Origin of the sequence: Metabacillus bambusae, from assembly GCF_017497975.1 — a bacterium.
Classification (GTDB): domain Bacteria; phylum Bacillota; class Bacilli; order Bacillales; family Bacillaceae; genus Metabacillus; species Metabacillus bambusae.
In genome coordinates, this window is the sequence record NZ_JAGDEL010000033.1 from 1 (window position 1) to 56012 (window position 56012).

A 56012-nucleotide genomic window follows, 5' to 3' on the forward strand; every position below is an offset into this window, starting at 1 on the left:
CAGCTGCTTCTAAATAGGACGCTCCTGTATCGTTCATATAACTAATTACGTCCATTTTAAAGCGAATATCATAGTTTGTATACCTTGAAGTTAATCCTTCCGTACCTTGTTCTTTATACTGTGCTACCCAAGTTTTTAAAGCCGTCAAAGTAACTCCAAAGAGATTCGCTGTATCTTTAAAAGAGCTAGTACCCTTCATTTAGTGCTCTACTGATGAAATTTTTGTTTCAAGTGAATACTTTGTCATAAAAAAACTACACCTCCAAATGTTAGTTGTGTCTAACATTTGGGGTGCAGTTCAGTATGAGAACAGACTCTTTTATTAATATTTACTTTTATTTCGTACCATAGGTGAATCAGAGTATGTTTTAATTTCTTCACAAGATTTTAGCAGCTTATTAGTTACATGGTCTAAATTACTTAAAACATAGCAATATTCAAGATCAGAGAGGTCATCTTTTGTTAATCGAGCTAAGTGCAAAATGGCTCTAAAAAGGAGATTTAGGTCAGAACTGTGAATGTCAATTGTATCTCTAGTATACAAAAAGGTTTCTTGTGCAACAGATACTAACTGTAATAATCTTTCTTTTGCAGATTCATTTTCGAACATTTCGATCTGTAATAAGGGATCCTTCGTTATATTAGCAACCCTCATTCGTTTTTCCATGAATTCTATATCATTATTATTGATATTATTTAACATGCATATAGCTCCCTAAAGTTTTTACCTTTAATATGTACAAAATAATAAATAATTATTCAATTTGGACATTTGCTACCTTCATATGATGTCGTTAATCAAGAATTAGACCACTGCTCTAAACATATGGCAGAGGTCTAATTTTTTAAGGAATTCTGGCCTTGTCCATCCTTCTGCCACCCTAAATACCCCTAGTTGACATGTGTCGGGGTATTAATGGTGTTGAAAGTTAACCTTTGTTAGGAATGTGGACTGATTTCACATGTCGAGCATTTACATAAGTTACTTCTTCCCTAGCAGTCACCAATTCTAACATATTGTTTTGAAAGCTGCGGAGCTGCCCAATTTTCCGAACATTTTCACCTAAGTCGAAAATCACTATGTTACCAAACATTTTTTTTATTTGGGCATCAAGGGACCTTGCTAGGGAGAGAGTTGAAGGGTAGCTTGTAAATGTAGCCCTTTCTAATGCATAAGGGACTTGGTTGCTGCGATAAGGAATTAGCCATTTTAAATGCTGCAATGAAATATACATCGTATGAAAAACGGGTGAATAGAAAACAAAGTAATCATTCATGATATTCGTGACATACCCGTGAATTGCTTGATCATTCGCGACAACAATTTCAGAAAACATCCCTTTAGAATTATTTAAAATTTTTCTTACTGATAATGTATCTGATTCAGTTTCTAAAGGTAATTCTTCTGGAAACTCGATAGATTCATAATTTTCTTCATCTAAATATAAGAGGTGGATGTGAGCATTAGGAATATAAATAAAGTCTTTTCCATTGAATAGTACAATGAGATCTGTACCAGTATCTACTAGTAATCCTCTTGTATGGATTTGTCCTGGAATTTCCACGCAGATTTTTTTGCCAATGAATACCTTGAAATTGTTCATAAAACCTCCTCCTTTTCTAAAAATATAGCCATTCTGACCAGAGATATAAAGCAAGTAATGAAATGATTAATCCAATTGGGATAACAAGGATTGTCACCTTAACATATTGTCCCCACGAGATGTGAATCTTGTTTTTACGCAAAATAAACATCCATATAAGTGTTGCTAATGTCCCCATTGGAGAGATAAGTGCTCCTATATCACTACCGATAATATTAGCTAAATAGGCAAGCTGTAAGGTGTGTGTATCTAAACCCATTTCAACAAATGATAACGTGCCGATCATGACAGCAGGTAAGTTATTAAAAAGATTTGAAAGGACTGTAAGTAATACTCCAGAGATCATAATAGTGTTAAATCGATTTGTGATCATATAATCTTTTAACGAATCAACAATTAATGTAGTTGCTCCAACGTTATGGAGACCATACACTAGAACGTACATACTAAACGCAAATAATAATACATGCCATGGTGTTTTTGTCAAAATATCCTTGCCGCCTATTCCTTGCCTTTGCCAGCGGATATAGATTAGTAACAAAGCACCAACGATGGCTATTATCTCAAGTGGTACACCGAACGGAGTAAGCGCAAAAAACCCTCCTCTAATTAATACGACTACGATGATACAGATACGAAATGTCGACCAGTCTATGTCAAGTAAGGGATTACCCTTATCAGCTAATGGATGTTCAAGAAGAATGATATTTTGGGAGTGAATCCCAGAGGGAAGGGTATGTGAAAGGATTTTCTTTGGTATATCCTTTCTGTAATACAGATAAAGTAAAAGTGAGATTGCCAAAATACCTATCATAGAGGGGACAAACATCATAGCAACATAGCTGTTTAAATCAAGGCCAACAATTTTAAGGGCAATTAAATTTGCAATATTACTTACTGCAATAGGTGCACTTGATGCCGTTGCAATTAATGCACCAGATAGTAGATATGGAATTTGTTGTTGTGGCTTTAACCTTAAAAGTGTGACAATTCGTATAATAATGGGGGTTGTAATTAAGATGCTTCCATCATTATTAAAAAATAAAGTAGTTAAATAACATAAGGTTAAGATATAAATGTATAGAATGATCCCTGAGCCACGTGATTTTTTAACTAGATTGTGAGCAACCCATTTGAAAAATCCAACGCTTTCTAAAACAATTGACATGACAATTGTAGATATTATAGTAATAGATGCTCCGCTAACAATATTAAAAATTTCTTTTACATCAGAATGAGGAACAATCCCAACTAACAGGACGATAAAAGCACTAATCGAAGTTGGAACTGTTTCACTAATTCCTCGGGGTTTCCACACAATAAAAGAGACTGTTAATACAAAGAGCATCAACATAAACATAGCTTGAAAATCAAACATGCTGTTTCGCTCCTTTTGTTAAGGGGGAATCATTACCTTTTATATCTAATTTTTGATTTCTAACCATCGTTTCTTTTTCTTGTCTAGGTGGACATAAAATCGAGTAGAATAGAGAACCAGCTAGAATAAAAAAGAGTGTTATCAACATTTCATCACCCTCTTCCATTTCTATTTAGAAAGCCGCACAGACAATTTTTTGTACGGCTATGAATACCAGTGACCTTCAAAAATAACAAAAAAATGCATAATGATACGCCCTGTTATTTACTACGGTTTTTTGCCTTGTTTAATGCTTCTTCAAGGTTCGCAGCAACTTGAGACATCAGCATATCGTAAATGACCTTTTTCTTATTAGACTTATCTTCGTTACTATTGCTATCGTTTGTGGTCATTTGGACAGATTTACTATCGTCCGTTTGTTTCGCTTCTTTTTCACTCTTTTTGGCTGAATTTTTGCTGCTTGATTTGTTAGAGCTTTCTTCTTTGGTATTTTGTTTTGCTTCTTGTTTACTCGTTTGCTCAGTGTTTTGATCATTTTCTTGGTTCTTATCTTTTTCATTCGTTGATTCTTCATTCTGATTATTTTGATTGTCCTGGTTATCCTCATTGTTCTCGTTATTTTCGCCTTCCTGTTGTTTCTTTTGATCATGTTTTGATCCATGGCTTATGTTGCGAATGTGGTAATTTGTGATACGAAAAACTTTTTCATGATGAATGACTGTAACATAATCACTTGTTATATCCGCTAATACACCTTCAACACTTTCTGGTCCGCCACGGTTAATGGTTACCCAGCTGTGTTGGAATCCTTCTAACAATTCAGAAAAGACCTTTGCTGTTACTTTAGGTATACTTTGCTTTGAATTATCTTTAGATGGACCATGATCAACACTAATACTCTTAATATGGTGGATTTGATAAAAGACAACACCATCTTTTTCTGTTTGTAATGCTAAAAAGTCATCGTTTACATCTAATAACGTACCTTTTAGACTTTCAGGACCACCTCGATCAATTTGAACATTTTGGGACTTTAATTGACCTAACATGTCTTTAAAAGATTCAGATTTAAGAACTTCAGGTTTCGTGTCCGCTTCTGTTGTAGATTGAAAGTTCGCTTTCGTATCTTCTACAACACTCTTTAGATGCATTGTTTGATAATAGACAACTTCGTTTTTGTCAGTTAAAAGCGCAATATAATCAGATTTCACATGAAGCAATAGACCTTCTCTTGATTCAGGTCCCCCTTTATATGTGCGAACTTTTCGACCTATTAATGATAATAAATATGACAAATTATTTTCATTACTCATAGATTTTTCCTCCCTATCATTTTCACTATAATTATGTTTGTAATGTAAGTATATGTGGTGGGGGTCTCTTTGGTATTAAACTAGTACCCTATTCCACAAAAATCCATAAACGACTCAAGGACAGATTACCTATTCTCCATTATTTAGTGAAAAATTTAGGCTATCAGTCTAATTATCTTTTTTTGTGCTATATGTGGATATCAAGTATAGATAAGGTCTCATAATTTAATAAGAAAAGAGAATCAAAGGGGGGTGGTAGCTACGTTTGAGGAACATGCATTAAAAGAATACAAGTGGGAAGATGAAGAACTATGGATCTCAAATTATGTGGCAAGGGCAAGAATAAAAACAGAATACAAAGTAAACGCATTACTGCATCATGAAGTATCTCCATTCCAAGAAATTAGTATTGCCGATACAAAGGGCTTTGGGAGAATGCTAGTTTTAGATGGGGTACCACAAGTTTCATCTGGAGAGGGTTTTATTTATAATGAAATGATTAGCCATATCCCAATCATTACTCATCCAGATCCGAAGGTAGTTGGGATGATAGGAGGAGGGGACTGTGGTCCAGCTCGTGAGGCAATGAAGTATTCAGGAATTGAAAAGATCAATGTAGTTGAAATTGATCAGCAAGTGACAGATGTATGTAGAACATGGTTAACGTCATCATCCCATTATGATAGTGATAAGCGCTTCAGTATGATCCACAAGGATGGAGTAGATTGGATACAAGAAAACAAAGGTAACTATGATGTTTTAATGATTGATCGGTCAGATCCTGTAGGTCCATCAGTAAAATTGTTTGACCAAGGATTTTACAAGGATGTATTTGAGTGCCTTACTGATGATGGTGTTGCAGTATTTCAGTCTGGATCTCCTTTTTATAACACCTCCACTCTACGAAAAACATACCATTCATTATGTGAACTTTTCCCAATTGTTCGGACCTATTTGGTGACAATTCCCCTATTCCCATGTGGATTATGGAGTTTTACGATTGCATCAAAAAAATTCGATCCTTTAGAGGCTGATTTAACAAGACTAAAAGCTGAGGACACAAAATATATTAACTCTGAGATTTTTCTTGCCTCATTTGTTTTACCTAATTATGTGAAGGTGTTATTAAAATCAAATTAGGGGAAAATTTTATGATTTAAAGAGAGGGAATCTAAGAAAAGTAGTAGGTAGCCATTAGGCTACTTATTTTTTTACTTTAATCCATATAAAAACAAAAGGAATCCCACCTGTGAAAGGTTTTATAACGATTATGAGCAAAAATTCCGCCATTGGTCAAGGAATTCACAATGATTATACAAGACACTTTTCATTCAACAATAGATTCCTTACTTATTCACACATGTAGTCTGGAAATCGATCATCATTTCTGAAAAGATATCGATTAATTGAGGTCGGTACTCTTTCCGCATTGTTCGTGATAGTTCAATTTGAAAGGTGTGAAAGTGGGAACCAAATCCTTGATAACGATTTCCATCTCCAAGTCTATGATAGGTAATAGACTCATGCCCAACAAATTTTTGATCAAAGATAAGGTTGATGTTAGGTAACAATTGTTTTGCTTTTTTCGTAAGTGTTTCTTCAAACCATTTTTTTATTTCTACCGAACAGGAGCGTCCGCGAACAGTTCCAATTTCCACACCGTATGGACCATAATGATCATCCTTCATCCCATGAAATGATACATGTAGGAATGGATGTGTGAGCTGTTGTTGATCATAATCGACAATGTTTAGAAATTCCAATATATCTTTTAGTGCATGCCTATATTCTTTTATTGCTAAATCATTATCACCATTTGGACTCCGATTCAAATCTGCTAGCTTTCTCGAAACGGTACTAATAATCCCAGGACACCCTGTTCTTTCCATAATGCCTTCAACAATGTTGTCGGTAAATACATCTGCAGCTGGTGGTGTGGCATGTAAGGCATCGGAAAGACAACAAATATACCCATTCCCTTTGTTATATTTTACATAGTTTTTTTGAATATATTTCAATGGCATGATGAATGCTCCTTACGTATTAAAGTCTATATTCCTCCTATCCTCCTATACTAACAAATGCAAAAATGTTGAAAAATGTGAACTATAACAAACGATTTTAAAGTAATTATTGTTGCCAATCTAAAAGAGTGAGCATTTAGCTTAAATGGGCGATAGCTCTAGGGTAAACATACTGGAAAATTATTAGGAGTGTCATAGTATATAAAAACTACTTTTGTCTAGTATGAGCGGAAACAAATTTCTTTTTTAAAACAGAGTGTAAAGGTCTGTAGAGCGTACTGGAACGATAATAGAAGTTTCCTAGATTTTTTAGTATTGGAGGTTTTTTGTGTGGATTTGATGAAGGAGAGATTCTGGATCGAATCTGATAAGGAATTAATGCTACAAATCCTTAATTTAAACAATGTTCCATCCATTGAATTAGTTGATCCAAAAACGTGTATGTATCCGATCATTGGTCGAAAGTATGGTAAACATGGTGGTAAGGACGTTTCAATGATTCATACAATGGAACAAGCGATAGATGAAGGCTATGACTTTTATACGAAATTATATTCCATTGAAACAGAATACTACTTGGAGGTTGAGGGCCTTTCCATAAAAGGGGTGGCACTCGCTTTTGTCCAACAGGCGATCTTCAATGAAATTCCGATTCGAACATCATCTTTTGGCTGGGAGTGGAGAGCGGTTGACGAAAGCTCAATCCCAATTGAATGGAAGACAATGGCGATTCGGGCACTCTATGTGACAGGATTAACACATGGCTTTGTGAAGATAGGTGTGCTACCAAATGAATCAGTCGTTGTCCTAGATATTAATCCCTCAAATAAGACGTTTTTAGAGGAAATTGTCGAACCAAAGCTCCCTTTTTCAATTGGAGCGGACATTGAATTTATGCTGAGCTGTGATCATGAATTATTACCTGCATCAACATTCTTTCCTGTAGAAGGGGATGTTGGCTGTGATGAAAGACAGATTGAAAAAGATAGTGGGGAATATGCCTTAGTAGAAATAAGGCCAGAGAAGGGAGAGTCCCCGCAGGAATTATTCATTCATGTTAATGATCTAGTAGAAAAAGCATCGCAAATGGCCCCCTATGAAAATATTGAATTCCATGCAGGAAGTATGCCTTTTAGAGGCTATCAATGTGGGGGGCACATCCATTTTGGCATTCCAGCATCCTTATCATTATTACGAGCGCTTGATCACTATCTTGCTGTACCATTCGCGTTGATAGAGGAGCCAAGGACAGCGAAACTAAGAAGAAGAACGAATCACGGAGGATTAGGTCGTTTCCGTAAAAAAACATATGGATTTGAATATATTTCCTTAAGTTCTTGGCTTATGGAACCTAAGCTTACGAAATCGATTTTATGTCTTGCTTATTTAGTAGCTGCCCATCATCATGAGCTGCAAAATGAGTTCTTATTTAATCCAACAATTCAAAGAGCGTATTACCATGCTAACCTCCCTATACTCAAAAAACTTTGGCCAGACATAAAAACAACTCTAATGAACACTTCAAGTTATTCAAAATTTGAAAGTGAATTAGTCTACCTTTTTGAGGTTATTGAAAATGGAAGCAGCTTTCATGAGGCATCTGACATGCGTCAAAACTGGGAGCTGACAATTCTGAATCAAACATATGATACAGGTCTTATCATTCAAATTCCGAAAAAAATCAGACAAAAATATAACCTAAAAGAAGGAGATTCAACCTTTGTTTGCGCAGGGAAAAATATGTCGCCGGCAACCATTCATGCCTACCCTTTTTCATTCCGCAATTCAAATATGATCCAGCTTTCAAAATCATTGCGCTCAAAATTAACTCTTCCAAAAGACTGGAATCCTAAACTAGTATCTTCTGGTGGCGTCATTACACTGGGGCCAATTATTGGGATATTAGCTGCACGACCTTTTGATCGGCAAACTACGTACTTTCAACATTTATTTAGACTTGCCAAAGAAAAGCAAATGTTTGTCTATGTATTCGAACCTAAGGATATCAATTGGGATCAACAGGTTATTAAAGGAACAACACTTGATGGTGAAGGGATTTTTCCTTTCCCAGCAGTAATTTATGATCGATTTTTATTTCGTGGAAAAACAAATATTACCTATGATATCGATGAAGTTAGAGTGAAGCTGCAAACACTTTATAAAATCCCGTTTCTCAACCCACCAGCATTATTTCAACTGACAGGTAACAAGTGGGAAACACATCATCTTTTATTGGATAAACATGAAGAATATTTACCAGAAACACGTCTAATTGAACATTCAACAGATTTAATAGAAATGCTTGATCGCTATGGAGAAGTGTATATAAAACCGGTGTTAGGTGGCTCAATGAGTAAAGGGGTCATTCGGATTATTCGGCGCCCAACTGAAATATTGATGTTTCATTTGAACACGAAAACACTGCAACAATTTAGTCGGGAAGATGAGTTGTTTGAAGTTATATCTCCACTTATTGACCGAACTCCATATCTGATACAGGAAGGAATTCGTCGGAAAAAGTACAACGGTAAAAATTTGGAGATCCGTGTGTATATGCAAAAAAATGAAAAACATACTTGGTTTCGAACAGGGATGGTTACCCGACTCACAAGTGAAGAAGTGTTGACAGAGGATTTAGAACTGAACTTGCGGTTGAGCAAAGTGATGAATAGCTTGTATCTAGATCCAAGCGAACGGCGCTATATAACAAATCAATTAGGTAAGGTGGCCAAAAAGATTGTCACAACTGTGGAACAGGAAATCGGAAGCTTCGGAGAGCTAGCAGTAGATTTATGTATTGATCAATATGATTCAATTAAGCTCCTTGAAATCAACGCTAAGCCAGACAACTTATTCTCACAAATTAGAGCTTATAAACTGCGCTCTCTTGCTGGCATTCGTTTGCTTAATTATGCAGCTTCACTTGCTGGCTACGGGGATCAATAAAATTCAAAGTGAGGAGTGATCGACGGTGATTCATTTACCTTTAAGTACGATTCTGTTACAAATCGGTGATGTTGACATCCTACATGGATATGGGAATCCAATGATCCACTATGTTATGAATGTGTCAAAAAGGGAAATTGATGACAACACATTAGTATTTCATATGGATCATGAAAAAATAAACGGTAAGTATTGGAAGAATAACGAATCAATCGTTATTGTGACAGATCGACCAGATTTATGCACCGACCTTGGTGATTCCATCTTTTTAATCAAGACGGAAGATTTAGATGAAGCCTATTGGAAATTTGTTACCTATTATCGTGGGCTTTTTGATATCCCTGTCATCGGTGTAACAGGTACATGTGGAAAAACCACAACAAAAGAAATGATTCGGCAAATTCTAAAAAATGATTTCAACGTAAAAGCAACCTGGATGAGTATGAATTCTATGTCTGTTAATCTCCGTTATTTAATGAAATTAGAAAAAGAAACAGAGATTGCAGTTTATGAAATGCCTGTCGCATATCCAGGTTATTTAAAGATCGCCTGTACGTATTTTCAACCACAAATTAGAATTTTACTAAATATTGGTGTGCATCATCTTGCTGACTGTGAAACACCTGAAGAATATATGAAGGCAAAGGCTGAAATCGTTGATGGTTTAGACCCTGATCATGGGGTACTCATCTTAAATGCTGATGATGAAAATATCAAGAGAGTAGTGAATATTAACCATTTAAAGAGAGTTGTTTATTTTGGAAAGAGTGAGCATTCAGACTTTCGAGCAACAAATATTCAATATGCTAACGAAGGTATGATGTTTACATTAATATACCTAGAAAATGAGTATGATGTCTTCGTACCAGGTTATGGAGAGCACAATATTTATAATGCTCTGGCATCGATTGCAGCTGTTTCACATGCTGGTGTTACGATTGAACGGGCAATTGAATTGTTGGCAAGCTTTGAACAGGTAAAGGAGCATTTAGAATTTAAAGCTGGACTTGGTGGCTGTACAGTGATTGACGATACATGGAACTCTGCACCTCTCTCAATGGCAACAGGGCTGCAAGTGTTAAGTGATGTATCAAAAGACAAGAAGTCAATTGCCCTTTTAGGCTATATGCCACAGCTTGGAAAAGGGCCATATGCAGTTGAACAGTATGAAGAAATGGGGAAAAAAGCCGTAGAAGCTAATATTGACATGCTTGTCGTGGTAGGGGAAAAAGCGAAGGATATAGGCCTTGGAGCGATAAAGCATGGGATGGATCCAAACAAGATTCACTACTGTGAAACAGGTTATGAGGTGTTTGACCTTATAGAGCCACATTTATCAGTCGACACAAATATTCTTTTAAAAATTACTTATCGGGTGATGAAGAGAGAAAGCTTTAAAAAACTTAGAAAAAACCTCATTCAACATGAAGATGAGTAAAAAGGCAAGGGAGAATGGCGATGAAGAAAACAACTCAACTTAAAAAGTTAATAACGAGTAACCAGCTTGAATCCATTATGGAGGCTCATAATGCCTTGTCTGCGAAAATCGTGGAGGAAACTGGTTTTAAAGGAATATGGGCAAGTGGTTTGTCAATGTCTGCGGCATTAGGTGTTCGTGATAATAATGAGGCTTCCTGGACGCAAGTTTTAGATGTGTTGGAATTTATGAGTGATGTGACAACCATTCCGATTCTACTTGATGGTGACACAGGTTATGGGAATTTTAACAATGCAAGAAGATTAGTGAAAAAACTGGAGCAACGAGACATTGGCGGTGTTTGTATTGAGGATAAGCTTTTTCCGAAGACAAATTCATTTATTAGAGGTGAGGCTCAACCACTCGCTGATATCGATGAGTTTTGCGGGAAAATCAAAGCGATGAAGGATACGCAAAAGGATGAAGATTTTGTTGTTGTCTCAAGAGTTGAAGCATTTATTGCTGGCTGGGGATTAAAAGAAGCATTAAAGCGTGCCGAAGCCTATCGTCTAGCTGGGGCAGACGCAATTCTCATGCATAGTAAAAGATCGGATATACAAGATATTGAAGCATTTATGAAGGAATGGGGTAATCGACATCCTGTTATCATTGTTCCGACGAAATATTATACAACTCCTACAGACCTATTTCGAGAATTGGGTGTCAGTTTGACGATCTGGGCTAATCACAATCTACGTGCTTCCATTAAGTCTATGCAAGAAACCTCAAGTCGAATTTTTCATGATGAAAGCTTGTTACATGTCGAAAAGGCAGTTGCTCCACTAAACGAAGTGTTCCGATTACAAGGCGAAGAAGAGCTTGCAGCTGCTGAGAAAAAGTATCTCTCCTCTTCACAGAAAAATGCGAATGCGATGATTCTTTCCAGACAATCCCATGCAGATCACATTGTAACAGAGCAAATAGATCACCTTAAAGAGTGTGGTGTGAAAGACATCGTAACAATTGAAGGAGATACTGGAGAATTACTATCGCTTTATAACGCCATGAATCATATCGGTGAGAATACGATCATTAGCTTCAATGATATCATCTACAAATCTTATATTCTCCAAGAGCTAATCGAAATGGATAACGAGATTACGATTGTTGTAGACGCTGACTTTGAAACAACTGGTGAAAAGCGGAATCTTGTTTCTGCCTCACAACCTTATTCAAAGTATTTGTACGGTAAAACAGTAGACTTAGTAGCGATGGCAAATAAGGAAGGTATGGGTAATATTCATGGTGAGTTTATCGGCTTATGGAAGGTAACCGATAAAGGAGCAGATGTCATTAAGGCAGCATTAGAAGATCTTATAAAAGAGGAAAATAGTAATGACCTAACGATAGGTGATTTGTTAAATCATGTTTTAACTTTACATCCGATTGCAGTAAATTATATTAAAGGATCTTGGCTAGATTTGGAGGCTTATGAAAAGAACCAAAAAGCAGGTGATCAAGAATCATGAACACCGCACAGTTCGGCTCTTTGTTAAAAGAGTTAGGTTTTGATTTTTATAGCGGGGTACCTTGCTCATATTTAAAGAGTCTCATAAACTTCGCGATTAATGAATGTGAATTCGTCATGTCTAACAATGAAGGAGACGCTGTAGCAATTGCTGCTGGAGCATCAATTGGTGGGAAAAAGTCTGTTGTCCTTATGCAGAATTCGGGATTAACCAATGCAGTTTCACCGTTAACATCTCTCATTCATCCCTTTCGAATTCCAATCCTAGGTTTCGTGAGCCTCAGGGGAGAACCAGGATTCCCTGATGAACCACAGCATGAATTAATGGGCCAGATTACACCGGAAATGCTAAATTTAATGCAAATAAAATGGGATTATTTATCCTCAGACCTTGATGAAGCAAAACAACAGCTTCAGAGGGCAAATCAATGTATAGAACAAAATCAACCTTATTTTTTCATTGTGAAAAAAGGAACACTCGCACAAGTTACCCTTCAGGATAAACAGCTGAATGAACAAAAGACAATACCAACAATTAAACGCGAAAAAGTGTTTGATGATGAAAAACCATCGAGATACGAAGCATTGCAAGTCATATCAGCCTTGAGGGATGACAACACTGTTCACTTGGCAACAACTGGAAAATTAGGTAGAGAATTGTATGATGTAGAAGATGCACCAAATAATTTTTACATGGTAGGGTCTATGGGCTGTATTAGTTCAATCGGTTTAGGCTTAGCTTTAGTAAGAAGAGAAAAGGCAATTATTGCCTTGGATGGTGATGGAGCACTCCTTATGCGGATGGGCAATTTAGCAACAAATGGCTACTATTCTCCAGCTAATCTTCTTCATATTCTTCTCGATAACCATATACATGACTCAACTGGAGGACAATTCACTGTATCACCAAATGTTCATTTTGTTGATACAGCTGCAGCTTGTGGATATGAACAGTCAATCTATGTTCATACACTCGAAGAATTAACGGAGTATATCAAGGCGTGGAAACAACATCAAAAATTGACCTTTTTATATATGAAAATTGCAGAAGGCTCTAAATCCGGCCTTGGACGTCCAACGATCAAGCCATTCGAAGTCAAAGAGCGATTGCAGGTGTTTTTAGATGATTGAAACAGCCGTTATTTTAGCAGCAGGGATGGGGAGTCGAATTCGTGAACGAACGGGATACAATCCAAAGGGATTTTTACTACTCGATGGAAAACCTTTAATTGAACATTCGATTTCAAAAATGTTAGCTGCTGGGATTAAGAAAATTTTCATAGGTACAGGTTTTATGAACGAAGCATATGAAGAGCTTGCGAAAAAATACGAGCAAATACAATGTGTATACAATCCAGACTTTGAAACCACAGGAAGCATGTATACGCTATATAGGTTGAAGGATGTTATAAACGAAGACTTTTTATTAGTTGAATCAGATTTAATCTATGAAAGGTCTGCATTAACTATTTTAATGAATCATGCTAAAAAGGATGTCATATTAGCAAGTAAGTTAACGGACTCAGGTGATGAGGTTCTAATTGAAATAGATGAAAAACACCATCTTGTCAACATGTCGAAAGCGAAAGCGGATTTAATGAACATATCTGGAGAGCTAGTTGGAATAACGAAGCTCTCTTATCCAACCTTTCAAAAAATATGCAGCCATTTAGAGCTACTTCCTAATTTTCACAGGATGGATTATGAAAATGGAATTGTTGCAATTGTAGATCAGATTCCTTTTTATGTTCATCAAGAAAACGATGTCGTTTGGTGTGAGGTTGATGACGAGGGCCATTGGACGAGAGCCGTTCAGTTTATCTATCCACTAATAAAGGCAAGGGAAAATGTTCCGAAATCAATTAACCGAACGGTCTTATTAAATCCTGGACCGGCAACAACAACAGATACTGTGAAATATGCTCAGGTTGTAGAGGATATTTGTCCGAGAGAAGAAGAATTCGGAAGTGTTATGGAATTTATCTCAAATGAATTAACAAGGTTCGTTGGGAATCTGGAGGAATATACAACAGTTCTATTTGGTGGATCTGGTACAGCAGCAGTTGAATCCATCCTGAGCTCAGTAATTGATGATCATGCTGTTTTGATTATTAATAATGGGGCATATGGTAAGCGCATGTGTAAAATTGCTGATGTATATGGACTTGAATTTTTTGAATATACAAGTCCTGTTGATGAAGCAATTGATCTACCTTCTCTTGAACGATTTATTAAGAATGTCCCAACAAAGCTTTCACATCTTGCCGTTGTCCATTGCGAAACATCAACAGGTCTATTAAATAATCTTGAAGCTGTTGGAGGGCTGTGCAAAAAATATAATTTATCGATGATCGTTGATGCAATGAGTTCCTTTGCAGCCATTCCTATCGATATGAACAAAATGAATATAAGCTATCTTGCTGCAAGTTCAAATAAAAATCTTCAAGGTATGGCAGGTGTTTCATTTGTCATTGCTGAAAAAGCGCAATTAGAAAAAACAAAGCAATATAAACAGCGTAATGTGTATCTAAATTTATTTGCGCAATATCACTATTTTAAACAAACAAATCAAATGCAATTTACCCCTCCTGTACAAACTCTTTATGCCTTAAAGCAAGCGATCCTTGAAACAAAATGGGAAGGAATACAGACGCGCTATAAAAGATATACAAAATCATGGGAAACGTTAATAGAAGGGGTTTGTCGACTAGGATTGAATTATCTTGTTCATAAAAATAGCCATTCTAAAATCATCACATCGATTATCGAACCTTCCCAGCCAAACTATGATTTTAATAAAATGCATGATTATTTTTACAGAAATGGTTTTACGATTTATCCTGGAAAAGTGAACACGCTACAAACCTTCCGAATTGCGAATATAGGCGACATTTCATATCTGGACATTGAGAGGTTTATCATTCTACTTGAACGATATCTGGAATGGCTGATGGAGGGGGATGAATATGAAACGATATAAAGTAGCTGTTGCTGTCATGGTAATAAATGCTGAAGATGAATTTCTACTCGTTAAAAGTAGGAGAGGCTGGGAATTTCCAGGTGGTTTTATAGAAGATGAAGAAGCAATCAAAGATGCTGCAATAAGAGAGGTTAAGGAAGAGTCAGGAATCAACATCGAACTGATGAGGTTTTTAGGATTAGAGCAGGATGTAGAAAGATCAACATGTGTTTTTTTGTTTAAAGGAAGACCAGTTAGCGGAAAGCTTACAAGCTCTTACGAAACAGAGGATGTTGGCTACTATCCTCTTGATGAAGCAATGAATATGATCTCAATCGAGCATTTCAAAGAACGAATCATACGGTGTTTAAATGACGAAGAAATCCCATCAATTATTACACGTTAGAGCAAAGTAAGACCATTATTGTGGGGTCTGTTATTGTTTTGTGTATGTTACAGCCAGTGTTAATATAAGCTTTGACATAAAGTTTAGATGAGGTGGGCTAAAAACACCGTCCGATATTTTGAACGGTGTTTTGTATCGTCAAGATTGACTTTTCGTAGAGCTAAATTTTTTGCGAATAAATGCGATGATAAGCAATAAAATCGGGAATATAATTTGCAAAGGTACATGTGCATATAAGGTGAAATAGTCCAATCCAAATTCATTATATGCGACCTGATTTGGATGAGATACGATTGCAAATGGGATGATAATGGTTCCTAATCCAAGGAATACAGATTTAGTCTGTTTTAGTTTAAATAGGTGCGCGATCCCAATAGCAGCACCAAATGTCCAGCCCCCGACCTTAAAAAACACCCCTGCTACCATCATTAAAATAATTAAAGCATCAAATCGTTCAAGAAAATCAGCGATCGATACCATTCGAGTTGCCGAAAGAAGAGGGAAGAAATCATGGCTATAAATTTCTGGGCCTAAAACTGAAATGGTCATGATTAAATTTAGTGTCATCAAAACACCTGTAGTTAGAACAATTGCCATTCCAAGCTTTGTTACATTCTTTTTATTGTTTAAAAATGGAAAAAACATCAAAATAATGATCGACTCTCCAAAAGGAAAGGTTAATACGGTTGGGAATACCTCTTTTATTATCGGGGTCAGTCCATTTCCTAAAATAGGTGTCAAATTATTAATAGTGAATTCTTTTACACTTAATAATAGAATCCAAATGACAAACATGGAAAGGACGTAAATCGGAAACACAGCTTCTCCCATTCTCCCGAAGGTCTCAACTCCACCTCTTAGACAATAAATCATTAATCCCATAAAGCTTCCAATGACAATGACCATTGGAGTATCAACTAAGATCGTTGCGGCGATAAGTTCTGCAAAATCCCGACAAGCTCTTGAAGCTAGATACGTAAAGTAGATGATGTAAGTTAAAATAAACGGAAAGGTAATGTATTTACCGATTATTTTAGGGAGCATTTGAAGCAATGTATCCTCTGGGTAATAGGATGCTAATTTTGTATAGACAAACATTAAGATTAAACCACCAAGCATCGCAGTCAAAATAACAAGCCAAGCATCCTGCTTTGCCCCGCCACCTAATCCGTAAACCAAGGTATTTCCTACTTGAAATCCAACTATGACATAAAATAGTTGAAGAGCATTTATTTTTGTTTGTCCCATTTGATCACCCTAATAAAGAAAAGTGAATGATAAAAATTCACATCCGGATTCATTTTTTAGGAAACTGTAAATTATTGTAATGTGAATAGATTCGACATCCAGTAAACTGTTAAGCTCTGACAGCATAAGGTGAGCATATGATTATTGTGGGTTTCTTCTCAAGCTGAATGTCCTATGACTAAGAAGGGCTAGGAGCTGCTGCTAGATAAGACGAAGTACTTTCTTTACGAGCCTAAACGTACGCTTGCGCTTTTGTTTTAGTATTTACATTAATGGAAAGGATATACAGTTATTTATAACTCATCATAATGTGTAGTGAAATTCCATCATTTTTACTTAATAAAAAACAGTGCAAATTCATATGCGATTTGCACTGTTTTTTATCGTTTTATATATGGCTGAAGAGAGCCAAATTTTATAAGAAGGGAGAGTTTTTCCTTAATTAGTTAACAAGGCCAAGCGATTTCAACCCATTATAAATACCAGAATCTGTTACTTTTGTTGTTTTGTGCTTTGCATATTGAAAGAGATCAGGGTGTCCATTTCCCATCGCAAAGCCCTCACCTACAAAGCTAAGCATTTCTTTATCATTCATTCCATCGCCAAATGCAATGGATGATTCTCTAGGAATCTGGAAGAGTTCAAGTATGTGCTGAATGGCAATACCTTTGTTGACAGTATCCCTGATCACGTCAAAACAATGACGTAATCCATCAACATTTACTTGTGATAAATGAATATTGTGATCGTTTTTTTCATAAAGAGCAGGTTCGTTTTCACTTAAATTAATTAAAGTAATACCGAGTATTTGATTAATTACATCTAATGAATAATGGTCATTTTTATGTAAATGAAATGCGTCAATAAACTCTTGTACAACAGTGCTTTCTAGATCTGAAAAGATATTTTTATCATGAGTGTACAAAACAAGCTCATGTCCGTTGTTTTTTGCAATGTCCACAAAGCTTTTAACCGAATTAGCGCTCATTGGTGACTTGAAAATATCCTTTCCTTGATGAATAGCATATGCACCATTATAGCCAATGAAGGATTGAATGTTTAGCTCTTCTGCAATATGATCAATTTCATGCAAGGGTCTACCAGTCGCGAGAAAAACCTCGATCCCTTTTTGCGTTACCTCAGCTACAGCTTGCTTCGTTGAATCTTCGATTGTATCATCAGGTTTTAAAATGGTTCCATCAATGTCTAGAAATAAAATTTTATAGTTAGTCATCATCTTCTCCAGCTCTTTATTATTTGTATAAAGAAATTTTATCATAGAAAATACCATTAGTGGAAGTTTCCAGACTTTTGGAATGTGTTTTTAGGGAATTAGAAGGGTCATTCCCTTGAGTTTTGTGTTGTTTCTAAAAAGAATTTTATTAAAGCTAACCGTGCTTTTACAAAAATAAAAAAATTTTTATCAAATTTAGGTTTATTATGTTTCCTGGCGGGTATAATAGTAATCGAAATTATCATCAAACGTGTTTTGATTGATTTAGGAGGAAATTGTTAATGGCACAAGGAAAAGTAAAATGGTTTAATTCAGAAAAAGGTTTTGGATTTATTGAAGTTGAAGGTGGAGAAGATGTATTTGTTCACTTTTCTTCAATTCAAGGAGAAGGTTACAAAAGCTTAGATGAAGGTCAGGAAGTTTCTTTTGATATTGAGCAAGGAAACAGAGGACCACAAGCTGCGAACGTTCAAAAAATATAAAACCAAATGAACCATACAGACAGGCCCTCATAAAAGGGCCTGTTTTTGTATGTCCATTTTTAAAAGGGGAAAGACAAAAGGGCTGACTCAAGATATGAGCCAGCCCTCAGTGGAGAATCCATCTACAAAACAGGTATTGAAAAAGGTTTATTCACATTATACCCCCATTAGTTTTGACTTATACAAATGGTTTATTTAATAATTTTGTATTGTAAATGTGGTTATATGTTCAATTTATACTTTAATAAATTGGTAAAGTGCGTTAAGTTTGGCAGCTGTTCCATTAATGGCAATTCGATTATAGTGTTTCCTAAAGAACATTATTTGCAAGTAATTATTTATAGCCCCTTAGAATAGGTTGTACTATGTAGAGTTATTGAATGGGGGCAAGAAAATGAAGATAGTTGATCAATTAAAGGAATTTATCGTTAATCAAGATGTGATTCCAAAATCAATTAAAATTCATCCAGATGCAATTTCTGAACTAGAAGCTGAAAAGTTTGTTTATATGATAAATAACAGTTCGGCAAACCCAGTGAAACGTTTTATGGGAATCGAGCTTATTCCAGCAGAAGATGTAGTGGGCTTCAACATTGTTGAAAAAGAGGATAAAAGCGAACGCTGGATTGTAAAAAAAGAAGTAAAAAAAATAAGAGAAAAATATATCCATGATGATGGGGAATTATCTAAAGATATTAGCTTACTATTTGCTTACCTAGGGTACTTAGAACGAGAACTTGAGGATAAAACAAACTTTCTAAACTATATAAGAGAGAAAGAAGCATTAAACACAGCGGATGAGTAAAGCTAGAGAATGGATAGAAAATTAAGCAAACAAGTCTTGTTACGTCCAGGGTTTGATTTTATTTGTGAAATGGGTTTGACTGAAATACTAAGCTAAGTGTATATAACAGAGGAAAAAAACCCTTGAATCAAATAATAAACTGGATTCAAGGGTTAATTATTTGTACATTTAGCCTTTAAAGCTTAAGAAACCATCATCTACTGGAATAACTTTTCCGTTTATTGCATCTGCGTTTGCAGAGAAAAGGAAGGTAACTACATCAGCTACTTTTTCAGGTTGAATTAATTTCTTTCTCATATGTTGATTAGCCAATTTTTCAAGAAATTCTTTGTCGTCCCCAATAATTGGTGTTTCAATAAAACCTGGTGCAATACCAACAACTCTTATTCCATACCTTTTCTTAAAGTAACATTGAACCGCCATCAACGACAAATTCTTGTCCAACAACATGTTGAGATAGATCAGAAACTAGATACATCATAACGTTTGTTATGTCTTGTGGCTCTGCATAACGACCATCAGGTGTTGTTTCTTCCATTCTTTTTCTAGCTGCTTCTGCTACTTCAGCATTTCCTTGACCATAGCCGCTTTCAATTGAACGCATCATCGCTGTATTTACAACACCTGGTAAAACAGCATTAACACGCACACCATGAGGAGCTGCTTCGACACCAGCCGTTTTTGTCATGCCAACTACAGCGTGTTTACTCGCACCATATGCAATAAGGCTAGGAGTTGCTTGTAGACCTGCAACAGAGGCTGTATTTACAATCGCGCCGCTCTTTTGTTCAATCATGTACGGCAGTACATATTTCATTCCTAAAAAGACACCACGTACATTGATTGCCATAACTTTGTCGAATATTTCGGTTGGGTAATCAACCAGCGGTGTGATTTTACCTTCCCAGCCAGCATTGTTTAAGAAAATATCAATTTTTCCATAAGTATCAATCGTTTCTTGAACATACCCTTTAATATCTTCTTCATTTGATACGTCAGCTTTAACGAATGTTGCTTCTCCACCTTTTTCTCTGATCTGGTTCACTGTTTCTTTACCTAGTTCTTCAGAAAGGTCGACGACGATTACTTTGGCACCGTTTTCAGAAAGCATTAAAGACGCTGAACGACCGATACCGCCACCTCCACCAGTAACGATGGCAATTTTATTAGAAAAATCAAACTTTTGCATAAAAACGTCCCCCTCATAATATAAAGATGTAAATTCAATAAGGATTACTCCAAGGTACGTTTAAATAATATCATGTAAAATGTCGATTGTCGACAATTTGCACGAAGCACTAGAGGCTTATTTTACCCCTAGCTTTAATGTATTAAAAATCGCTGTTTTTGCTTCATTAAATTGTGAATTGATTATCGCTTCACAAAAATAACTCAATTCTTTATGGAAGGACTCCATTGTTTTCTCGTTCCACTGTGATTGGGCAAAAACTCTGAGTATATGACCTGCTTCCTCATAAAATCTAAGTAATGCTTTATTTTCAGCGACAATGAAAAGATATCTAAATAGCTGTTCAGCTATTAATTGATAGTTAATTACATTTTTCTGTTCACATTCATAGGTTGCTTTAACCAAGTAATCATGTAAATTCTTAATCTGTTCCTCTTGCCACTTTTGCTTGGAGAATTCAACTGCAGCTTGAATTAAGCCAATCATGGCGTCGTTGTATTCAACAATATCAAGATGAGTAAAAGATTTTACAACCGTTCCTCTGCGTGGTATCCTCTCAACAATTCCATCCACTTGTAACAAATAAAGTGCCTCTCGAACAGGTGCACGGCTAGTATTCAATTCCTTAGAAATTTCATCTTCCAAAATCCTATCCCCAGCCTTTAATTCACCTTCGATAATCTTCTTTAAAATTTGTTTTGCAATTTGTTGTGGTAAAGATTCACCGAATCCAAAACGATCAGTTGGATTGGAAAAGTTTTCTAACATAGTTAAGCACTCCATATACTAATAAATTGTCATAGTAATACTCAGTATACATTAATTTCTAGTAGATTTCCTATTAAGTATCCCTTCAGTTGCAATAAAAAGGTGGCATCACTTTATAAGTGAGCCACCTTTTCATCGCATACAAGTTAGTAGGTAGTACCTGTATATTAAATTTATTTTACATATTTTACAGGAACGTAGCCATACGACTTTCCGTATTTAACTTTATGCCAAGAAGCACTTGTGGATACAATTGTTATAGTTTGTTTTTTCTTTAATGAACCGATGACCTTCCCTTTTGATGAGGCAGTAGCAAGGACATTTAATTTTGTTGCTGTTACTTGTCCAGTTTTTAGTCTCACAGCTTTAGCTGGAGCAGGTATTTTAACTGAAAAGGATGGCAATGTTGATGAACGATTGTTGCTGCCATCTACTGCGATAATTCCTGCGTAATATATTCCATTAGGAAGTTTTGAAAAGTCATATTGCTTTTGAATAATTCCTGCTTTTGTGGAAGTATCTTTAGTTAAATAGGTAAGAAGCTTACCTTGCGCATTTTTAATATAAACAGTTACCTTTGCTGTTTCATCAATTTTAAATGTAAGGGATGCCTTCTTTTTCGAATTGTCCACAGAGATCTTCACTTGGCTAATGATAGGTGCTTTTTTGTCGGGTATTTGCTTTTTGACTGGAGTTTTTGGTTGTGGTGACTTGTTTACAGGTACTTGCACCACAGGTTTTTCTGTATTCACCGATTTTGGGGCTTCAGTAATCGGTACAATTTCAGTAATTTGTTCTCTTCCAGTATATTCTTTTACAAGGCTTGCACCTTCATAGTAAAAACTTAAAATCTCACGGTATGATTGTCCCGCATCTGCGCGGTTTTTTGCCCCCCATTGACTTAGTCCAACACCATGTCCATCACCAAGCCCTGAGATTGTAATGCTTTCAGGTGTTTCATTCGTTTTTGAAATAAGATAACTTAGAATTACGCGATTTCCAATCATAGCTCGAATTCGAGAAGCAGTTGTGTTTTTGTATTCGACCTTTTGTAAAATAAGCTCGCCATTTTGATTAACAACATCTTTAACAAAAAATTCAATAGAAATATCACCTTTTGACATGCGTCCGCCTGATGTTGGTGTGTGTAAAGATACCGTTGGAACAGACACAATTTTAAGGTCTTTTCCAGCATAACCATTTTGTTTTAACCAAGCTGTCATTGTTGTTGTTAGAGAGCTATCTGTTTCTTTTGTTTGGTTCCACCATAATGATGAGTTTTTTAAATCTAACGAGGATGTATCGATCTGCTGCTTATTTATCGATAATGTCCAAGGTGTTTTAACATCAAAAGGATCTTCCTTTATTGGAAGATATGAAAGGGCTGTACTACCCCAGGCATTTGTATTAGATTCTGTTTTACCGCCGTTGCTTGCTGAAAATACAGTACTAATTAAACGCCCATTCAGTTTTAATACTTCACCAATTGTTTCATCGACGGCAGCTGTACTGTTAGGATGCCATGCATAGCCACCATAAACTTGGTAGTTGATAGTGTCATCAATTACTTTAGAAAGATAACCTGCTGCATATGAACGAGCAGCAATCGCTTGAGCTTTAAGTGCTTCTTTATTCCAGCTTGCCATCATTTCAAAAGGGACAACACCTTTTAAATAATCCTCAAAATAGACGGTATTAATCGGTCTAATATATTTAGAATTTTCAGCGATAAATTGAAATGTACCTAAATAAGGACGGTTATTAATCGAAAGGTAATTTGTATAGGCAACAGGTGAAAGCTCTAACTTATCAACTGTTGTTAATTTAGTAGAACCATCAAATAATGAAATTTTTCCATTTTCCACCTTTGCTATATATGTTATTCCGTCTAGTAAACGAATATTTTGATTTGTAATAAGATATTCACCATGAATTTTTAAAGAAAGCTGTGTTTGATTTCCGATATAATTAACTAGCTTGACTTGAATTTTTGGTTCAGTAGCTATCATTGCAAATGTTTTAGTAAGAGGTAAACTCGAAATTAATAGAAATATAGCTATGAAAACAAAAAAATATTTTTTCAGGATGCATTCCCCTTTATCGATAGAATCATAACTTCATATGGATGATACAGCACATGATAGGTTGTCATCAATAGGATAAAAAAGGGAAAAATAGAATGGTGATTTTATTAGAATGATCAAGTCTTTCTTTATTGAAAATCTGTATGTTACTAGATTAAATGTTGATTTTATATTTAAAGATCAGTTTTTTAATTTTGTGTGAAAATTTAGGATAGTTTCTTAAAATTTTGGGATTATCTATCTTTCAGAAAGCGTTTACAATTAATTTGTACGAATGATACAAACAGTTCATAGGGGGTAAGGAATTATGAAAAGTCTCAAAATAAAAGCTTTAGTTATTCTCATGATCATGGTTTTATCCATCATGACAGCATGTTCTGGGAATAGTAATGAAAAGTCTTCGGGTAGTTCAAAGGAAAATGGGGAAAAGATTGAATTAACTTTTTGGAACATCTGGACTGAGCCATCACCTCAAAATGAAGCAAGTTTGAAACAAGTAGAAAAATTTATGGAGGAACATCCAAATATCGTCATTAAGCAACAAAACATACCACATGATCAGTTTAAGGTGAAAGTGAAAACACAAGCGGCTGGTCAACAGCTTCCAGACTTAATTCAAGTATTCCCAGGTGCAGAATTAACACCATTAGTTGATGGTGAACTGATTCAACCGATCGATGATATTTTAAGCCATTGGGATGGTTTAATTAATGAAGGAATGTTAGGTGATTATAAGGTTGGGGATAAGCAATATGCTTTACCAGCTAACGTTACACCTACTAGCCTTGTCTATTACAACAAATCCATGCTAGCTGAACTAGGTTATGATGAGTTCCCAAAAACATATGAAGAATTAAAAACATTAATAACTAAAATACAGGATAAAGATATCATTCCGATTGCACTTGGAAATAAAGCACAGTGGGTATTACAGTCTAGTTATATCTCAACAATTGGTGATCGGATGACTGGCAGTGATTTCTTAACTTCTGTTTTAAATGGAGAAAAGAAATTTACGGATGAAAGATTTGTTAAAGCAGTTGGAGTAATTAAAGAATTAGCAGATATGAAAGCGTTTAATGAAGATTTTAACTCCATAGACAATATTCAGCATCGAGACCTATTTGTATTAGATGAAGCAGCAATGATGATTGATGGAGCATGGTCACTTGGACCATTATTAGAAGCAATGGAAGATGATAAAAATCTTGGTATTGCTCCATTCCCAGCCATTGAAGGTGGAGACGGAAATCCAGAGGCTGTTTCCGCAGTAACTGGTACAGGGATTTCTTTAAATAGCAAGCTTGAAGGTGAAAAATTAGAAGCTGCACAGGAATTTTTAAAAAGCTTTTATGATGAAGAGTATTATTCAGATTTAATGAAAGCTGATATTTTAGTTGCAGCTGACATTGAAGCCCCAGAGGGTGTAAGTGACGCATTAAAAGAGGTATCTGAAATCGTTAGTAAACAAACGTCACCTGTTTACGATGCAACTATACCGGTAGATGTAACAGATGTGATCAATTCCGGACTTCAAGAAGTATCGATTGGAACTCTGACACCTGAAGAGCTAGCTGAAAAGCTCCAAGCAGCAGTGGATAAACAGAAATAAAAAACAAGATAAGGAAATCAAGTTGTCGTTATACTTGATTTCCTTCTTTTTAAAAGATTGGCTCTGTTAAAGCTCACTGTTGATTGGAACGAATACGTGAGACTCCTGCTGAAGGCTCCGCCCGCAGCGGAAATCAACAACCAAGTTTAACAGAGCCAAAAACATAAGAAAGATACGTTATATGCACTAAGTGTTCGTGTCTAACTTCAGCGCCTAGTTCCTCTCAGGTCTACAGCACTCGTGAAATTTAAGATTCATGAGCGTCTTAAGCTTGGCTAATCAAGGTGCTTGCGCTTTTCTTAAAGGAGGGAATTTCATGCATCTATTAAGTCGAAATAAATGGCCAGCTATTATCGGGTTAGCTCCTGCTTTCATCATATATGTATTGTTTGCGATTATCCCAATTATTATCTCTTTCTATTATTCTGTCATGGAGTGGGATGGATTTACCGAAATGAGGTTTATTGGATTAGGTAACTTTAAAGAGGCTTTATCTGATCCGATTTTTTGGCTAGCTCTGAAAAATAATCTGTTTGTTGTCGTGGCGTCTGTTTTTGGTCAGGTTCCAATCGCGTTATTTTTTGCCCTTTTGTTAAACAGAAAAATGAAGGGTGGAAAATTATTTCGAACAATTGGCTTCATGCCTGTCGTTATTTCAACAGTCATTATCTCTTTAGTATGGGGTATGATGTATAACTCTAGACGAGGGCTGTTTAACCAGATGCTTGAAGCAGTTGGTTTAGAAAACTTAACCCAAAACTGGCTAGGTGATCCAAAATGGGCGATGATTTCCGTTTGTATCACAATGATTTGGCAGTTTGTTGGTTTATATTTAATTATCTTCTTAGCTGCATTGCAAAATATTCCACAAGAGTTGTATGAGGCTGCTGAGATTGATGGTGCTTCTGGATTTAAACGAACATTGCATATCACTCTCCCGATGATGAGAGAAACAATCATTGTCGCTGTTATTTTATGTATTAGTGGAAGCTTGCGTACGTTTGATTTAATTTACGTCATGACAGCTGGGGGACCGGGCCATTCAACAGAGGTTTTAGCTATGTATATGTTTGATCAAACATTCTCTTCCACACGATATGGATACGGAAGTACGTTATCTTTATTTATCTTCTTCTTTAGCTTAGGGCTCGTCTATTTATCAACACTCATTCTAAGAAGAAAATCCGAGTAGAAAATGAGGGGAGGAGTTTCTCATGCCACAAACCATGATGAATAACCAGAGAAATATTAGTGTCGAAGATCGAACGTTGAAGGCGAAAAAGGTTTCAAAAAAGACGATTATCTATCTTCTGCTAGGTGTATATGCTTTAATAAATGCTTATCCAATTCTGTGGATGTTCCTAAATTCATTTAAAGACAATATGGATTTTGCGAAAAATCCTTTTGGATTACCGGTGCAATGGATGTTTGAAAATTATAAAACTGCTTGGGAGACGGCAAGACTTGATACGTATTTTTTAAATAGTGTCATTGTATCTGTTGCAGCAGTTATTATCACAGTATTTGCAGGCTCTCTAGCATCTTATTTTCTTGCTCGTTTTACGTATAAGTGGGGAAAGGCAATGTATGGTTTCTTTGTATTTGGAATGCTAATACCGATCCATGCAACATTAGTACCCATGTTTATACTAATGAAAAATATCGGATTATTAAACACACATATCGGCTTAATTTTACCCTATATTGCCTTTAATTTACCGATTACGATCTTTATATTAGTAAGTTTCATGAGGGCTTTTCCAAGTGATATTGAAGAGTCTGCAATTATGGACGGATGTGGAGTATTTCGGATTTTTTGGTCAATCATTCTCCCGATGACAAAGCCTGCAATTGCAACGGTTGTCATTTTGAATTTTATTCATAACTGGAATGAGTTTTCATTTGCACTAGTTCTTATTAATGATGAAGCACTTAAAACCCTTCCATTAGGGCTAGCTAATTTTGCTGGACAGTTTACAACAAATTATGGTGCACAAATGGCAGGGCTTACAATCGCGATCATTCCAACCATTATCATCTATATGCTTTTAGAAGAACATCTCGTTAAGGGGATGACAGCTGGTGCAGTAAAAGGGTAATCTAATAGAAAACAAGTATAAGAGGAAGATTGTATGAAACAGCTCCTGTTCTTTTCTAATTGGAAACTCATTTGGAAATTTTTATTTATATTTATTGTCTTAATAATTGTCCCAATGCTGGCATTTAGTTTGTTTATTAATTCCAAAGCCAATCATGCTATCCAGCTTCAAGCAATTGATAATACGAAAAGTCATCTGGAGAAAACCGGAAAGAATCTGTCTGCTGTTCTACAGGATATCGAGGATATTTCTTCTTATATGATTTATAGTGAGGATTTTGGAAGTTTTTTTAATACTAGCAATACACCTGAAAATAGAATCACATTAAATAATATTGAAGATAGAATTAATGGTTATTCCGTTTTTCATCTCAATTCAAAGCCATACATGGACTCAATTACAATAGAAAGTATGAAAGAGAATCGGTTTCATATAGGCCCCCCTCTAATTCTATCTGATGAAGGAGTTTGGAAAAGTAAAGCCATTGTCCTAAAGGGTATGGTGCAATGGAGTGGGGCATATACCGTTACTGACTATTGGGATAGAAAAAACAAGGTGATAAGCTTGTTTCGAGTCATAAATGATATCAATAATGTGTCTAGCCCAATTGGCTTGGTTACGATCCGGCTTGATGCTAGTAAGTTATATGATTTAATCGAAACGAATTCACGCGGGAAAAAACAAATGTTTGTCTTAGATGAAAATAACGATGTTGTTCTTCATTATAATCAAAAATACATTGGAAAGAAATATCCTGATAAAGCTCTCTTGGCATCTATCAAAAAAATTGATGATCAGGAAGGGGCTATTAATTATAAGAAGAGTGGAGAAGAATTTACTGTTGTAACACAGCCATTAACTGGTACGAATTTATCACTCGTTGCTTTAGTTGACAAGGAATCTGTTGCAGAAGGATTAACAGGTCTACAAGCATCGATTAAATTGATGATCATAGTATTAACTTTATTAGGAATACTCGCAATGATTGGCTTTTATCATTTTAATATTAAGCGCATTCTTTATTTAACAAACCAGACTCAACGAGTTGAAAAAGGAGATTTTTTTGCTAAGGTTCCTGATATGTCAAGTGATGAAATTGGCCTATTAGGTTTTAGGTTTAATCAAATGGTTGACCGAATAAGATTTCTAATCGATAGTAAATATAAAATGGAAATTAGTAATAGAGAATCCGAATTAAAATTATTGCAAAGCCAAATCAATCCCCATTTTCTTTATAACACACTTGATATGATTCGCTGGACAGCTAGACTTGAACATGCAATGGAAACGAGCAAATTAATTGAACAGCTATCAAAAATGTTCCGAATTAGTTTAAATCGTGGCAATCACTGGATTTCTCTGAAGGATGAACTAACCTATAGCCAAATATATTTAGAGCTGCAAAAAGGTAGGTTGGGAAATCATTTAACATTTACTTTTTATTGTGATCATGAGGTACTGAAAGCAAAAGTATTAAAACAAATGATACAGCCCCTCATTGAAAACAGCATTCATCATGGATTTGAAAATTTTCGTACTTCGAGGCATATCTATATTCGTTGTTTTCAAGAAGCGTCACAGGTCATTATTGATGTGATTGATAATGGGAAAGGATTTCCAAGTCAAGATTTTCAGCAGAATATAAAAAATGGATACGCCCTGAGTAATATACAAGATCGGTTATATTTAGCATTCGGAGATGATGCGCAAATTTCGATCATTCCAAAGGACTCCCCTGGAGCATGGGTCAGAGTTATGATTCCTTATCAAGAAAACGGCTTGGATAAAAAGGTGTAGGTGATTACAACATGAAGCTAAAACTGTTAATCGTAGACGATGAACCAATCATTTGCCAAGGGTTGAAAATGACAGTACCATGGGATGAGTTTTGTGTAGAAGTGGTTGGTGAAGCATACGATGGTGAAGAAGCACTTAGCATATTAGAGGAGACTCATGTTGATATCATTATAACGGATGTAAACATGCCTGTAATGGACGGATTAGAGCTAGCAGAGAAGGTTGCAAATCGCTTCCAGCACATTCGCATGATTATCATTAGTGGGTTTGATGAGTTTGAATATGCAAAACGTGCAATAAGGTTGGGAGTAAGCGATTACTTATTAAAGCCAGTAGATATTGATGAACTTATGAACCTTGTTAAAGTGATCCAAAAAGAAATGGAAAAGGAAAGAGATAAAGCATCGATTTTCAGTATGAAGCAACTGCTTTCTTCAATTGTAATGGGGCAGGAAGTGGATATAAAGGTCAACCTAAAAGACAATAATTTCAACGGATATCAGTTTCTTTGTAGTGAAATAGACCATTATGATTCGACAATCATGCAAGTAAATGAAGATGATCGAAAACTTTTAAAACAGAGATGGAAATCCAAAATAAGTGAGGAGCTGAGAATGAAGGGCTTAATGTCTGTATCACTATTTTTGGATGAAAATCGCTTACTAACCTGTTGTAAAAGGATGAACGATCTAAGTGATTTTAATGAACTCTTTCATGAGGTCGTTGAAAGAGTTAGTAACCAAATAGGGTTTAGTATCAGTGGATGCTATTCGTCAATAGAAAAAGAGCCAAATGATATTTTGAAATCCTATCAGCTTGTAACTGAAGGAATAGAAATAGTTCATTGTATAGCTGAAAAGGTGTATCACGCTAAAAAACTACCAACACATATAACTGATCTTGAAATAGCAAGGTTTGAAAAACGTTTGAGCCAAATGCTAAGTGATGAACACCCAGAAATTCAAAAGATTATTGATGATCTTTTTGCTCATTTTGAGAAAAATCAAATGTGTCTATTGAACGATGTTGTTAATGTACTAAAAAAGCTAGAAAAGAAATTATTTACTAATCTACCGGAATACCAGTATGTAAGATTTTCGGAAAACGTTAATTTAACAATCTATAATTCTTATAAAGCAATTAAGAGCCTATTTATGAAAGACATTGAAGATTACATTCGCTTTCAATCTACAACACAAGGCGGTCAACATTGGCTAATCATGAAAGCGGTTAACTATATAAAAGAGAACTATGCTAGTGATCTAAAAGCATCTGAAGTAGCAAATGTAATTAATGTTTCTCCAAATTACTTTAGCCAACTTATAAAACAAGAGACAGGTACTCATTTTAACGATTTTTTACATGATGTTCGTCTAAATCAAGCAAAAGTCTTGTTAAAAGAAACACCTTTTCGTGTATTTGAGATTGCTGAAATGGTTGGATACAAGGATTATAAATATTTTGTTCATATTTTCAAAAAAAGTACTACGATTACCCCTACTAAGTACCGGAAAATAGTAACTGATTTCAATGGTGAAAGCTAACTGAGGATTGGAGGACAAACGAATGAAATGTTTAAAAGAATGGAAATTGCAGTGGTTCGAACCAAGAGAAAAAAATCCATTGGAAATTGCTTCCCCTAACTATATTGATCATTTTTGGATGACAGCAAAAGTACCAGGGGATGTACATTCAACATTACTTGCGAAAAAATTAATTGAAGATCCTTATGTTGGTCATAATGATTTACAATGTCGTTGGGTTGAAGAAAAAGAATGGTGGTACCGAACGACGTTTGTTTGGAACGAAGATCTAATGGAACAAGAATATATAGAGTTACTCTTTGAGGGTCTGGATACATTTGCTACTGTTTATTTGAACGGGATTGAGATCGGCAGTACAGAAAATATGTTCATAGAGCATCTGTTTACTATTACAAGTGAGCTTAAAAAAGGGAAAATACGTTAGCAGTTAAATTCGATCCCTTGCATATTCATATTAGTCAGAAGGAAAGAAATTACTGGTGTAGCTATGGGAAAGAAAGAATTTGGACAAGAAAAGCTGCAATGAATTTTGGCTGGGATTGGGGTCCGCGTTTAGTTACAGCAGGGATTTGGAAAGATGTTACCATTAAAAAAAGAAAGAAAGCAAAGATTGAAAGTGTCTTTGCAAAAACAACTAAACTTACTAAAGAAAAAGCCATCGTGACTGTAGAGGTTGAAGTTGATAAACAATATCTACTTCGAGATTTATTAACCTTGGAGATTGAGCTCCGTTCTAATGAAACTTCCGTTAAGGAACTAGTTAATGTGAGGAATAGAACTGGTTTGGCAACTATAGAAGTGGAAAATCCAGAGCTTTGGTGGACACATGATTTAGGTGACCCTCACTTGTATCAACTAATGGTTATATTAAAGGATGAAAAAAATCAAAAATTGGATGAGTATGATCAAAAGTTTGGAATACGAGAGGTTAAAGTAGAACAAAAACATGAAAATGGTGAGAATTTATTTGCATTTAACCTGAATGGCGTACGTATATTTGCAAAAGGAGCAAATTGGATACCTGTTCATAATTTTATTGGGGCGGCTGAAGATAGTAGATATTCAAAATTATTGGAATTAGCTAAGGATTCTCATATGAATATGATGAGAATTTGGGGTGGAGGCATTTATGAAAAGGATGTATTCTATCAAGAATGTGACCGACTTGGGATTCTGGTCTGGCAAGACTTTATGTTTGCGAATGCATTATATCCTGATTACAACAGAAACTTTATGGAAAATGTCCGTGATGAAGTAACGAAGGTGATCAAGCGTTTAAGAGGTTATACCTCACTAGCAATTTGGTGTGGAAATAATGAAATTGATTGGATTTATGATCGTAAAAGCTCTGATGGAGAAATTACAACACCGTTTTATGGTGAGAAAATTTATCATAACCTGATCCCGGAAATTCTTGAGGAACTTGATCAAACACGTTTGTATTGGCCGAGTTCACCATTTGGCACAGAGGGTGAAAATGATCTTGACTCAGAGGCTGTGGGTGACAAGCATAACTGGCAAGTATGGCATGGGAATGTCGAGCCGAGAAAAATAGGCGAGCCAGTTATCCAAGATATTTCCCTTGAAGGAGTATCATTTAAGAATTATAAAAAGGATTACACACGATTTTCTAGTGAATTTGGTATGCATGCATCTTCAAACAGATATACATTGTCTAAACATATTCCAGAAGGTGAATTTTATTGGAAGAGCGATGAAATGTCCTATCGGAACAAGGACCATTTCCATGAAAAAGGAATACTCCTCATGGAAGGTTTCACAGGCATCCCGTCGAATATAGAAGAATACATGAATTATTCAATGCTAACACAGGCAGAGGGATTAAAGTATGGTATCGAACACTACCGTCGAAATAAGCCATTCACTAGTGGGGCGCTGATTTGGCAGCATAATGATTGCTGGCCAGGAACAAGCTGGTCATTAATTGATTATGAATTATTGCCAAAGGCTTCTTTCTATTATGCAAAGAAATTTTTTGATCCAGTTATGGCGTCGTTAGATCATGATCCTGGTAAACCGCTGAAATTATTTATTATTAACGACAGGCTTGAAGCGATAGAAGATACGTTAGTGATCGAGGTTGTCACCTTCAAAGGAGAACAACTTTTCAAAAGAGCAATTAGCTACTATGTAGATGAAAATGCTGTAAAGGAAATAGCAATTTTTACAGAAGAGCAACTATTAAATGGATTTAATCAAGCAGAAGTTGTTGTTCGCTTGTACTCAGAAACTGGAGTTTTTCAGGATGACCTATATTATTTAAGAGATTTTAAAGATATTGTTTATCCTACAGTTGAATTACAAATTGAATTAAATCATCATGAAAACATCATTACGATAAAATCAGATGTTCTTGCCCGTCTTGTAAAATTAGATATTTTACAAGGTGAAGTTCAATGTTCAGATAACTTCTTTGATTTATCTCCAGGTGAAACAAAATCAATTCAATTACGTCATTTGGAAGACAAGGAAATAGATTTAGAGAAGATAATCATTACTGCAATTAATAGTGAACAAATAATAAATAATAGTTCAATTAAAGAGATGCTTTTGTCAAGATAATCTAGGAGATTTATTATGGATACAAGTTAACTCATAGTCTCCTACTTTATAAATAAGGAGGTACAAGCATGAGAATGGGCTTTCGGTGGTTTGGTGAAGGAAACGATACGATATCTTTACAGGATATTAAACAGATCCCTGGGACAGAAGGAATTGTATGGGCTCTTCATGACATCCCAGTTGGTGAAGAATGGCCAATGGAGAAAATTTTAGAAGTAAAAGAACAAGCAGATAGCTTTAACCTTAACATTGATGTAGTGGAAAGTGTCAATATCCATGAAGATATAAAACTCGGCTTACCAACAAGAGATACTTACATTCAAAACTATATTACAACCATTGAAAGACTAGCTGCTGTGGGAGTAAAGGTTATTTGCTATAATTTTATGCCGATTTTTGACTGGTTTAGAGTAGATTTATATAAACCATTAAGTGATGGTTCTACAGCTTTATTTTATGAACATGCAAAGGTAAAGGATATCGATCCATTTGAACTTGTAAACCAAAATGCAAACAATTTGGAATATAAAATGCCAGGGTGGGAGCCAGAAAGATTAAAAGATTTGTCTAATCTTTTTGAAGCCTATAAAAACGTCTCAGAAGAAAAACTTTGGAACAATCTTGCGTACTTTTTAGAGTCAGTTATCCCTGTAGCAGAAAAACATGATATAAAAATGGCGATTCATCCGGATGATCCACCATGGTCTATTTTTGGTCTTCCAAGGATTATTACGAATAAAGAAAATATCCGTAAGCATCTAAATTTAGTTGACAGCCCTTACAACGGAGTTACACTATGCAGTGGCTCTCTAGGTGCTAATCCGAGTAATAATATACCTGAAATGATCAAGGAATTTGCAGATAGAATCCCATTTGCACATATTCGAAATATAAAAGTATTTGAGAATGGTGATTTTGTTGAAACCTCTCATCGTACATGTGATGGGTCAGTTGATATAACTGAAATTGTAAAAGCTTATCATGAAGTTGGTTTCACTGGATATGTCAGACCTGATCATGGTAGACATATTTGGGGAGAAAAATGCCGACCTGGCTACGGGCTTTATGATCGTGCTTTAGGAATCATGTATCTTTGGGGAATATGGGATACCTTAGAAAGAATGAAGGAATCAAGATATAGTAATTGAATAAGAGGTTGTTAACTGAATTGAAAAGACACTAGCTGAAAATGCAACATTTCCTAGTGTCTTTTTATATGTTATGCTTTTTATCAAAGATAAGTATACGGTTACTTTTTAAAAGGCTCTTTCTAAAAGATTGTTGTTTTTTATAGTTTCTTGAACAAAAAACTTTTAGGTTGATTGGAGCGGATTGCGAGACTCCTGCGGGAACAGCGGGTCATGTGAGACTCATGCAGGCGATAACGCCGAGGAGGCGCTCACCGCACGCCCCGCGGAAAGCGAGCATCTCTCAATGCAATTAACTACACCGCATTACTTGGTAAATAGCAACAAAGTTTGCGAAAACAAGCCTAATTTAATTAAGCCTTACAGTAGAATGACAAATTATTACTATATTATTTAAACTCGAAGGAAGTTTTCATATGTTAACAAAATATCCGCTTTTCCCTTTAAGGCTGTTTATGTTTTTTATTAGTGCCATTTCCTCTATGGTGATTAGCTTTTTTCCAATTTACTTTCAGGACAAAGGACTTACGAGTTCACAAATAGGTTGGTTTTTAGCTATTGGCCCTTTTGTTGGTCTTATTGCTCAACCAATATGGGGATATACGAGCGATAAATACAAAACAGTCAAAAAAGTACTGTTTGTTTGCTTACTTGGCTTAGTTGCTAGTGTGATTTGGTTGTTTCAAATCGATTCATTTCACTGGGTACTTATTGTAGGGTCAGTATTTTTCTTCTTTTTCTCACCAATTATTCCCCTTGCAGACAATCTTGGGAAAAGACTATCTCAGCTTCATACTGTAACATTTGGTTCCATTCGAATGTGGGGATCAATTGGTTTTGCTTTAATTTCACTTTTTAGCGGGTTCTTACTTTCTAAGTTTGGCATAGGGTTTTTAGTCATTCCGATTACAGTGTTTGCAATTATAACATGTTTGCTAGCATTGCTATTATCTGATGCTAAAGCAGGAAATAAAAAAGTAAACTATAAAAATATCGGTCTTTTATTTAAGGATCCAACACTATTAGCCTTCTTTTTCTTGATTTCACTTATAATGCTTACACATAGGACTAGTGACTCCTTTATTAGCTTGTATTTATTTGATCTAGGTGGAAATGAAATGTTTGTGGGCTGGATTTGGTTCATTGGTGTTTCAAGTGAGGCGTTATTATTCTTTTTAAGCAGCAAGTGGTTTAGATCTTCTAGTCCGATTATTTATATGATCATCGCTGGGTTTCTATACAGTGTTCGTTGGATTTTAACTGCCTTTGTAGAGGATCCAACCATGCTATTATCTATCCAAATCCTCCATGGAATTTGCTTTGCTATTGCCTTTTTAGGTGCACTTGAGTATTTGTATAAAGCCATTCCAGAAGAATTGCAGGCAACGGGACACATGGTATTTGTTGGGATCTCCTTTGGAATAACCGGAATTATCGGATCATCGATCGGTGGTATTGTGTTTGAAAATTATGGGGGGACAACCTTATATCTATTATTAGCGGGATCCGCTTTTACAGGAATGCTTGGGTTTATTCTGTTTTATATGAAAGATAGAAAAGCAGGATTAAAGCAGATGAAAGGTATAGAGGGAGCTAGTTAGACTGAGAGTGACTAAAAAGGTGAATTGCAAGACCTAGCGATTTTAATTTTATTTACATGCTTTTGGGAATTATTTTATGGAATAAAGCTAAGCTTTTACTATATTTAGAAGTATGAAATCTAAAACGTTTATTATGGAAATGAATGCTCAAACTGAAAGAGCAAGTTTTGAAAAAATTTGGCTGTTTTCGCAAACTTTGTTGCTATTTACCAAGTAATGCGGTCTGGTTGATTGCAGCGAGAGATGCTCGCTTTCCGCGGGGCGGGCGGTGAGCCTCCTCGGTGTAAACGCCTGTGGGTCTCACCTGTCCCGCTACTCCCGGAGGAGTCTCGCAATCCGTTCCAATCAACTTGAATTAGTTTTTGTTTTAAAAGCAACAATCTCTTAGAAAAAAGCCAAAAATTTGATCAAAACTTGCTCTAGTCTGGGTAGTATCAGTATTAATCTTATTAGGTTCTTACTATAAAAAATCCCAAACTATCAGTGATCCAAAGAGGATTTAATTAGTCATCGATTCCTCGCTATTCTTCAATATGATTTGAATCTCTATCGGTAAGTTTCAAATCTTAAATTTCCATTCCAAAGTACTGAGTTTCATTCTTCATGATCATTCTCAATTTCGCTCTCAAACTTACTAACCATTCAGGTTCATTTTCCCACTTTTCTTCTACTGATCTTAATATACGAACATAACCGTATAAATTGGCAAAACGTTTGCAAGCTGGTACTAAAAACATTTCATCATCAGAAATTTCATATTCAGTACGATATCCATTCATAAAACACTGTTTTTTTTGCTGAAACATTTCAGCTGGAATACAATCTTGTAAGCTTTCTAGTGCTTGCTCAATATCCATCACATACCAGTGATACATAGCATCGTCAAAATCAATAACGTTACAAGATTTGGATACTTCATCAAAGAAAACATTATCATATTCAAAATCATAATGAATCAATCCAAAATTGCTTTTTGTAATAGGAATAGAGTCAAAATAATCTTTTAATAACTTAGTTTCCGTCAAAGCCAATTTTTCATGTGGAAAATCAACTAGAATAGTATCAATCCAATTTAACACATCATTATATGACCAGCGCTTGTGTTTAGTAGGTTCATACTGATTAGATAACTGATGAAGTTTTCCTAATGCTTTTCCATGACTGAAAATGACGCTATCACTTAAGTCTGTCATGCTAATCTGTTTACCTGCTACACGTTTGAATACAGAAGCAAAGTATTCACCCCATGGAGTTTTTGCTTCGACAAGTTCCTCTCCATTTTTTGCTACAACCGTTTCTAAAACACCATACTGCTTAGAACGCAGGTAAGAAATAAACTCAAGCTCTGCTAGAATATTTTCTCGGTTCTTTTCTGTAATTGGAGAGAATCTTAAAAGTTGTGTCTTACTTAGGGCTTGAAATGGATAAATAGCATTTGAAGATATTCTATAATACTTAAACATATCAATAGATTCTTTATCAAATTCCCAATTTCCCAACAACATTTCTGCTAAATCCCCATTGTTAAAAAGATATTTTAATTTCAACATTAACAGACAACTCCTCATTATCTTTTTTGTTAATTAAATCTCTTCTCTCTGGAAATTAAACATAAATTAGCTAAGGCGTTCGTTAATTTAATCCAACAAAAAAACCACAGGATCTTTTAAATAACCCTTTGGCTCAGAATGTTTAATTCATAATAACAAAAAAAGCCTGTGCTTAATTGCCCAAGCTCTAAACATAGGTTAAATCAATTGACTAATTTAATCCGTATGAGTGAGAAGCAATAAAATTTAATTTCCAAGGTTAACTTCATGAAATTTGTCATTACGTTTTCTCACTCCCTTCTGTTATATTATGTAGATTATACTAAATTATCCCATAGAAGTAAATTACTTCTTTGGATGACTGAACGTAGCCTAGATATTTTTATTAACTATATATCATTCCTTTTCTTAGGCCAATATTATAAAGAAAGGCACAATTTCTACTGCAGAATGGCGCCTTTTTGTTTCATATGAATTAGGGTAACGTGAAAGCGTACGGAAACTCACGAATTAAGAAAACCGTTTACGGCAGCTAAGAAGGCTCGTAAATTAGCATCATGCACAAAGTGCCCAGCATCCTTTATCGTTACCATTTCGCAATTCGGAATAAGCTCAGAAACTTCCTTTAATTTATTTTGAGGAATATGACTTGCCCCACCGCCTATAATTAAAGTCGGCATGCTAATGGCGGTCAGAAGCGTCCACCATTCGGGATTGGGTTCATTAAGTTGTCGTAAAATAGAAGGCACAACCAGCCAATCAAACGGAAGGGGATCAGAAGGCTGTGATGGAACTTCGATCGGCTTATCCGGAAAGGGAGGAGGAGTGTCTTCAACAATCAATCGCTCTACCTTTGACGGGAATTTCTCCGAGAAAAGATAGGATACTGTTCCCCCCATGGAATGACCAATTAGTGTAAATTTTTCCAAATTCAATGCATTCGCAAAATGAAGCAAGTCATCACACATCAGTTCAAAACTATATGTACTAGTTCTTGCACTCCCACCGTGACCCCGTTGATCTAAAGCTAAAACGTGATATTTTTCGCTTAAAACAGAAGCCACATGATCCCATGATTCTGCACTTTTTCCTAGCGCGTGAAGTGCAACAAGCGGCGGTGCAGAAGGTTCCCCACTCTCACGATATTGAAAAGTCAGTCCATTCAATTCAATTTGATTCACTCGTGTTTCGATCTCTGATCATCTCCTAGAATGGGTTTAGTCATTTGACACCCTATTTATTTAACGTCCATATATATATATTTCAGCGAGTGAGTGAATATTTCCTTTTTAAAACTTTCACCACAGTGGTTGAATATTCCCTGCTCATCTTCAATAATAGGGCATAGTTGTTCATTGAAATGGGTGCCAGCCCTTTTTCCTCACCCTATTTGAAAAATGCCCCTTTTTTCTTCCCTTTTAAAAGGTCACCTGTCCATCCTTTCATTTTAAGATACACATACACAGAAACCATCGAGATTGTCATTATTAATAGGGAAACAAAGTATCCGTATTTCCATTCTAGTTCAGGCATAAATTTAAAATTCATTCCCCAAAGGGCACCCCATGCCATAACAGGAGTGAATATAGCCGTCATTACAGTTAATGTTTTCATTATTTCATTTCCACGATGTGAAGAAATAACTTCTTCTAAATTAATAATTGAATCAACCTCATGCTCATATTCATTAATTAAATAAAGCGCTCTTTTTATCCGTTTATCCGTACGCATAAATATTTTATTATTATGTATTACATCAAGATAAATTTCTTCTATTGCCATGATCAGCTCATTTATCGGTATAAGCAAATTACTCCAAACAAGTAGCTCATGCCGTCGTTTATAAATTTTTTCGAGAATACTCGTTTTATTCTTATTGTGAATTCCCCATACAAGTTCCCGTAGCTCTCCTTCAAAAACGTCAATTTTTACTAAATACTCAGCAAGTATTTCCTTTAAAATCAGTAAGAAGCCGTCAATAGAATTTTTCGAATTACGTATATGACGTAGCATTTGTTCAATATCACTATTTTTAAAGAGAGACAGGTCTAAGTCTACTGTAATAAATGTTTCTGTCGTTAGATAAAAATGAAAAATCTTATATTCACGTTCATCATTGAAATTTTGGTCGTAAACGAGCGCTCCTTTAAGGAGATAATACTCGTCGTTGATTAGTTCAATTTTTATGGAATTTGATTTGTTGCTTTTAATCTCACTCAGCCATTCTCTTATGAATTGGCTCTCATCAACATTAATAGATTGCTGCATTTTCTTCACATCATCGCTACTGTTGAATCTATGCCACTTCCAGTTTTTTTGTTCCATTTGAGTCCCTACTTATGATAAGATTTGTTGTTCTTTTTACAAGATAATGCCCGTTTTCTCTATCTTTAAAACCTTTCACTTTTTTATAGAAAAATGTTTTACTAGATTTGAAAAGGGTATGTAAGATAAATAATTACACCTGTAAAATGGTCATGACTTTAAAAGTTGTTTCACAAGATCCTATTTAATGAGGAGTGATTGTTATGAAACGTACAATTGGGATTAAATCTATTATGGCAGTTGGAATGGGAACATCTATTGTGCTTTGGGTCTCATCAAAACCAAATAGAATAAAAGTGGAAAATACTTTACGGGAATGGAAGCGTAAGGTAAAGCCTTCAGCAATTGATAATTGTGAAAGTCTTCCAGTAGAAAAAGGAGGCAATCCACATCCATATGATCTAGAGGATAATAATATGGTGAGTGAAGGTGCTATGTACTCTGTGAAATTTTACAATGAGAAGAAGCAGTAATGATCTGTTAAATAGTTGGTTGGGATGCTAATAATCCCAGCCAATTTTTGTGGGGTGAATATATATTGACACTACTATTTTTACTCATTTATTTTGCAATTATTATGACGGTTATTGAAATTCACGTGATTTTATTTCATTTAACAGGACTAAAGAAGGAGGTGTCAAGATTTCAGGTTATTTCAATGATGACGGGGACAGGCTATACAACAGGTGAATCAGAGTTTATTTTATCCCACCCATTAAGAAGAAAGCTTGGAATCTTTTTAATCTTGTTTGGTGCATTTTCACTAGCCGTTATTATCTCTTCTGTTAGTAGTCTATTAGAGGATGATCTTAGAACAAGTGCCATCCTATATATAGCAGCATTTGTCATTTGTGTTTTTAGTATGTTAAAAGCACCATTTGTTCAGAAATTCCTCTTAAGGAAACTTGAACATAAAAGTAGAGTAATAGAAAAAGATACAACTACATTACCAATAAGAGAAGTCTCGTTAAAGGAAGAAGATGAGCAAGTATTTGAATTTCAAATAAAGGGTGATTCTCCTCTCATAAATAATAAAATGACAGAGATCATGAAAGAGCATGATTCAGTCGATTTTGTTGTCTTAATGATTAAAAGAGAGGATGTAAAGATTCGAAACAATATCGAGGAAGCAAAATTACAATCAGGAGATCAGCTTTATTTATTCGGAAAAAAACAAGAAATTGAAAAGACATTCACATTAGAGAAATAGTAAGTAGAGTTATTCTCTACATTTCTTCTAATCACAAATCTATTTAAAAATTTTTTAGAATAATAGTTTAGGACTTAAGAGAAGGGGTATTTAATTATCAACAACATAAATTAAAACTTAAAATTCTAAAGGAGTGTTGAAGATGGAATTTCTTTGGGCATTAATAATTGGAGGTATAATTGGTTGGTTAGCTGGATTAATTGTAGGTAAAGATATACCAGGAGGAGTTATCGGTAATATCATTGCAGGATTTATTGGAGCTTGGCTTGGTTCACTTATATTTGGCCATTGGGGACCAGAGGTTGGTGGCTTTTATATTATCCCAGCGTTAATTGGAGCAATCATCTTAGTCTTTATAGTAAGCTTTATTATGAAAAGTATGCGAAAACACGCTTCATAATGATTTATCAGAATAATGATAATGGTGTAACTACTATTAGGGACAGTCCCCTCAATTTTGGGATCTGTCCTTTTTTACTGTCTAGGAAATTATAAAAATTTTGTACTGTGGATAAGCGCTTGGCATCCAGCTCCAGCGCCTAGCCCTCTTGGGTCTACAGCCACTTAAGAATTGAAGGTAAAGAACACCTTCTATTCTTAAGCGTCTTATTTGCCCGATACTGTTCAAGGCGCTTGCGCTTTTGTTCCTAATATCATCATATATATATAAACTTAAAAATAGTCATTCATTAAAGCTAAGTATGAAACACTTACTCGGTTTTTTGTGCAATATTGAGTGAGTATTAAAACCTATCTGGATTATAGTTGTATCTTACTTACTAGTTATTAAAACATATCCCAACTATACTTAAATAATTTTTCATCAACAATTTACAATAAACTACATAATATTCCTTTCTTACATTGTTAAATACGACACTAACTAATAGGAATTGTAAATACTTGTCGATTGCTGTTGGGGATATCAGAAATTAGTCGAAGTTTGCAGAATGAAAACCCTTACAAAAATATTTACAATGGCGAATTATCAGAATATAATTAGAGACAAGCAAGTTAGTTTAATGGTTAAACTTAAGAGAAAAAGGGGGAAATTGGTATGGTGAAAAAGCTTGGGGTACAAAAGCTAGTCCTACTCTTGTTTAGTGTCATTCTTTTATTTGGAGCTGCAGCTTGTAGTAGTAACAACACATCTAGTGATGAAAAAGATAGTGGTGGAAAAACAAAGTTGACGATTTGGTTATGGCCAAACATGGGGATTGAAAAACAAATTGAACAATATGCAAAAGATAATAATATTGAGGTTGATATTCAAACATCAGAATTTGAAGATGTACATAGTAACTTAACTACAGCGTTGGCTGCAGGTAGTGGTGCTCCTGACATCTCTGCTATTGAAGTAAAAGGAATCGATAAAATGAAAGCGAATCCAGATCATTTTCATAACCTTCTTGATTTAGGTGCAGAAGATGTAAAAGGCGATTATTTAGACTGGAAATGGCAGCAAGCATTAACTGCAGATGGTAAACACTTGCTAGGTTTACCAACAGACATTGGGCCACAAGCAATGGCGTATCGTACCGATATTTTTGAACAAGCAGGTTTACCAACAGATCGTGAAGAAGTAGCAGCACTGTTTAACACATGGGATGACTATCTTAAAGTTGGCGAACAAATTAAAGCAAAAACAGGTAAGGCATTAATTGATTCTCCAAATGGTGCTTATACAGTCTTAGAGGGACAAGGTGACGAAAAGTATTATGATAAAGACGGAAATATCATTGTACAAGACAATGCTCAAATCAAAAAAGCATATGATTTTGCAATGGAGATCATTGATAAAGATTTAACTGCAGGATTTGAACAATTTTCATCAGAGTGGGGAACAGGGATGTTAAATGGTGATTATGCAACAATTCTTGCACCCGCATGGATGATGACATCCATGAAAGCAACTGCACCTGATGCTGCAGGAAAATGGGATATGACATTACTTCCAGAAGGATCAGGTAACTGGGGAGGTTCTTTCTTAACAATTCCAAAAGAATCTAAGAATGCTGAAGAGGCATATAAATTAATCAAGTGGCTGTTATCACCAGAACAACAATTAGTAACATTTAAAGAATCTGGTAATTTCCCTTCTACACCTGGAATCTACAATTCTGAAGAAATTCAGAGCTTTACTAGTGAATATTTCAATAATGCACCTGTAGGGAAAATTTATGCAGAAGCTGCTCAAAAAGTAAAACCTATTATTGAAGGACCTGAGTCCATCCAAGTTGAGCAGATTATCGGTGATGCCATTACTCGTGTGAAGGACGGGCAAGCGAAACCAGATGCTAGCTGGGATAAAGCAATGGAACAACTTGAACGCGAATTAGCTCGCTAATTGTAAAAGCTAAAGTCGTAAACGAATAATATTAGCGTTTTACTAATCGTTAGTTTAAAAGTTCAAAAAATGAGAGACTGGTTATCTATCAGTCTCTCATCTTTAAGATGCTACTTAAAAGGGGGAAGATAAGCGTGGCCTCAAATTTAGAAGTGAATAAGAACGGTACAATCGGGACAGTCACGAAATCTAAAAAAACGTTGAAACAATCAACGAAAGATCATATTTCAGGATATTTATATATTTCTCCATTTTTTATCATTTTTGGTGTGTTTGGTCTATTTCCAATTATTTTTACAGCTTATATTTCGTTTCATAAATGGAACATTTTAGGCACAAAAGAGTTTGTTGGCTTTAATAACTATCAACTCCTATTTACAGATCCTCTCTTTTGGAAGGCGTTAGGTAATACATTTAGTATTTGGTTTATATCCACTTTACCCCAATTATTTCTTGCATTAATTTTTGCTTTTATTTTAAATTCTGCCTTACTTAAGGGAAAAGAATTTTTCCGTTTAGCTGTTTTCTTACCAAATATAACCTCTGTTGTGGCTGTAGCGATTATCTTTGGTGCCATCTTTGGAGAACATTACGGTATTCTAAACTACCTCCTATCGTTTATAGGTGTTGACCCAATTAACTGGAAGGCTTCCTATTTAGGTACTCATATTGCCATTTCCGCCATGGTAATGTGGAGATGGACAGGTTATAACACGATTATTTATTTATCTGCCCTCCAAAGTATTCCAAAAGATTTATATGAGGCAGCTACAATTGATGGTGCGAATAAAATGCAGCAGTTTTTTTACATAACGATCCCAATGATACGTCCTATGGTGATTTTTACCGTTATTTTATCAACAATTGGCGGAATGCAAATCTTTGCCGAGCCGCTAATGTTCTCTGGAAACGGAGGAGGAGCATTAGACCAAGGACTTACAATGACTCTCTACTTATATGAAGAAGCATTTGTACGGAACTCATTTGGTTATTCATCAGCAATTGCTTGGGTACTTTTCCTAATTATTGTTCTTTTCTCTTTAGTCAATCTATTTGTTACAAACCGAATCAAATCTGCTGAATAAGGGTGTGAATTGAAATGAATGAAGTAGGAGTTAAACGGTACAGCCCTGGAAGGATTATTACTTATTTATTGCTGACTGTTATGGCATTTCTATCAATCTTTCCATTTTATTGGATGTTTGTTATTGGATCTAACCATACATCTGCAGTCAATAAATTTCCACCAGCAATGTTGCCTGGTATGAATTTTATTGAAAATGCGCAAAAGGTTTTTGTGAATATCGATTTCTTTAAGGCGATTATGAACTCAGTAATTACGTCTACAACGATTACAGTTTCTGTTCTGTTCTTTTGCTCATTAGCTGGCTTTGCGTTTGCAAAATTAGAGTTCAAAGGTAAGAACTGGTTGTTCATTTTTATCATTGCGACAATGATGGTACCTTCTCAATTAGGGATCATCCCTTCCTACATGATTGTTAGTAAATTAGGCTGGATCGATAGTTTAAATGCCGTTATTGTACCAGCAATGGTCAATGCGTTTGGGGTCTTTTGGATGAGACAATATATATCAGCTACAATTCCAAATGAACTTTTGGATGCAGGAAGAATGGATGGCTGTTCAAATTTCACGTTATATTGGAAAGTCGTATTGCCGTCTGTACGTCCAGCAATGGCAACATTAGGCTTAATTACGTTTATGAACGTATGGAACGATTTTCTTTGGCCACTAGTTGTATTAAAGGATCGAAGCATGCATACGATACAAATTGCCCTAAGAACATTAAATGGTGCATACTATCAAGATTTTGCGATGATTTTAGCTGGAACATTTATGGCAACCCTTCCGATATTAATTGTATTCCTCATGTTTAGTAAACAATTTATCGCAGGGTTAACTGAGGGGTCTATTAAATAATAATAGTGAAGAATTAAGGAAAAGAGAGTGTGTTTGCTCTTTTCCTCTTTTAATTTGTGAGAATAGGAGCTTTGTATTGAAAAATAAATAGGAGGTGACTAGCAATCAATACCGTTGTTGAAATAAAGGATGTTGAAAGAGTATATGGTAGCGGCAATCGAAAAGTACAAGTATTAAATCAAATTAATCTTTCCATCAAAGAAAATCAACTAATAGCCTTAAAGGGAAGATCTGGTTCTGGAAAAACAACTTTGCTGAACCTAATAGGTGCACTAGATCGACCTACAAACGGAGAAATCTATTTTCAAGGGGAGCCTCTTAGCCAGTTAAATACGAAGCAGCAAGCTGAATATCGCAGAACGAAGCTTGGCTTTATTTTTCAATCTCATGGACTTGTTCCACTTATGACTGTTGAAGAAAATATTGAATTTGGACTTCGTGTTGCTGGTATACCACGAGAGGAATGGGATTCAAGAGTTCAAGAGGCCATTGACGTAGTTGGATTAACAAATCGAGCAAAACATCGTCCGTATGAACTTTCCGGCGGTGAGCAGCAAAGGGTGGCAATTGCACGAGCAATTTCAACTGAACCGCCACTTATTTTAGCGGATGAACCTACAGCTGAATTGAATAGTACAATGGCCTTTCAAATTGTTCAAGTGTTTAAAAAACTGGTAAACGAGAAAAAAACGACAATGATTTTGACAACACATGACCCAGCTATTATGGAAATGCTGGATAAAGTGTATACATTGGAGGATGGAAGTATTGAATGAAACGAAAGGCTTTCGATTTTTCACAAATTCATGTCTTTCATTGGCTCTACTGATCCCTTTGTCAGCTTGTTCACTACTTCCTAAAGAGGAACCTGTGCTTGCTCCTCCTTTAGTAGAGCCTGCAAAGATTGAATACGATACTGTTGAAGTGAAAAAAGGCGATGTTATTAAACGTGTAAAAGGCTTAGGTACATTAACACCTGCAGTAAATCAACCTTTATCTTTTTCACAGTCAGGTAGCCGCTTGAAAAAGGTGAGTGTGAAAAAGGGAGAGATCGTAAAAAAGGGTCAGCTCATTGCACAATTGGATTCTGGAAGCTTAACAGTTGAATTAGAGTTAGCAGAAATTGAATTAAAGAAGGCAGAAATAAAAGTTAAGCAATTACGTGCACAGGCAGCAGATTCATACTCACTTGAATTGGCTCAATTAGATATTGATGGCCTGCAAATCCGAGTTGAAAATCTTAGAAGTGAGCTGGAGAAAACAAAAATGACGTCACCTATAAATGGGATCGTTACATTTATTTCCGAAAAAAAAGCAGGGGATGCTATTGAAGCATTTGAATCAATTGTTCATGTTGCCGATACATCAAATTTACAACTCGTTTACTCGGCTATCAGTGGTGATGATGTAGTAGATACAAAGGTTGGTATGAAAGCAGAGATTTTGATTAATGGGAAAACACTGACAGGAAAAGTCGTCCAAACACCTTCGGAAGTTCCGATCGAAAAGCTTGAACAGAACCCTGATTTGTATCAACGAAGTATTTTTATGGCCATTGAAAAGCCACCAAAGGATATAAATGTAGGAGAATCTGCTGATTTTGAAATTATTACTGCGCAGAAAAAGGATGTCCTTATTATTCCAAAGAGTGCCTTAAGAACTTTAGTTGGCCGTGATTACGTACAAATATTAGATGGTCAAGCAAAGCGAGAAATTGATATTGAAAAAGGGCTTGTTTCAGCAACTGAGGTTGAAGTTATTAGTGGCTTAGAAGTGGGAGACACAGTCATTTTGAAGTAGGAAGAGGTGAGCAAGAGTGGCGCTTTTAAAAATAATCATTCAAAAAATGTTGAATAATAAATGGTTAACCTGCAGCTTATTCCTTGGGCTTTTAATGACTGTTTCACTTGTCTCAAGTATACCCACCTATACCTCAAGCGTGTTACATAAGCTATTAGTAAAGGAATTGGAACAACATCAAATTGATAATAAACAATTTCCGGGGGAATTTTCTTTTTTAACAAGCTTTTCAGAAGGGAAAAACTCAGTAGAAGCTACGGAGGAAATCGAAAGAATAAATGATAGGCTTACTACTGAAGTGAATGTACCGATCCTAACGAATGCGACAGTCTTAAATACGGTTCCTTTCAACATCTATAAGGAAAACATGACAGAAGCTGATAAGCATGGGAGATTTGTTAGTCTCACAAATATTGAGAAGCATATTACCATTACGGATGGACGACTTCCATCCAAAACTGAGAATGGGATAATCGAAGTATTAGTACCAGAGAGAACGTTGAAAAAAAGAGGAATTGTCTTAAATAATAAATTACGAGCAGAAGAAGGGAATCAGAAATTCTCAGTCATTCCAGTCGGTACATTTCGTGCAAAAGAACAAAATGATCCTTATTGGTCGATTCCACCTGAACGATATACCGATGATTTCGTTGTATTAGAGGAAACATTTGAAAAAGAGCTTTTAAAAGAAGAGTTTCTCGCATCAGCACGTTTTTATTCAGCTTGGGATTATCATGCCATCGAAAATCAGCATCTCCCCTCCTTACTTCAGTTAGAGGGAAATGTAAAAGCTGAAATTAGTGATGTGATTGACGCAAATGTAATTGTTAATTTTCCGATTGCAGATATTTTAGCAACATATGAGAAAAAAGAGGAACAGTTAAAGACAATGCTATGGTCCTTAAATGTGCCTGTCCTTGTTATGCTAGCACTCTACCTCTTTATGGTTTCACGCTTAATTGTAAATCGACAGCTTAGCGAAATATCTGTTTTATCCAGCCGTGGGGCAACAAGATTGCAAATTATGTTTATCTATTTAATCGAGATTGGAATTCTAGGAGTCATTGCATTTTTAATAGGTCCACAGATTGGAATGTTAATGTGCAAATTATTAGGTGGGACAAACGGCTTCCTTCAGTTTGTACAAAGAGAGTCCTTACCTGTGCGAGTAGGAGCTGAATCATATCTATATGGTGCAATTGCCTTAATAACGTCAGTTTTTATGATTATGATCCCAGTGTATCAAGGATCGAAACAAAGTATTGTTCATCAAAAACAACTTGCAGCAAAGGCCATGGCAAAAACGAACTGGCTAACACTAATATTAGGACTAATTCTGATTGGAATTTCAAGTTACGGGCTATATGTATTTAATAATCGGAAGCCAGTAGCAAATCAAGAGTTATTTGTTGATCCGATTTTATTTTTTATTCCAGCTCTATTCATCATTGGGCTCGGGCTAATTCTGTTACATCTTTACCCGTTTCTATTAGGAACAATATACAAGCTAGGAAAAAAATATTGGAATCTTTCACTTTACAGTACATTTATTCAAGTAAGTCGCTCCATAAAGCAGTATCAATTTCTAATGCTTTTTCTCATCATGACTATTGGTGTTGGGGTATTTAGCGCAAGTGCAGCAAGAACACTTAATGAAAACTTTGAGCAGCAACTTCGCTATGAAAATGGAGCTGACCTTACTATAGATGTGAAGTGGGAAAGTAATGATGTTCATGCAACATCAGAAGTAGTTGCGCCTGCTGAGACGAATGAATCAACTGGAGCAACAGAAGTAGCAACAGAAACACCTGTATCGCCAGCAAAGGAAATAGTTTATACAGAGCCTTCATTTGAACCATTTTTACAAATAGAAGAAATCGATCATGCAGCAAAGGTGCTTCGGGTGAATGGTATGAAGGCAGAAGCAAAGGGAAATAGCCTATATTCCTTCGAGGTAATGGGTATTGAACCGAAGGAATTTGGGCAAACAGCCTGGTTTAAGCCATCCTTACTTCCACATCACTGGTACGAGTATTTAAATTTATTAGCTATAGAACCGAGCTCGGTATTAATCTCAAGCTCTGTGGCAAAATCACTTGGAGTAAAGGAAGGAGATTACATTAAGCTTGATGGCGATCAGACAAACACGATGGAAGTTGTCGTGTATGGAATTATTGATTATTGGCCAGGTTATCTCCCGAAAAAAGCTGAAGAGGATGAGGAAGAGCCAGCATTAATCATTGCTAATTTACCTTATATTCAAAATGCAATGGGGCTAGAACCCTATGAAGTCTGGTTAAAGGTAAAGCCTGATGCATCTAGGGAGACTTTATATGAAAGTTTAAAACAGGCAAATCTTCCAATCCTAGAAATGAATGATGTTCATCCAGAGTTAGTAGAGTTAAAAAATAGTGCCTTTTTATTAGGATTAAATGGAACACTTTCTCTAGGATTTATCATCTCGATTTTAATTGCCTTTATTGGGTTTCTATTATTCTGGGTTTTAACGATTAAGTCGAGGGTCCTTCAATATGGGGTGTATCGAGCAATCGGAATTCCACTTCGTAAACTGATAGGAATCCTTTTATATGAACAAGTATTTACATCAGGAATTGCTTGTTTACTAGGTTTAATAATCGGTGGAATGACAAGCGTCCTTTTCGTACCACTTTTTCATCTCTCAATGGATAACCAGTTACCTTTCCAAGTATTGTTCGATCCAAGTGATGAACAAAAAATATATTTATTTGTTTCGTTCATGTTAACAGTAGGCTTATCGATTTTAGTCGTACTAGTGAAAAAAATAAAAATCTATCAAGCAATTAAGTTAGGTGAGGACTAGCATGATACAGTGTAAAGATTTAGTTAAAATTTATAAAGTGGATGATGAACATGAAGTCATGGCTCTACAGGGCTTAGATCTTGATGTACAAAAGGGCGAATTAATGGGGATTATCGGTAGCAGTGGAAGTGGAAAGTCTACACTATTAAACATGCTTGGCGGCTTAGATAGACCTACAGCTGGAAAATGTGTCGTTGATGGCAAAGACCTACTAAGGTTGCAGCCTAAGGAGCTAGTCAGCTATAAGTTGGAATCAGTTGGCTTTGTTTGGCAAAACAATGCTCGTAACATCATCCCTTATTTAACTGCAATCGAAAATGTAGAGCTACCCATGCTATTAAAAGGGCGCCATAAACGGGAAAGAGCAAAAGAATTACTCGAGTTAGTTGGTATGGGACATCGTTTTCATAATAAGTTGACCATGCTTTCTGGTGGAGAGCAACAGCGTGTTGCCATTGCCATCTCACTTGCCAACGATCCTAACCTCTTATTAGCTGATGAACCTACAGGAAGTGTAGATTCAAAAACAGCAGATGTTATTTTAGGTGTTTTTAGAGAATTAAATCGAAGTCTTCACAAAACAATTGTGATTGTGTCACATGATACGGAATTAACAAAGAAGCTTGATCGTGTCGTTGCGATTAGAGACGGAAAGACGTCTAGTGAAATTTTGAGAAAATCCTATTATGAAGCTGAAGAACATCTACTAAATGAAAAAGAGATGAAAGCGGAAGAAACCCATGTAGAGCTTGCTGTCATTGATCGTGCTGGAAGAATTCAAATCCCTCGTGATTATTTAGATTCGATTGAGCTTGGAGAATCAAACAAGCTGCGAGTTGAGCTAGAAGATGGAAAAATTATGTTGGTGAATCCGAAAAGTTCATGATAATGTATTTGTCAGTTATTGTCGAATGGTCGATATATTAGAGTAATCGGTTGATATTCTTCTCATTCTGGACAATAAAATGAACCAATCCGACAATAAAACGAAATTACGGACAATAAGTCATTTCCTTGGCTAAGCAGTAGTTTGACTCTTGCCGATGGAAAATGAAAAAACGGCTCAATTTGTGCCTGTTTTAAACTAGCATGAGGTGATAAACAATGAATGTAATGAATGGTAAATTCACTCGCGTATTGGAACTTCTATCAAACTTTTTTTTATTAAACCTGATTTGGCTGCTAATGTGTCTTCCGATTGTCACGATCTTCCCAGCGACAGCAGCGATGTTTGGTGTTGTAAGACAATGGATTTTACATGATGATACAGCTGTATTCACAGTCTTCATGAAATACTTCAAGGAAAATTTTAAACAAAGCATGGTAATTGGTATCCTCTGGGGGTTCTTTGCATTTATTTTATATATGAACTTTACCCTTATGCTTCAGCTTGGAGCAATGAAATTCATCCTATTACCTTTCGTAGTTCTATTTAGCGTATTAATGGTTTTTACAACCGTTTATATTTTCCCGGTAATGGTTCATTACAAACTAAAAGTTTTTGGGGTTATTAGAAATTCATTTTTATTGTCTATGAGCTTTTTGCCATCTAGTTTACTAGCTACTCTTGTTCTCGTTGGAATGTTTGTTCTGTTTCTATGGCAACCTTTTACGGTTTTTATCAGCTTTAGTGTAGGAGGTTATCTCATTTTCACACTTTGTAATAAGGTTTTTACGAGGAAAGAAAATTACAACTAGTCTTAAAATCAACAAATCGATGGAGGGATTGGTATGAAAAAGATTCATGTAAATGGTTTGGATAAGGACTGTTCGCAAATTGTCCTTGGTTCGATGATGTTCACACCTAGTAATATGGAATTTGCATCAGAATTATTAAACGCATATGTGGATGCGGGAGGTAATACAATTGATTTAGCACATATTTACAATAATGGCGAAAGTGAAAAGGCTGTGGGTTTATGGCTGAAAGAAACGAACCTACGAGACGAAATCGTGATATTAGATAAAGGGGCCCACCCTGATGAAAACGGACCACGTGTTACACCTGAAGCAATTGAACAGGATTTGCAAGAGAGCTTACAACGATTACAGGTTGAACATATCGACATCTATATGCTACATCGCGATGATCCTACAATTCCTGTTGAAGTTATAATTAATGCATTAAATAAACATATTCAAGCTGGACTTGTACAAGCAATTGGTGTCTCAAACTGGACAACAAACCGCATCCAAGAAGCAAACGAATATGCTGAAAAGAACAATCTAATCGGGTTTGCGGTCAATAGCCCGAACCTCTGCTTAGCCAAAGCAAATGAGCCAAGATGGCCAGGATGTGTATCAGTAGATGAAAAGGACAAAAAATGGCACACCAAAAACCAGCTGCCTTTATTTGCGTGGTCATCACAGGCAGGAGGCTTTTTTACAGGGAGATTCACACCTGAAAATCGTGAAAATAAAGAAATGGTCCGGGTTTATTATAATGAAGTAAACTGGGAACGCTACCGTCGAGCAGAAAAGCTAGCATGGAAAAAAGGGGTGACGACAAATCAAATAGCTTTAGCATATGTCTTAAACCAGCCATTTCCAACATGTGCCCTTATCGGACCAAATAATATAGAAGAGTTCCAATCAAGTATAGTAGCAAGCAGTGTAACTCTTACTTCGGAAGAAATGAAAGAATTGGAGTCTGATTGAATAACAAAGGAAAAAAACAAATAAAAACAACGATAAAAAGCAGTGCAATTCACAAATGGAATTGTACTGCTTTTATTACTTTTCTAAAATTGTTAAGATTTTTGAGAAAAGTAAACCAGCAGAAAATGAAAAAGCATTAAAGTAAATAATCACAATAGGTATCAAGGATTTGAAAAGAGGAGTGAACGTAATCTGTATTCATAAATTTCTTTAACCTGGAAACCATATTATTAAAAAGTGACGTTAGGGGACTAAGTATGGAGACGCTTATTAAGAATTTAAATTTAGAAGCTAAAGGACTTTGGTTACCAATAACGATATCAATAATTTTACTATTGGTTGCTCTTCTAATGCCAAAGAAGAATATAGGTTGGAGAGAACTTTATATTACAATGGGTGTAATCGGACTTGTAACTTGGGTTGCAGATGGCATATTTGCCAGATTTTTAGATTTAGTTGATTTTGGTCATCCTAAAATTTCAGGTATAGGTGAACTTATAACGTATAGCTTTGTTCCTTCATCACTTGCAGTTATTTATTTAAACTACTTAAATCAAGCGAATAGGTGGAAATTAGTAATAATATTTACACTCATTTCAATTTTAATTGAATGGTCAGTGGTCCAGGTAGGGTATATGAAACTTACTCATTGGAACCATCTGTTTAGCATACCTATATTCATTATTGTGTATAGTATCATCCTACCTTTACACTTTAAGCTAATACAATGCAATAAAGATTAAATGAATACATAACTATAAAGTGGCTTTTTTCAAACTTATTAACAGGGACCTATTCAAATTGATGAGTGGGTCTTCTTTTCTTTGTTTAGAATATTTTTTCGAACATACAAACTAAAAATATGCCCTCCTTATGATACAATCGTGATGTTCATAATGATATCTTGTTGAATTCTTGCTCATGCAACAACGAGTATAATCCTATAATTACATGACCATTTCATATGAAACGAAATATCCTCAAGAAGGAGAAAGGCATTTGAACATAAAATTAAACCGAAAAATCATTATAGAAATGTGCGGTTCCTCCTCCTTCAAAAGAGGGGACGCATTTTATCGCGCGAATAAAGTAACATTTGAATATTACAGTCCTGATGGTTGTGAAGCAACTGTTTCAGGTACGGAAGATTTCTATGTCACCATTGATCAGGATAAAGGTGGAGATTTTCACACGAAATGTAGCTGTCCCACACTTGCTTCCTTTCAAAAGGATTGTCAGCATGTTGCCGCTGTTTTACTGTCGATTTACGAACATCAGCGTAATGGAACTATTCCTATTAGTAGAAGCAACCATCAGTCTGAGTCTACAACAAATTCATCATTAACAAATGATCTATTGTCCCTTTTTAATGAACAGCCTTTACGTTCAAGTGGCCATCAGCTCCACTTTGAAAACAGGCAAGTACTTGATACTGAGCTCATGTGTAAACCTATTACTATAGGCAAGGGACGCTATATGTTTGGAATAGAAATCAAGATTGGTCCAATTAATGTTCAAAATATTAGGGGATTTCTCGAGCATGTGAAGATTGGAAGACCATGCTTGCTTTCTAATTCATTCACATACAATCCAAACCTTCATTGTTTTCCAAAAGAAACAGATGAGGTGATTAAGCAGCTCATTGAAATTATCTATGATGAAAAGATGTATCTTGGGGCATTGCCGGAACCTTCAGATTACGTAAGTCATAATCATCTCTTATTAATTCCTCCATCTTCTTGGAATAAGCTTTTTCCATTACTAGAGAAAGCACCCTTTGTGAAGCTGGAAAATGACGGATATATATATGAAGGTCTTCAATTATCCAATGAGCCACTTTCTTTACAGTTTGACTTTACTGATACAGAGGGCAGGGGATATCACCTGAAGATCAAAGGGATGAATCGAATGGTTGTATTGGAATCATATAATTCTGTCCTTTCAGATGGAAAACTAATTAAGCTTAAAAGTGAGGACTGCAAACGACTTTTACACCTAAAAGAGATGCTAGATGGTTCAGGAACGAATCAAATTCCGATTCCTCAGGAGCAAGTTGGTATCTTTCTAGATAAAGTGGTGCCAGGCTTAAAAAAATTAGGCCATGTACAATTATCGGGAAGTATGCTGGAACAGCTTGAAAAGACACCGTTAATAGCCAAGCTATACTTAGATAGGGTGAAAAATCGCCTGCTTGCAGGGATAGAGTTTCATTATGAAAATGTGGTGATTAATCCATTGGAAAGTTCCCCCAAGCTCCAATCAAGCTCTATTCTCATAAGGGATGTAGAGAAGGAGGAGGAGATTTTGCAGCTTATGGATAACAGCTCGTTCGCCAAGACGGACGGCGGCTACTTTTTGCATAATGAAGAACTGGAGTATGAATTTTTATACCATGTTGTTCCAAAGCTCCAAAAGCTTGTCCAATTATATGCGACTACAGCAGTGAGAAACCGAATATTTACAGGAAATGCTCGGCCTCAGATTAGGATAAAGATGAAAAAGGAGAGAACGAATTGGCTGGAATTCAAATTTGAAATGGACGGGATTCCAGAACAACACATTCGAGAAGTACTTTTGGCTCTAGAGGAAAAGCGAAAGTACTACCGCTTAAGGAATGGATCGATCCTCTCGTTGGAAACTAGGGAATTTGAAGAAATTAAACGCTTCATGAATGCACTTCCTGTACAGAATGAAGATCTAGAAAGTGGCTTGAATGTACCTATTGTCCGAGGTTTACAGCTATTAGATACTGTTGATGATACTAATACCTTTACAGTAGAGGAATCGTTTCGTCAGTTTTTGGAAAATCTTAAAAATCCAGACAGATTGAAATTTGACGTACCAAAAAGTCTGGAGCCGATTTTACGGGACTACCAAAAACATGGCTACAAATGGATGAAAACACTTGCTCATTATGGGTTTGGAGGGATCCTTGCAGATGATATGGGATTAGGGAAAACGCTGCAAAGCATTACGTTTGTACGATCAGAGCTTGCTAACATTCGTAATAAGCAGCATCCGGCACTTATTGTTTGCCCCTCATCCTTGACGTATAACTGGCTTAGTGAATTCATGAAATTTGCCCCTGATGTCCAAGCTGTTGTCATTGATGGTGATAAAACAGAACGGTGCAATATCCAGAAGGATGTAAAAGATATAGATGTAGTCATTACATCTTACCCGTTGTTGCGAAGGGACATTAAATGGTACGAAAAACAAGCCTTTCACATTGTTTTTTTGATGAGGCTCAAGCCTTTAAAAACCCGGTTACTCAAACAGCAAAAGCGGTGAAGAAGCTTCAAGTAGATTATCGCTTTGCCCTCACAGGTACACCTGTAGAGAATTCACTTGAGGAGCTATGGTCGATTTTTCACGTTGTCTTTCCAGAACTATTCCAAGGATTAAAGGATTATAGTAACCTCACAAGAAAAGCGATTGCTCGGAGTAATATGGTACCTATAGATAGGACACTTATAAAAGAGTGTTTCATCTATAGGTATTTTTTTATATACTTTAATTTCAAGATAATGGGGATTAGGGGACAACATGAGTAAAATAACATTTTCAACTAA

The 56012-nt window shown here is 35.7% G+C and carries 45 protein-coding genes and 2 pseudogenes; 31 read left to right on the plus strand and 16 right to left on the minus strand.

The features are described from left to right. From I7822_RS26695 to I7822_RS26720, 6 genes are all read right to left on the minus strand, one after another. Window positions 1-199, minus strand: a 199-nt coding sequence (locus I7822_RS26695; RefSeq protein WP_207982095.1) for a helix-turn-helix domain-containing protein, incomplete at its 3' end; no start/stop codon positions are given. 123 nt (window positions 200-322) lie between these two features. Then, window positions 323-703, minus strand: coding sequence for a hypothetical protein (locus I7822_RS26700; RefSeq protein WP_207982096.1), 381 nt, complete (start codon window positions 701-703; stop codon window positions 323-325). A 226-nt stretch (window positions 704-929) separates the two neighbouring features. Beyond that, on the minus strand, window positions 930-1604 hold the full coding sequence (locus I7822_RS26705; RefSeq protein WP_207982097.1) for a YwrJ family protein: 675 nt from the start codon (window positions 1602-1604) through the stop codon (window positions 930-932). A gap of 16 nt (window positions 1605-1620) precedes the next feature. Continuing rightward, complete coding sequence (locus I7822_RS26710) at window positions 1621-2982, minus strand: arsenic transporter (RefSeq protein WP_207982098.1); 1362 nt, start codon at window positions 2980-2982, stop codon at window positions 1621-1623. Next, complete coding sequence (locus tag I7822_RS26715; protein ID WP_207982099.1) at window positions 2975-3130, minus strand: hypothetical protein; 156 nt, start codon at window positions 3128-3130, stop codon at window positions 2975-2977. The genes I7822_RS26710 and I7822_RS26715 overlap by 8 nt, the downstream gene beginning before the upstream one ends. A gap of 112 nt (window positions 3131-3242) precedes the next feature. Further along, window positions 3243-4295, minus strand: coding sequence for a hypothetical protein (locus I7822_RS26720; protein ID WP_207982100.1), 1053 nt, complete (start codon window positions 4293-4295; stop codon window positions 3243-3245). A gap of 252 nt (window positions 4296-4547) precedes the next feature. Between I7822_RS26720 and speE the strand changes: the two genes are divergently transcribed. Next, a complete protein-coding gene (speE, locus tag I7822_RS26725) occupies window positions 4548-5435 on the plus strand; it encodes a polyamine aminopropyltransferase (RefSeq protein WP_207982101.1) in 888 nt (295 codons plus the stop codon). Between the two features lie 206 nt (window positions 5436-5641). Here speE and I7822_RS26730 read toward each other — a convergent pair whose 3' ends face one another. Further along, on the minus strand, window positions 5642-6319 hold the full coding sequence (locus tag I7822_RS26730; protein WP_207982102.1) for a hypothetical protein: 678 nt from the start codon (window positions 6317-6319) through the stop codon (window positions 5642-5644). A gap of 339 nt (window positions 6320-6658) precedes the next feature. On the opposite strand from I7822_RS26730, the gene I7822_RS26735 reads away from it, so the two are divergent. From I7822_RS26735 to I7822_RS26760, 6 genes are read left to right on the plus strand one after another with little or no spacing between them, the layout of a single operon-like run. After that, window positions 6659-9265, plus strand: coding sequence for a putative amidoligase domain-containing protein (locus I7822_RS26735; RefSeq protein WP_243459704.1), 2607 nt, complete (start codon window positions 6659-6661; stop codon window positions 9263-9265). Between the two features lie 25 nt (window positions 9266-9290). Then, window positions 9291-10703 (plus strand): Mur ligase family protein, encoded by a 1413-nt coding sequence (locus tag I7822_RS26740; RefSeq protein ID WP_207982104.1) that lies wholly within the window; start codon window positions 9291-9293, stop codon window positions 10701-10703. A 20-nt stretch (window positions 10704-10723) separates the two neighbouring features. Beyond that, window positions 10724-12211: a phosphoenolpyruvate mutase gene (aepX, locus tag I7822_RS26745; RefSeq protein ID WP_207982105.1), complete on the plus strand. Its 1488-nt coding sequence runs from the start codon at window positions 10724-10726 to the stop codon at window positions 12209-12211. Beyond that, the gene (gene aepY / locus I7822_RS26750; RefSeq protein ID WP_243459700.1) at window positions 12208-13341 is read left to right on the plus strand and encodes a phosphonopyruvate decarboxylase; all 1134 of its coding nucleotides are present in this window, start codon (window positions 12208-12210) and stop codon (window positions 13339-13341) included. Before aepX ends, aepY begins: the two co-directional genes overlap by 4 nt. Further along, complete coding sequence (locus I7822_RS26755; protein ID WP_207982106.1) at window positions 13334-15190, plus strand: 2-aminoethylphosphonate aminotransferase; 1857 nt, start codon at window positions 13334-13336, stop codon at window positions 15188-15190. The genes aepY and I7822_RS26755 overlap by 8 nt, the downstream gene beginning before the upstream one ends. Beyond that, a complete protein-coding gene (locus I7822_RS26760) occupies window positions 15177-15575 on the plus strand; it encodes an NUDIX hydrolase (RefSeq protein WP_243459701.1) in 399 nt (132 codons plus the stop codon). The genes I7822_RS26755 and I7822_RS26760 overlap by 14 nt, the downstream gene beginning before the upstream one ends. A gap of 138 nt (window positions 15576-15713) precedes the next feature. Here the strand turns inward: I7822_RS26760 and I7822_RS26765 are convergent, their stop codons facing one another. Together I7822_RS26765 and I7822_RS26770 are read right to left on the minus strand one after the other, a co-directional pair. Next, the gene (locus I7822_RS26765) at window positions 15714-16823 is read right to left on the minus strand and encodes a GerAB/ArcD/ProY family transporter (RefSeq protein ID WP_207982107.1); all 1110 of its coding nucleotides are present in this window, start codon (window positions 16821-16823) and stop codon (window positions 15714-15716) included. A 442-nt stretch (window positions 16824-17265) separates the two neighbouring features. Next, on the minus strand, window positions 17266-18060 hold the full coding sequence (locus I7822_RS26770) for an HAD family hydrolase (protein ID WP_307847894.1): 795 nt from the start codon (window positions 18058-18060) through the stop codon (window positions 17266-17268). Window positions 18061-18338: 278 nt separating this feature from the next. Here I7822_RS26770 and I7822_RS26775 point away from each other — a divergent pair, with 278 nt between their 5' ends. Both I7822_RS26775 and I7822_RS26780 read left to right on the plus strand, forming a co-directional pair. After that, window positions 18339-18539, plus strand: coding sequence for a cold-shock protein (locus tag I7822_RS26775; RefSeq protein ID WP_066325229.1), 201 nt, complete (start codon window positions 18339-18341; stop codon window positions 18537-18539). A gap of 394 nt (window positions 18540-18933) precedes the next feature. Further along, complete coding sequence (locus tag I7822_RS26780; RefSeq protein WP_207982108.1) at window positions 18934-19344, plus strand: hypothetical protein; 411 nt, start codon at window positions 18934-18936, stop codon at window positions 19342-19344. A 168-nt stretch (window positions 19345-19512) separates the two neighbouring features. On the opposite strand, the gene I7822_RS26785 is transcribed toward I7822_RS26780, so the two are convergent. The 4 genes from I7822_RS26785 to I7822_RS26800 form a co-directional block, all read right to left on the minus strand. Beyond that, a complete protein-coding gene (locus I7822_RS26785; RefSeq protein ID WP_243459702.1) occupies window positions 19513-19767 on the minus strand; it encodes an SDR family oxidoreductase in 255 nt (84 codons plus the stop codon). Beyond that, window positions 19745-20533, minus strand: coding sequence for an SDR family NAD(P)-dependent oxidoreductase (locus I7822_RS26790; RefSeq protein WP_207982110.1), 789 nt, complete (start codon window positions 20531-20533; stop codon window positions 19745-19747). The genes I7822_RS26785 and I7822_RS26790 overlap by 23 nt, the downstream gene beginning before the upstream one ends. A 117-nt stretch (window positions 20534-20650) precedes the next feature. After that, a complete protein-coding gene (locus tag I7822_RS26795) occupies window positions 20651-21301 on the minus strand; it encodes a GntR family transcriptional regulator (protein ID WP_207982111.1) in 651 nt (216 codons plus the stop codon). Between the two features lie 173 nt (window positions 21302-21474). Continuing rightward, window positions 21475-23310 carry a SpoIID/LytB domain-containing protein gene (locus I7822_RS26800; protein ID WP_207982112.1) on the minus strand — a complete coding sequence of 612 codons (1836 nt, stop codon included), beginning with the start codon at window positions 23308-23310 and terminating at the stop codon, window positions 21475-21477. Between the two features lie 382 nt (window positions 23311-23692). On the opposite strand from I7822_RS26800, the gene I7822_RS26805 reads away from it, so the two are divergent. The 8 genes and pseudogenes from I7822_RS26805 (at window position 23693) to I7822_RS26840 (ending at window position 35769) form a co-directional block, all read left to right on the plus strand. Then, window positions 23693-24997: an extracellular solute-binding protein gene (locus tag I7822_RS26805; RefSeq protein WP_207982113.1), complete on the plus strand. Its 1305-nt coding sequence runs from the start codon at window positions 23693-23695 to the stop codon at window positions 24995-24997. Between the two features lie 316 nt (window positions 24998-25313). Beyond that, window positions 25314-26189 carry a carbohydrate ABC transporter permease gene (locus I7822_RS26810; RefSeq protein WP_207982114.1) on the plus strand — a complete coding sequence of 292 codons (876 nt, stop codon included), beginning with the start codon at window positions 25314-25316 and terminating at the stop codon, window positions 26187-26189. A 22-nt stretch (window positions 26190-26211) separates the two neighbouring features. After that, window positions 26212-27096, plus strand: a complete 885-nt coding sequence (locus I7822_RS26815) for a carbohydrate ABC transporter permease (protein WP_243459703.1) — start codon at window positions 26212-26214, stop codon at window positions 27094-27096. Between the two features lie 33 nt (window positions 27097-27129). After that, window positions 27130-28893, plus strand: coding sequence for a sensor histidine kinase (locus tag I7822_RS26820; protein WP_207982115.1), 1764 nt, complete (start codon window positions 27130-27132; stop codon window positions 28891-28893). 11 nt (window positions 28894-28904) lie between these two features. Beyond that, on the plus strand, window positions 28905-30437 hold the full coding sequence (locus I7822_RS26825; protein ID WP_207982116.1) for a response regulator transcription factor: 1533 nt from the start codon (window positions 28905-28907) through the stop codon (window positions 30435-30437). Window positions 30438-30459: 22 nt separating this feature from the next. Then, window positions 30460-33020: pseudogene (locus tag I7822_RS26830) on the plus strand (beta-mannosidase). Window positions 33021-33088: 68 nt separating this feature from the next. Beyond that, complete coding sequence (gene uxuA / locus I7822_RS26835; protein ID WP_207982117.1) at window positions 33089-34168, plus strand: mannonate dehydratase; 1080 nt, start codon at window positions 33089-33091, stop codon at window positions 34166-34168. A gap of 416 nt (window positions 34169-34584) precedes the next feature. Beyond that, a complete protein-coding gene (locus tag I7822_RS26840; RefSeq protein WP_207982118.1) occupies window positions 34585-35769 on the plus strand; it encodes an MFS transporter in 1185 nt (394 codons plus the stop codon). A gap of 566 nt (window positions 35770-36335) precedes the next feature. Here I7822_RS26840 and I7822_RS26845 read toward each other — a convergent pair. The 3 genes from I7822_RS26845 to I7822_RS26855 form a co-directional block, all read right to left on the minus strand. Beyond that, window positions 36336-37319, minus strand: coding sequence for a phosphotransferase enzyme family protein (locus I7822_RS26845; RefSeq protein ID WP_207982119.1), 984 nt, complete (start codon window positions 37317-37319; stop codon window positions 36336-36338). Window positions 37320-37822: 503 nt separating this feature from the next. Then, window positions 37823-38512, minus strand: coding sequence for an alpha/beta fold hydrolase (locus I7822_RS26850; protein WP_207982136.1), 690 nt, complete (start codon window positions 38510-38512; stop codon window positions 37823-37825). A 193-nt stretch (window positions 38513-38705) separates the two neighbouring features. After that, a complete protein-coding gene (locus tag I7822_RS26855) occupies window positions 38706-39644 on the minus strand; it encodes a magnesium transporter CorA family protein (RefSeq protein WP_207982120.1) in 939 nt (312 codons plus the stop codon). 203 nt (window positions 39645-39847) lie between these two features. On the opposite strand from I7822_RS26855, the gene I7822_RS26860 reads away from it, so the two are divergent. The 14 genes and pseudogenes from I7822_RS26860 (at window position 39848) to I7822_RS26925 (ending at window position 55994) form a co-directional block, all read left to right on the plus strand. Beyond that, window positions 39848-40117: a YbyB family protein gene (locus tag I7822_RS26860; RefSeq protein WP_207982121.1), complete on the plus strand. Its 270-nt coding sequence runs from the start codon at window positions 39848-39850 to the stop codon at window positions 40115-40117. A 65-nt stretch (window positions 40118-40182) separates the two neighbouring features. Then, window positions 40183-40854, plus strand: coding sequence for a TrkA C-terminal domain-containing protein (locus I7822_RS26865; RefSeq protein ID WP_207982122.1), 672 nt, complete (start codon window positions 40183-40185; stop codon window positions 40852-40854). A 142-nt stretch (window positions 40855-40996) separates the two neighbouring features. Then, the gene (locus tag I7822_RS26870) at window positions 40997-41254 is read left to right on the plus strand and encodes a GlsB/YeaQ/YmgE family stress response membrane protein (RefSeq protein ID WP_207982123.1); all 258 of its coding nucleotides are present in this window, start codon (window positions 40997-40999) and stop codon (window positions 41252-41254) included. Window positions 41255-41911: 657 nt separating this feature from the next. Beyond that, window positions 41912-43201 (plus strand): ABC transporter substrate-binding protein, encoded by a 1290-nt coding sequence (locus tag I7822_RS26875; protein ID WP_207982124.1) that lies wholly within the window; start codon window positions 41912-41914, stop codon window positions 43199-43201. Between the two features lie 134 nt (window positions 43202-43335). Then, window positions 43336-44286, plus strand: a complete 951-nt coding sequence (locus I7822_RS26880) for a carbohydrate ABC transporter permease (protein WP_307847896.1) — start codon at window positions 43336-43338, stop codon at window positions 44284-44286. A gap of 14 nt (window positions 44287-44300) precedes the next feature. Beyond that, complete coding sequence (locus I7822_RS26885; protein WP_207982126.1) at window positions 44301-45140, plus strand: carbohydrate ABC transporter permease; 840 nt, start codon at window positions 44301-44303, stop codon at window positions 45138-45140. Between the two features lie 182 nt (window positions 45141-45322). Further along, window positions 45323-45916, plus strand: a complete 594-nt coding sequence (locus I7822_RS26890; RefSeq protein WP_307847897.1) for an ABC transporter ATP-binding protein — start codon at window positions 45323-45325, stop codon at window positions 45914-45916. Further along, a complete protein-coding gene (locus tag I7822_RS26895; RefSeq protein WP_207982127.1) occupies window positions 45909-46940 on the plus strand; it encodes an efflux RND transporter periplasmic adaptor subunit in 1032 nt (343 codons plus the stop codon). Before I7822_RS26890 ends, I7822_RS26895 begins: the two co-directional genes overlap by 8 nt. Before the next feature lie 16 nt (window positions 46941-46956). Next, entirely contained in the window at window positions 46957-49782 is a 2826-nt protein-coding gene (locus I7822_RS26900) for an ABC transporter permease (protein WP_207982128.1), read from the plus strand. Between the two features lies 1 nt (window position 49783). Beyond that, window positions 49784-50668, plus strand: coding sequence for an ABC transporter ATP-binding protein (locus I7822_RS26905; RefSeq protein WP_207982129.1), 885 nt, complete (start codon window positions 49784-49786; stop codon window positions 50666-50668). A gap of 218 nt (window positions 50669-50886) precedes the next feature. Continuing rightward, window positions 50887-51480 carry a YesL family protein gene (locus I7822_RS26910; RefSeq protein ID WP_207982130.1) on the plus strand — a complete coding sequence of 198 codons (594 nt, stop codon included), beginning with the start codon at window positions 50887-50889 and terminating at the stop codon, window positions 51478-51480. Between the two features lie 33 nt (window positions 51481-51513). Then, window positions 51514-52440 carry an aldo/keto reductase gene (locus I7822_RS26915; RefSeq protein WP_207982131.1) on the plus strand — a complete coding sequence of 309 codons (927 nt, stop codon included), beginning with the start codon at window positions 51514-51516 and terminating at the stop codon, window positions 52438-52440. Between the two features lie 257 nt (window positions 52441-52697). After that, the gene (locus tag I7822_RS26920) at window positions 52698-53183 is read left to right on the plus strand and encodes a hypothetical protein (RefSeq protein ID WP_207982132.1); all 486 of its coding nucleotides are present in this window, start codon (window positions 52698-52700) and stop codon (window positions 53181-53183) included. Between the two features lie 292 nt (window positions 53184-53475). Then, window positions 53476-55994: pseudogene (locus I7822_RS26925) on the plus strand (SNF2 helicase associated domain-containing protein). The last annotated feature ends 18 nt before the right edge of the window (window positions 55995-56012 follow it).

Coding starts and splice junctions, on each gene's coding strand:
- I7822_RS26700 (WP_207982096.1), bottom strand. CDS start 703: ATGTTAAATAATATCAATAATAATGATATAGAATTCATGGAAAAACGA.
- I7822_RS26705 (WP_207982097.1), bottom strand. CDS start 1,604: ATGAACAATTTCAAGGTATTCATTGGCAAAAAAATCTGCGTGGAAATT.
- I7822_RS26710 (WP_207982098.1), bottom strand. CDS start 2,982: ATGTTTGATTTTCAAGCTATGTTTATGTTGATGCTCTTTGTATTAACA.
- I7822_RS26715 (WP_207982099.1), bottom strand. CDS start 3,130: ATGTTGATAACACTCTTTTTTATTCTAGCTGGTTCTCTATTCTACTCG.
- I7822_RS26720 (WP_207982100.1), bottom strand. CDS start 4,295: ATGAGTAATGAAAATAATTTGTCATATTTATTATCATTAATAGGTCGA.
- I7822_RS26730 (WP_207982102.1), bottom strand. CDS start 6,319: ATGCCATTGAAATATATTCAAAAAAACTATGTAAAATATAACAAAGGG.
- I7822_RS26735 (WP_243459704.1), top strand. CDS start 6,659: ATGAAGGAGAGATTCTGGATCGAATCTGATAAGGAATTAATGCTACAA.
- aepX (WP_207982105.1), top strand. CDS start 10,724: ATGAAGAAAACAACTCAACTTAAAAAGTTAATAACGAGTAACCAGCTT.
- aepY (WP_243459700.1), top strand. CDS start 12,208: ATGAACACCGCACAGTTCGGCTCTTTGTTAAAAGAGTTAGGTTTTGAT.
- I7822_RS26755 (WP_207982106.1), top strand. CDS start 13,334: ATGATTGAAACAGCCGTTATTTTAGCAGCAGGGATGGGGAGTCGAATT.
- I7822_RS26760 (WP_243459701.1), top strand. CDS start 15,177: ATGAAACGATATAAAGTAGCTGTTGCTGTCATGGTAATAAATGCTGAA.
- I7822_RS26765 (WP_207982107.1), bottom strand. CDS start 16,823: ATGGGACAAACAAAAATAAATGCTCTTCAACTATTTTATGTCATAGTT.
- I7822_RS26770 (WP_307847894.1), bottom strand. CDS start 18,060: ATGATGACTAACTATAAAATTTTATTTCTAGACATTGATGGAACCATT.
- I7822_RS26775 (WP_066325229.1), top strand. CDS start 18,339: ATGGCACAAGGAAAAGTAAAATGGTTTAATTCAGAAAAAGGTTTTGGA.
- I7822_RS26780 (WP_207982108.1), top strand. CDS start 18,934: ATGAAGATAGTTGATCAATTAAAGGAATTTATCGTTAATCAAGATGTG.
- I7822_RS26785 (WP_243459702.1), bottom strand. CDS start 19,767: ATGGCGGTTCAATGTTACTTTAAGAAAAGGTATGGAATAAGAGTTGTT.
- I7822_RS26790 (WP_207982110.1), bottom strand. CDS start 20,533: ATGCAAAAGTTTGATTTTTCTAATAAAATTGCCATCGTTACTGGTGGA.
- I7822_RS26795 (WP_207982111.1), bottom strand. CDS start 21,301: ATGTTAGAAAACTTTTCCAATCCAACTGATCGTTTTGGATTCGGTGAA.
- I7822_RS26800 (WP_207982112.1), bottom strand. CDS start 23,310: ATGATAGCTACTGAACCAAAAATTCAAGTCAAGCTAGTTAATTATATC.
- I7822_RS26805 (WP_207982113.1), top strand. CDS start 23,693: ATGAAAAGTCTCAAAATAAAAGCTTTAGTTATTCTCATGATCATGGTT.
- I7822_RS26810 (WP_207982114.1), top strand. CDS start 25,314: ATGCATCTATTAAGTCGAAATAAATGGCCAGCTATTATCGGGTTAGCT.
- I7822_RS26815 (WP_243459703.1), top strand. CDS start 26,212: ATGCCACAAACCATGATGAATAACCAGAGAAATATTAGTGTCGAAGAT.
- I7822_RS26820 (WP_207982115.1), top strand. CDS start 27,130: ATGAAACAGCTCCTGTTCTTTTCTAATTGGAAACTCATTTGGAAATTT.
- I7822_RS26825 (WP_207982116.1), top strand. CDS start 28,905: ATGAAGCTAAAACTGTTAATCGTAGACGATGAACCAATCATTTGCCAA.
- uxuA (WP_207982117.1), top strand. CDS start 33,089: ATGAGAATGGGCTTTCGGTGGTTTGGTGAAGGAAACGATACGATATCT.
- I7822_RS26840 (WP_207982118.1), top strand. CDS start 34,585: ATGTTAACAAAATATCCGCTTTTCCCTTTAAGGCTGTTTATGTTTTTT.
- I7822_RS26845 (WP_207982119.1), bottom strand. CDS start 37,319: ATGTTGAAATTAAAATATCTTTTTAACAATGGGGATTTAGCAGAAATG.
- I7822_RS26855 (WP_207982120.1), bottom strand. CDS start 39,644: ATGGAACAAAAAAACTGGAAGTGGCATAGATTCAACAGTAGCGATGAT.
- I7822_RS26860 (WP_207982121.1), top strand. CDS start 39,848: ATGAAACGTACAATTGGGATTAAATCTATTATGGCAGTTGGAATGGGA.
- I7822_RS26870 (WP_207982123.1), top strand. CDS start 40,997: ATGGAATTTCTTTGGGCATTAATAATTGGAGGTATAATTGGTTGGTTA.
- I7822_RS26875 (WP_207982124.1), top strand. CDS start 41,912: ATGGTGAAAAAGCTTGGGGTACAAAAGCTAGTCCTACTCTTGTTTAGT.
- I7822_RS26885 (WP_207982126.1), top strand. CDS start 44,301: ATGAATGAAGTAGGAGTTAAACGGTACAGCCCTGGAAGGATTATTACT.
- I7822_RS26905 (WP_207982129.1), top strand. CDS start 49,784: ATGATACAGTGTAAAGATTTAGTTAAAATTTATAAAGTGGATGATGAA.
- I7822_RS26910 (WP_207982130.1), top strand. CDS start 50,887: ATGAATGTAATGAATGGTAAATTCACTCGCGTATTGGAACTTCTATCA.
- I7822_RS26915 (WP_207982131.1), top strand. CDS start 51,514: ATGAAAAAGATTCATGTAAATGGTTTGGATAAGGACTGTTCGCAAATT.
- I7822_RS26920 (WP_207982132.1), top strand. CDS start 52,698: ATGGAGACGCTTATTAAGAATTTAAATTTAGAAGCTAAAGGACTTTGG.